Source organism: Sphingobium sp., assembly GCF_036170395.1.
Taxonomy (GTDB): Bacteria; Pseudomonadota; Alphaproteobacteria; order Sphingomonadales; family Sphingomonadaceae; genus Sphingobium.
In genome coordinates this window covers 1-53664 of record NZ_JAVHPD010000033.1, presented here as the reverse complement: position 1 = coordinate 53664, position 53664 = coordinate 1, and the positions used below count along the sequence as shown (strand labels likewise).

At 65.5% G+C, this 53664-nt stretch carries 66 protein-coding genes and 1 tRNA gene (1 of these 67 only partly in view); 16 read left to right on the top strand and 51 right to left on the bottom strand.

Translation table 11 applies throughout. The annotated features are described in order from the left end of the window. The 5 genes from ntrX to dusB form a co-directional block, all read right to left on the bottom strand. Positions 1-1316: the 5' portion of a nitrogen assimilation response regulator NtrX gene (gene ntrX, locus V2B31_RS09520; RefSeq protein WP_328277824.1), read on the bottom strand. Its footprint begins 55 nt before the window's first position; only the first 1316 of its 1371 coding nucleotides appear in the window; its start codon is at positions 1314-1316; the stop codon falls past the left edge of the window. Next, entirely contained in the window at positions 1306-3561 is a 2256-nt protein-coding gene (locus tag V2B31_RS09515) for a sensor histidine kinase (RefSeq protein WP_328277822.1), read from the bottom strand. The genes ntrX and V2B31_RS09515 overlap by 11 nt, the downstream gene beginning before the upstream one ends. Positions 3562-3664: 103 nt before the next feature. Further along, positions 3665-5116, bottom strand: coding sequence for a nitrogen regulation protein NR(I) (ntrC, locus tag V2B31_RS09510; RefSeq protein WP_328277820.1), 1452 nt, complete (start codon positions 5114-5116; stop codon positions 3665-3667). After that, positions 5116-6225: a two-component system sensor histidine kinase NtrB gene (locus V2B31_RS09505; RefSeq protein WP_328277818.1), complete on the bottom strand. Its 1110-nt coding sequence runs from the start codon at positions 6223-6225 to the stop codon at positions 5116-5118. Before V2B31_RS09505 ends, ntrC begins: the two co-directional genes overlap by 1 nt. Next, entirely contained in the window at positions 6222-7244 is a 1023-nt protein-coding gene (gene dusB, locus V2B31_RS09500) for a tRNA dihydrouridine synthase DusB (protein ID WP_328277816.1), read from the bottom strand. The genes V2B31_RS09505 and dusB overlap by 4 nt, the downstream gene beginning before the upstream one ends. 152 nt (positions 7245-7396) lie before the next feature. Between dusB and V2B31_RS09495 the strand changes: the two genes are divergently transcribed. Both V2B31_RS09495 and V2B31_RS09490 read left to right on the top strand, forming a co-directional pair. Then, the gene (locus V2B31_RS09495) at positions 7397-8563 is read left to right on the top strand and encodes a bifunctional 2-C-methyl-D-erythritol 4-phosphate cytidylyltransferase/2-C-methyl-D-erythritol 2,4-cyclodiphosphate synthase (protein WP_328277814.1); all 1167 of its coding nucleotides are present in this window, start codon (positions 7397-7399) and stop codon (positions 8561-8563) included. A gap of 5 nt (positions 8564-8568) precedes the next feature. Beyond that, positions 8569-9081, top strand: coding sequence for a CinA family protein (locus V2B31_RS09490; RefSeq protein WP_328277812.1), 513 nt, complete (start codon positions 8569-8571; stop codon positions 9079-9081). Here the strand turns inward: V2B31_RS09490 and V2B31_RS09485 are convergent. Together V2B31_RS09485 and lipA are read right to left on the bottom strand one after the other, a co-directional pair. Next, a complete protein-coding gene (locus V2B31_RS09485) occupies positions 9033-9503 on the bottom strand; it encodes a type II toxin-antitoxin system RatA family toxin (protein WP_328277808.1) in 471 nt (156 codons plus the stop codon). The two genes, V2B31_RS09490 and V2B31_RS09485, sit on opposite strands and share 49 nt — an antisense overlap. Positions 9504-9640: 137 nt before the next feature. Continuing rightward, on the bottom strand, positions 9641-10582 hold the full coding sequence (lipA, locus tag V2B31_RS09480) for a lipoyl synthase (RefSeq protein WP_328277806.1): 942 nt from the start codon (positions 10580-10582) through the stop codon (positions 9641-9643). A gap of 64 nt (positions 10583-10646) precedes the next feature. Between lipA and V2B31_RS09475 the strand changes: the two genes are divergently transcribed. The 3 genes from V2B31_RS09475 (at position 10647) to V2B31_RS09465 (ending at position 13515) form a co-directional block, all read left to right on the top strand. After that, a complete protein-coding gene (locus V2B31_RS09475; protein ID WP_328277804.1) occupies positions 10647-11285 on the top strand; it encodes a carbonic anhydrase in 639 nt (212 codons plus the stop codon). Between the two features lie 19 nt (positions 11286-11304). Continuing rightward, a complete protein-coding gene (locus V2B31_RS09470; RefSeq protein ID WP_328277802.1) occupies positions 11305-12090 on the top strand; it encodes an NYN domain-containing protein in 786 nt (261 codons plus the stop codon). A gap of 120 nt (positions 12091-12210) precedes the next feature. Further along, positions 12211-13515 carry an aminotransferase class V-fold PLP-dependent enzyme gene (locus V2B31_RS09465; protein WP_328277800.1) on the top strand — a complete coding sequence of 435 codons (1305 nt, stop codon included), beginning with the start codon at positions 12211-12213 and terminating at the stop codon, positions 13513-13515. A gap of 153 nt (positions 13516-13668) precedes the next feature. On the opposite strand, the gene V2B31_RS09460 is transcribed toward V2B31_RS09465, so the two are convergent. Beyond that, positions 13669-14793: a 5-methyltetrahydropteroyltriglutamate--homocysteine S-methyltransferase gene (locus V2B31_RS09460; RefSeq protein WP_328277798.1), complete on the bottom strand. Its 1125-nt coding sequence runs from the start codon at positions 14791-14793 to the stop codon at positions 13669-13671. Positions 14794-14816: 23 nt separating this feature from the next. Next, positions 14817-16502: an energy-dependent translational throttle protein EttA gene (ettA, locus tag V2B31_RS09455; protein WP_328277796.1), complete on the bottom strand. Its 1686-nt coding sequence runs from the start codon at positions 16500-16502 to the stop codon at positions 14817-14819. Between the two features lie 104 nt (positions 16503-16606). Here ettA and V2B31_RS09450 point away from each other — a divergent pair, with 104 nt between their 5' ends. From V2B31_RS09450 to V2B31_RS09430, 5 genes are all read left to right on the top strand, one after another. Beyond that, positions 16607-17980, top strand: a complete 1374-nt coding sequence (locus V2B31_RS09450; RefSeq protein ID WP_328277794.1) for a M20/M25/M40 family metallo-hydrolase — start codon at positions 16607-16609, stop codon at positions 17978-17980. Between the two features lie 157 nt (positions 17981-18137). Further along, positions 18138-18353, top strand: coding sequence for a hypothetical protein (locus V2B31_RS09445; RefSeq protein ID WP_328277792.1), 216 nt, complete (start codon positions 18138-18140; stop codon positions 18351-18353). Between the two features lie 125 nt (positions 18354-18478). Further along, a tRNA-Pro gene (locus tag V2B31_RS09440) sits at positions 18479-18555 on the top strand. A 158-nt stretch (positions 18556-18713) separates the two neighbouring features. Then, a complete protein-coding gene (locus V2B31_RS09435) occupies positions 18714-19967 on the top strand; it encodes a tyrosine-type recombinase/integrase (protein WP_328277790.1) in 1254 nt (417 codons plus the stop codon). 19 nt (positions 19968-19986) lie between these two features. Further along, the gene (locus V2B31_RS09430) at positions 19987-20721 is read left to right on the top strand and encodes a hypothetical protein (RefSeq protein ID WP_328277788.1); all 735 of its coding nucleotides are present in this window, start codon (positions 19987-19989) and stop codon (positions 20719-20721) included. Positions 20722-20904: 183 nt separating this feature from the next. Here the strand turns inward: V2B31_RS09430 and V2B31_RS09425 are convergent, their stop codons facing one another. The 4 genes from V2B31_RS09425 to V2B31_RS09415 form a co-directional block, all read right to left on the bottom strand. Further along, entirely contained in the window at positions 20905-21735 is an 831-nt protein-coding gene (locus V2B31_RS09425; protein ID WP_443021949.1) for a DNA adenine methylase, read from the bottom strand. A 77-nt stretch (positions 21736-21812) separates the two neighbouring features. Further along, a complete protein-coding gene (locus V2B31_RS09420) occupies positions 21813-22733 on the bottom strand; it encodes a DNA cytosine methyltransferase (protein WP_328277786.1) in 921 nt (306 codons plus the stop codon). Beyond that, positions 22711-22926, bottom strand: a complete 216-nt coding sequence (locus V2B31_RS20040) for a Com family DNA-binding transcriptional regulator (RefSeq protein WP_443021944.1) — start codon at positions 22924-22926, stop codon at positions 22711-22713. The genes V2B31_RS09420 and V2B31_RS20040 overlap by 23 nt, the downstream gene beginning before the upstream one ends. Before the next feature lie 163 nt (positions 22927-23089). Beyond that, entirely contained in the window at positions 23090-24280 is a 1191-nt protein-coding gene (locus tag V2B31_RS09415) for a tyrosine-type recombinase/integrase (protein ID WP_328277784.1), read from the bottom strand. 185 nt (positions 24281-24465) lie between these two features. Here V2B31_RS09415 and V2B31_RS09410 point away from each other — a divergent pair, with 185 nt between their 5' ends. Continuing rightward, positions 24466-24645, top strand: coding sequence for a hypothetical protein (locus tag V2B31_RS09410; protein ID WP_328277782.1), 180 nt, complete (start codon positions 24466-24468; stop codon positions 24643-24645). 107 nt (positions 24646-24752) lie between these two features. Here V2B31_RS09410 and V2B31_RS09405 read toward each other — a convergent pair whose 3' ends face one another. Genes V2B31_RS09405 through V2B31_RS09360 form a run of 10 tightly spaced genes read right to left on the bottom strand, consistent with a single transcriptional unit; the run spans position 24753 to position 35131 of the window. Further along, complete coding sequence (locus V2B31_RS09405; protein ID WP_328277780.1) at positions 24753-24920, bottom strand: hypothetical protein; 168 nt, start codon at positions 24918-24920, stop codon at positions 24753-24755. Then, a complete protein-coding gene (locus V2B31_RS09400) occupies positions 24917-25492 on the bottom strand; it encodes a glycoside hydrolase family 108 protein (protein ID WP_328277778.1) in 576 nt (191 codons plus the stop codon). Before V2B31_RS09400 ends, V2B31_RS09405 begins: the two co-directional genes overlap by 4 nt. Beyond that, the gene (locus V2B31_RS09395) at positions 25489-25692 is read right to left on the bottom strand and encodes a hypothetical protein (RefSeq protein WP_328277777.1); all 204 of its coding nucleotides are present in this window, start codon (positions 25690-25692) and stop codon (positions 25489-25491) included. The genes V2B31_RS09400 and V2B31_RS09395 overlap by 4 nt, the downstream gene beginning before the upstream one ends. 3 nt (positions 25693-25695) lie before the next feature. Next, a complete protein-coding gene (locus tag V2B31_RS09390; protein ID WP_328277775.1) occupies positions 25696-28530 on the bottom strand; it encodes an SGNH/GDSL hydrolase family protein in 2835 nt (944 codons plus the stop codon). Between the two features lie 25 nt (positions 28531-28555). After that, entirely contained in the window at positions 28556-29557 is a 1002-nt protein-coding gene (locus V2B31_RS09385) for a hypothetical protein (protein WP_328277773.1), read from the bottom strand. A gap of 4 nt (positions 29558-29561) precedes the next feature. Beyond that, the gene (locus V2B31_RS09380; protein ID WP_328277770.1) at positions 29562-31205 is read right to left on the bottom strand and encodes a hypothetical protein; all 1644 of its coding nucleotides are present in this window, start codon (positions 31203-31205) and stop codon (positions 29562-29564) included. Position 31206: 1 nt separating this feature from the next. Continuing rightward, positions 31207-31611 carry a DUF6950 family protein gene (locus V2B31_RS09375; RefSeq protein ID WP_328277768.1) on the bottom strand — a complete coding sequence of 135 codons (405 nt, stop codon included), beginning with the start codon at positions 31609-31611 and terminating at the stop codon, positions 31207-31209. Beyond that, positions 31608-32159 (bottom strand): hypothetical protein, encoded by a 552-nt coding sequence (locus V2B31_RS09370; protein ID WP_328277767.1) that lies wholly within the window; start codon positions 32157-32159, stop codon positions 31608-31610. Before V2B31_RS09370 ends, V2B31_RS09375 begins: the two co-directional genes overlap by 4 nt. Before the next feature lie 3 nt (positions 32160-32162). Beyond that, positions 32163-32756, bottom strand: a complete 594-nt coding sequence (locus V2B31_RS09365; RefSeq protein ID WP_328277766.1) for a hypothetical protein — start codon at positions 32754-32756, stop codon at positions 32163-32165. Beyond that, entirely contained in the window at positions 32753-35131 is a 2379-nt protein-coding gene (locus tag V2B31_RS09360) for a hypothetical protein (protein WP_328277764.1), read from the bottom strand. Before V2B31_RS09360 ends, V2B31_RS09365 begins: the two co-directional genes overlap by 4 nt. A gap of 40 nt (positions 35132-35171) precedes the next feature. On the opposite strand from V2B31_RS09360, the gene V2B31_RS09355 reads away from it, so the two are divergent. After that, positions 35172-35591 (top strand): zinc ribbon domain-containing protein, encoded by a 420-nt coding sequence (locus V2B31_RS09355; protein ID WP_328277762.1) that lies wholly within the window; start codon positions 35172-35174, stop codon positions 35589-35591. Between the two features lie 296 nt (positions 35592-35887). Here V2B31_RS09355 and V2B31_RS09350 read toward each other — a convergent pair whose 3' ends face one another. The 28 genes from V2B31_RS09350 to V2B31_RS09215 form a co-directional block, all read right to left on the bottom strand. Beyond that, positions 35888-36256 carry a hypothetical protein gene (locus V2B31_RS09350; RefSeq protein WP_328277760.1) on the bottom strand — a complete coding sequence of 123 codons (369 nt, stop codon included), beginning with the start codon at positions 36254-36256 and terminating at the stop codon, positions 35888-35890. Next, positions 36253-36681 carry a phage tail tube protein gene (locus tag V2B31_RS09345; protein ID WP_328277759.1) on the bottom strand — a complete coding sequence of 143 codons (429 nt, stop codon included), beginning with the start codon at positions 36679-36681 and terminating at the stop codon, positions 36253-36255. Before V2B31_RS09345 ends, V2B31_RS09350 begins: the two co-directional genes overlap by 4 nt. Before the next feature lie 5 nt (positions 36682-36686). Next, on the bottom strand, positions 36687-37097 hold the full coding sequence (locus V2B31_RS09340) for a hypothetical protein (protein WP_328277757.1): 411 nt from the start codon (positions 37095-37097) through the stop codon (positions 36687-36689). After that, entirely contained in the window at positions 37094-37576 is a 483-nt protein-coding gene (locus V2B31_RS09335; protein WP_328277755.1) for a hypothetical protein, read from the bottom strand. Before V2B31_RS09335 ends, V2B31_RS09340 begins: the two co-directional genes overlap by 4 nt. Beyond that, on the bottom strand, positions 37573-37944 hold the full coding sequence (locus V2B31_RS09330; RefSeq protein ID WP_328277753.1) for a phage head completion protein: 372 nt from the start codon (positions 37942-37944) through the stop codon (positions 37573-37575). Before V2B31_RS09330 ends, V2B31_RS09335 begins: the two co-directional genes overlap by 4 nt. After that, complete coding sequence (locus tag V2B31_RS09325; RefSeq protein ID WP_328277751.1) at positions 37944-38489, bottom strand: head-tail connector protein; 546 nt, start codon at positions 38487-38489, stop codon at positions 37944-37946. Before V2B31_RS09325 ends, V2B31_RS09330 begins: the two co-directional genes overlap by 1 nt. Positions 38490-38495: 6 nt before the next feature. After that, a complete protein-coding gene (locus V2B31_RS09320; protein WP_328277749.1) occupies positions 38496-38936 on the bottom strand; it encodes a hypothetical protein in 441 nt (146 codons plus the stop codon). A gap of 106 nt (positions 38937-39042) precedes the next feature. Beyond that, a complete protein-coding gene (locus tag V2B31_RS09315) occupies positions 39043-40320 on the bottom strand; it encodes a phage major capsid protein (RefSeq protein ID WP_328277747.1) in 1278 nt (425 codons plus the stop codon). A gap of 10 nt (positions 40321-40330) precedes the next feature. Next, positions 40331-41215 (bottom strand): head maturation protease, ClpP-related, encoded by an 885-nt coding sequence (locus V2B31_RS09310; RefSeq protein ID WP_328277745.1) that lies wholly within the window; start codon positions 41213-41215, stop codon positions 40331-40333. Further along, complete coding sequence (locus tag V2B31_RS09305; protein WP_328277743.1) at positions 41205-42542, bottom strand: phage portal protein; 1338 nt, start codon at positions 42540-42542, stop codon at positions 41205-41207. The genes V2B31_RS09310 and V2B31_RS09305 overlap by 11 nt, the downstream gene beginning before the upstream one ends. A 15-nt stretch (positions 42543-42557) precedes the next feature. Further along, positions 42558-44318 carry a terminase large subunit gene (locus V2B31_RS09300; protein ID WP_328277741.1) on the bottom strand — a complete coding sequence of 587 codons (1761 nt, stop codon included), beginning with the start codon at positions 44316-44318 and terminating at the stop codon, positions 42558-42560. Position 44319: 1 nt separating this feature from the next. After that, on the bottom strand, positions 44320-44766 hold the full coding sequence (locus V2B31_RS09295; protein ID WP_328277739.1) for a P27 family phage terminase small subunit: 447 nt from the start codon (positions 44764-44766) through the stop codon (positions 44320-44322). 240 nt (positions 44767-45006) lie between these two features. After that, entirely contained in the window at positions 45007-45231 is a 225-nt protein-coding gene (locus V2B31_RS09290; protein ID WP_328277737.1) for a hypothetical protein, read from the bottom strand. 113 nt (positions 45232-45344) lie between these two features. Then, the gene (locus V2B31_RS09285; protein WP_328277735.1) at positions 45345-45857 is read right to left on the bottom strand and encodes a hypothetical protein; all 513 of its coding nucleotides are present in this window, start codon (positions 45855-45857) and stop codon (positions 45345-45347) included. 26 nt (positions 45858-45883) lie between these two features. Then, complete coding sequence (locus tag V2B31_RS09280) at positions 45884-46330, bottom strand: hypothetical protein (protein WP_328277733.1); 447 nt, start codon at positions 46328-46330, stop codon at positions 45884-45886. 1 nt (position 46331) lies between these two features. Further along, on the bottom strand, positions 46332-46655 hold the full coding sequence (locus tag V2B31_RS09275; RefSeq protein WP_328277731.1) for a hypothetical protein: 324 nt from the start codon (positions 46653-46655) through the stop codon (positions 46332-46334). Beyond that, positions 46652-47263 carry a host-nuclease inhibitor Gam family protein gene (locus tag V2B31_RS09270; RefSeq protein WP_328277729.1) on the bottom strand — a complete coding sequence of 204 codons (612 nt, stop codon included), beginning with the start codon at positions 47261-47263 and terminating at the stop codon, positions 46652-46654. The genes V2B31_RS09275 and V2B31_RS09270 overlap by 4 nt, the downstream gene beginning before the upstream one ends. Then, positions 47263-47427 carry a hypothetical protein gene (locus V2B31_RS09265; protein WP_328277727.1) on the bottom strand — a complete coding sequence of 55 codons (165 nt, stop codon included), beginning with the start codon at positions 47425-47427 and terminating at the stop codon, positions 47263-47265. Before V2B31_RS09265 ends, V2B31_RS09270 begins: the two co-directional genes overlap by 1 nt. Further along, the gene (locus tag V2B31_RS09260; RefSeq protein WP_328277725.1) at positions 47424-47648 is read right to left on the bottom strand and encodes a hypothetical protein; all 225 of its coding nucleotides are present in this window, start codon (positions 47646-47648) and stop codon (positions 47424-47426) included. The genes V2B31_RS09265 and V2B31_RS09260 overlap by 4 nt, the downstream gene beginning before the upstream one ends. A gap of 11 nt (positions 47649-47659) precedes the next feature. Then, positions 47660-47911: a hypothetical protein gene (locus V2B31_RS09255; protein ID WP_328277723.1), complete on the bottom strand. Its 252-nt coding sequence runs from the start codon at positions 47909-47911 to the stop codon at positions 47660-47662. A 131-nt stretch (positions 47912-48042) separates the two neighbouring features. Continuing rightward, complete coding sequence (locus tag V2B31_RS09250; RefSeq protein ID WP_328277721.1) at positions 48043-48210, bottom strand: hypothetical protein; 168 nt, start codon at positions 48208-48210, stop codon at positions 48043-48045. Beyond that, positions 48207-48848, bottom strand: coding sequence for a hypothetical protein (locus V2B31_RS09245; protein ID WP_328277719.1), 642 nt, complete (start codon positions 48846-48848; stop codon positions 48207-48209). The genes V2B31_RS09250 and V2B31_RS09245 overlap by 4 nt, the downstream gene beginning before the upstream one ends. Continuing rightward, positions 48817-49287, bottom strand: a complete 471-nt coding sequence (locus V2B31_RS09240; protein ID WP_328277717.1) for a LexA family protein — start codon at positions 49285-49287, stop codon at positions 48817-48819. The genes V2B31_RS09245 and V2B31_RS09240 overlap by 32 nt, the downstream gene beginning before the upstream one ends. An 85-nt stretch (positions 49288-49372) precedes the next feature. Beyond that, positions 49373-49675 (bottom strand): hypothetical protein, encoded by a 303-nt coding sequence (locus tag V2B31_RS09235; protein WP_328277716.1) that lies wholly within the window; start codon positions 49673-49675, stop codon positions 49373-49375. A gap of 94 nt (positions 49676-49769) precedes the next feature. Continuing rightward, positions 49770-50459, bottom strand: coding sequence for a hypothetical protein (locus tag V2B31_RS09230; RefSeq protein WP_328277715.1), 690 nt, complete (start codon positions 50457-50459; stop codon positions 49770-49772). A gap of 59 nt (positions 50460-50518) precedes the next feature. Further along, positions 50519-50839 (bottom strand): HIRAN domain-containing protein, encoded by a 321-nt coding sequence (locus tag V2B31_RS09225; protein ID WP_328277714.1) that lies wholly within the window; start codon positions 50837-50839, stop codon positions 50519-50521. Further along, positions 50836-51075, bottom strand: a complete 240-nt coding sequence (locus V2B31_RS09220; RefSeq protein ID WP_328277712.1) for an excalibur calcium-binding domain-containing protein — start codon at positions 51073-51075, stop codon at positions 50836-50838. The genes V2B31_RS09225 and V2B31_RS09220 overlap by 4 nt, the downstream gene beginning before the upstream one ends. A gap of 11 nt (positions 51076-51086) precedes the next feature. Beyond that, positions 51087-51515 (bottom strand): helix-turn-helix domain-containing protein, encoded by a 429-nt coding sequence (locus tag V2B31_RS09215; protein ID WP_328277710.1) that lies wholly within the window; start codon positions 51513-51515, stop codon positions 51087-51089. Between the two features lie 84 nt (positions 51516-51599). Between V2B31_RS09215 and V2B31_RS09210 the strand changes: the two genes are divergently transcribed. From V2B31_RS09210 to V2B31_RS09195, 4 genes are all read left to right on the top strand, one after another. After that, positions 51600-51854: a transcriptional regulator gene (locus V2B31_RS09210; RefSeq protein ID WP_328277706.1), complete on the top strand. Its 255-nt coding sequence runs from the start codon at positions 51600-51602 to the stop codon at positions 51852-51854. Positions 51855-52155: 301 nt separating this feature from the next. Further along, a complete protein-coding gene (locus V2B31_RS09205; RefSeq protein ID WP_328277702.1) occupies positions 52156-52626 on the top strand; it encodes a hypothetical protein in 471 nt (156 codons plus the stop codon). 148 nt (positions 52627-52774) lie between these two features. Next, the gene (locus V2B31_RS09200; RefSeq protein WP_328277697.1) at positions 52775-53167 is read left to right on the top strand and encodes a helix-turn-helix transcriptional regulator; all 393 of its coding nucleotides are present in this window, start codon (positions 52775-52777) and stop codon (positions 53165-53167) included. Between the two features lie 4 nt (positions 53168-53171). Further along, the gene (locus V2B31_RS09195; protein WP_328277694.1) at positions 53172-53390 is read left to right on the top strand and encodes a hypothetical protein; all 219 of its coding nucleotides are present in this window, start codon (positions 53172-53174) and stop codon (positions 53388-53390) included. Positions 53391-53664 lie beyond the last annotated feature (274 nt).

Here is a 53664-nt window from a genome sequence, read left to right as displayed (position 1 = left end):
CGCTCCATGCCGATGAAAGTCGCGGTGCGGGATATGTTGCCGGAGAAACGCCGTATCTGGATACGCAGATATTCGCGCTCGAAACTCTCGCGCGCCTCGCGCAGGGGTGCGCCCATGATCGCGGACTGGCCGATCCCTTCCCCGCCGCCGCCGCTGGTGAGTTCGGCGGGCAGCATGTCCAGTTCGATCCGGCCGATGCGGTCGCCCGGCGCCAGGATCATCGTGCGTTCGATGACGTTGCGGAGCTGGCGGACATTGCCGGGCCATTCATTGGCCTGAAGCGCGGCCATGGCGTCGCTCGCGATTTCGGGCGGGGCGACGCGGCGGTCGGCGGCGAAGCGGGCGAGATAATGTTCGACCAGCGGCGGGATATCGTCGCGCCGCTCCGACAGCGGGGGAATGGCGAGCGGCACGACGTTGAGGCGGTAGAAGAGATCCTCGCGGAAGCGGCGCTCCTCGATCTCCTGCGCCAGGTTGAGCGCGGTCGAGGAGATGACGCGGACATCGACCTTCACCTGCCGCTGGCCGCCGACGCGGGTGAAGCTCTGGTCGGTGAGGACGCGCAAGATCTTGCCCTGCGTTGTCAGCGGCATGTCGGCGATCTCATCGAGATAGAGCGTGCCGCCATGCGCCTGTTCGAGGAAGCCGGGGCGGACGAGGCCGCTCGGGTCTTCGACGCCGAACAGCTCCTCCTCGACCCGGTCGGGGTCCATCCGCGCGGCGGCGACGATGATGAAGGGCGAATCGGCGCGGCCGCTCCAGCTGTGGAGCATCCGCGCGGCGACTTCCTTGCCGACTCCCGCCGGGCCGGAGATGAGGACTCGGCTGCCGGTGCCGGCGACCTTCTTGATCGTGGCGCGCACCCCGTTGATCGCGGCCGAGGTCCCGGTCAATTCGTCATCCTGGCCGAAACGGGCGCGCAGCACCTGGTTCTCGCGCCGTAGCCGCTCGGTCTCGGTCGCGCGGCTGACGAGGTGGAGCAGCCGGTCGGCCTCGAACGGCTTTTCGATGAAGTCGGCCGCGCCCTTGCGGATGGCGGCGACGGCGGTGTCGATATTGCCATGACCGGAGATCATGAGGACGGGGATGGAGGGATCGCGCCGCTTGATCTCGTCCAGCAGTTCAAGGCCATCGAGCCGCGAGCCCTGAAGCCACACGTCCAGCAGGACGAGCGACGGGCGGCGCGAATCGAGCGCGTCGATCGCGCTGTCGCTGTTCGCGGCGGTGCGGGTGGCGAAGCCTTCGTCCTCCAGCACGCCCGCGACCAGATCGCGGATGTCCTCTTCATCGTCGACTATCAGAATATCAAGCGCCATTGGCCGTCACTTTTCCCTTGGGCAGGGCAATCACCTGCCCCTCTTCCAGTTTGTCCAGCGCCCCCATGGGGAAGCGCAGGGTTACGCAAACGCCGCCGCCCGGCGCATCATCGAAGCGGATTTCGCCCAGATGCTCCTCGACAATCTTCTTGACGATGGCGAGGCCGAGACCCGTGCCCTTCGACCGGGTCGTCATATAGGGTTCGAGGATGCGGTCGCGCTCGGGCGGCAGGCCGACGCCGTCATCCTGCACGCGGATGACGATATCGTCCCCTTCCCGTGACAGCGTCATGACGACATGGCCGCGCGGACCGCCATCGTCTGAAACGGCCTTGGGTTCAATCGCTTCCACCGCATTCTTGACGATGTTGGTGAGCGCCTGACCCAGTTGCCGCCGATCGCACACCATCTCCAGGTCGGGCAGGTCGGTATGATATTCGAAGCGGATCGCGGGATGCGCGACCTCATGCAGGAACAGCGCATGGCGGGCGATGTCGCCGATCGCCTCGCGTCGGAATACTGGCTTGGGCATCCGCGCGAAGGAGGAAAATTCATCGACGATGCGGCGCAGGTCGCCCACCTGCCGCACGATCGTGCCGGTAAGGCGGGAGAAGGTCGCCTTGTCGCTCGTGATCTCCTCGGCATAGCGGCGCTGGAGCCGTTCGGCGGCGAGCTGGATCGGGGTGAGCGGGTTCTTGATCTCATGCGCGATGCGCCGGGCGACGTCGGACCAGGCGGCGCGGCGCTGATCGCTGAGCTGCTGGGTGATGTCGTCGAAGGTCAGGATATGGCCCGAGGCATCGCGCGACAGCTTGACCGCCAGGGTGCGCAGGTCGCCATGGGCGCGCACCTGGACGATGCCGGCATCCTCTTCGGACGCGACATAGTCGGCAAGTTCGGAGGATAGTTCGGCGAGCGGGCGGCCTACGGGATCGTCCCCCTCCTCCGCCAGGATCGCCGCGGCCGAGCTGTTGAGCAGCTGAATGACGCCCTTCCGGTCGACCGAGAGCACGCCGGCGGTGACGCCCGACAGGATCGCCTCGATAAAGGCGCGGCGCTCATCGAGCTGGCTGTTGGCGGCGACCAGCGCGCCAGTCTGCGCCTCCAGCCGCTGGGTCATGCGGTTGAAGGCCGATGCGAGCGTGCCGATCTCGTCGCGCGCCTGATGGCGGGTGACGCGGGCGGAAAGATCGCCTGCGGTGATGCGGCGCGCGGCGGTCACCAGTTCGTTGACCGGACGGACCATCCAGTCGGCGACCGCGAGCGCGATATAGACGGCGATGCCGACCAGCAGCAGCGATCCGACGAACAGCGCGATGTTGAAGCGCAGTTGCAGCGCGCGCGATTGGGCGGCGAACTGGTCATAATCGGCGATCACCTTTTGCGCCCGCTCGACGTTCGAGAAGGATGTGGTGACGGCGTTGCGGGTGGCGTAGAGATAGACCTTGCTGCTGGGATAGAGCAGGGTCACGGCCTCCACCTGATTGGGGCGGACGCGCACGACGATATTCTCGCCTTTGGAGAGGCGCTGGACCGCTTGCGGCCAGAGCATTTCGGCGGCGGGGCGGTTTTCGGGGTCCACGGTGGCGGCGGTGCGGGCGATGCCGTCCTTGCCCACTTCTATGATCGCCGACCGGTTCAGTTTCCGCGTCACCACCTGATAGATATAGCCCTCGGCGAAGCGGGGGCTGGAGACGGGCGATTCGCGCAGATAGTCGCGCAGGTCGTTCGCCATGGTGACGGTTTCGTCGCTGACCTCGCGCAGATTCTGCTCATAATAGCCGCGCGCGAGATCGCCCGCATTCTGGAGCATCCCGCGCGCGCTGTCCGAAAACCAGAATTGCACGCCATATTGGAACAGCAACGAGGCGAAGATCACCACCAGCAGCATCGGCACGCTGGCGACGATCGAGAAGATAGCGACGAGGCGGACATGGAGCTGCCCGTCGCTGCCGATCGCCGATTGCGCCGCGCGCCGCTTCGCCACGCGCCGGCCGAGCAGCACCAGCAGCGCGATGGCGGGGACGAGGTTGGCGACCAGCAGCAGCGCGACGATCGGCGGGGTCAGCAGCGTGTAGGATTCGCCGCTGCCCGACAGCAGGCGATAGGTGAGCGCCGCCATGCCGACGAAGATGGCGAACGTCACCGCCTCCACCAGCGCCGCAAGCCGGCCGCCGCGCAGGAACGGCGGCAGGCGCCTGCGCCATGCCGGTGCCCGCCGGGGGATAGGGGTCGCGCCGCTCATAGTGGCTTCGTTACAACAATGCCGTGCCCGCTCAAACACAGTTTAGTCTGAAATGTATGGCGTTGGTCGAGCGGGGCGATCGGTTCGTCGGGCATAGCCCGTGTCAACCATTGTCCTGCATCCGCAGCGCCAGCGGATCGAGACCATAGTCGGTCAGCTTCTTGCGCAGCGTATTGCGGTTGATGCCGAGCAGCCCGGCGGCGCGAATCTGATTGCCGTCGACGCTCGCCAGCACTTCCTGGAGCAGCGCCGGTTCGATCACGGCAAGGAGGTCGTCGTGCAGCGCGCGATTGGGCTGGGCGAGGCCGATGCCGAGTTGCCGCCGCGCCCAGTCGCGCACCGCATGGACCAGCTGGTCGGCGGGGGCGGCATGGTCGGCGGGCACGGCGTCGAACGGCAGCATGTTCCGCAGCATGTCGGCGGTGATGACATTTTCGCGGGTCAGCACCGAGAGGCGCTGCATCATGTTCTGAAGTTCGCGCACATTGCCGGGCCAGTGCCAGGCCATGAGGAGTTGCGCCGCCTCGTCCGACAGGCTCTTGCGCGGCAGCCCCTCCTGCGCGGCGCGTTCCAGGAAATGGCGGGCGAGCAGGATCACATCCTCGCGGCGCTCTCGCAAGGCGGGCAGAGCGATGGGCACGACATTGAGGCGATAATAGAGATCCTGGCGGAAGCGGCCTTCCTCGATCAGGATGGGCAGGTCCTTGTTGGTGGCGGCGATGATGCGCACATTGACGCGCACGGGCTTGGAGCCGCCGACGGTCGTCACCTCGCCCGACTGGAGCACGCGCAAAAGGCGGGTCTGCGCCTCCATCGGCATGTCGCCGATCTCGTCCAGAAAGAGCGTGCCGCCCTGCGCCTGCTCGAACTTGCCGGCGGTGCGGGCGTGAGCGCCGGTGAACGCGCCCTTTTCATAGCCGAACAGTTCCGCCTCGATCAGTTCGCGCGGGATGGCGGCCATGTTGATCGGCACGAAGGGCTTGGTGCGGCGCTGACCCAGGCTGTGGATCGCTTCGGCCACCAGTTCCTTGCCGGTGCCCGATTCGCCCAGCACCAGGATGGAGAGGTCGTTGGAGAGGACGCGGGCGATGGTGCGATAGACTTCTTGCATCGCCGGCGATCGGCCGACGAGCGGCAGGCCGTCATGCGGCAGGCCCGGCTCCCCCGCCTGCTCCGCCGCGCTCTGCCGGGTGCCGAGCGCGTCGGCGACGGCGCGGGTGAGTTCGTTGAGGTCGAAGGGCTTGGGAAGATATTCGAACGCGCCCTTCTCGGTCGCGCGGATCGCGGTGTTGAGCGTGTTCTGCGCCGAGAGGATGATGACGTTGAGGTCGGGCCGGTCGGCGATGATCTCCGCCACGCCGTCGAGACCGTCGCCATCGGGCAGCATGACGTCGGTGATAAGGATGTCGGGCGCGAAGCTCTGCATCAGCGCGGTGCGCTCGCGGATCGAGGCGGCGGTTTTGACCTTGTGCCCCTGCCGCCGCAGCGCTTCGCCCACCACCACGCAGATGGCGGGATCATCATCGACCACCAGGATCGCACCGGTCATGGGCATCAGCCGATCCCCATCGGCAGCAGGACGCGGAAGGTGGATTCGCCCGCTTCCGCGTCGCGCGAATATTGGACGAAGCCGTTCATGTCGCGCACCAGCTTGTCCACCAGGGCAAGGCCCAGCCCCTGCCCGTCGCGCTTGGCGGTGATGAAGGGGTTGAAGAGATGGTCGAGAATATGTTCGGGCACGCCGGGTCCATTATCGATGACGAGGATTTCGATCGGCAGCACGGCGCTGCCCTTGCCGCCGCCCACGACGACCGAAACGCCATGGCGGAAGGCGGTTTCGACGCGGATGCGGGGCTTGGCGACATGCTCCAGCGCTTCGGCGGCGTTCTTCAAGAGGTTTATCATCACCTGCACCAGCGCATCGTCATTGATGTTGGCGAATGGCAGGGACGGGTCATAATGTTTTATGATCTTTATGTTTTTGGCGAAACCGGCGGCGGCGATGCCGGCAGCGCGATCGATCAGCGGATAGATATTGCCCGGCGCGCATTCGAGCGTGCGGTCGGTGGTGAAATCCTGCATCCGGTCGATCAGCGCGGCGATCCGGTCGACCTCGTTGCAGATGAGCTGGGTGAGCGCGGCGTCGCGGCCGTCCTGGCTCGATTCGAGCAACTGCGCCGCGCCGCGTATGCCCGACAGCGGGTTCTTGATCTCATGCGCCAGGATCGCCGCCGCACCCATGGCCGAGCGCGCCCCGCCTGCCGTGCCGCGATGGCCGATCTTGCGCGCCTGGCTCTGGGCGTGGAGCGAAACGACGCGCCAGCCGTCATGATCGCCGATGGGGGCGATCATCAGGTCGACCTCCATCTCCGCCGTGCGGCCGGCATGGACTTTGATGTCATAGGCGGCAACCGCCTTGTTGCTGTGCCAGATGTCGAAGCGCGCGCCTGCTTCGGCAATGCGGATGGTGCGGGCGATGTCGCTGCCGACGATCGCCGATCGGGCCATGTTGAGCAGGGTCTCTGCGCGGACATTGGCGTCGGCGATGCTGTTGTCGGGGCGCACCAACAGGGTCGCGACGGGCAGCGCCGTCATCTGTTCGCCGAGCGACGGACCGTCCTGCGCCGCCCGCAGCGGTGGCGCCGACGTCAGCGCGCTCGTCATGCCGCCCTGCGCAGCTCCGCCGCGCTCGCGCCGCCGGCGATCAGCGGCTCGTAGAAGCGGGCGAGCATGTCGAGCACGACCTCCGCCTCCGGCTGCTGGTTGACGGCATGGCGAAATTCGGCGGAACCGGGCAGCCCCTTGGTGTACCAGCCGATATGCTTGCGCGCCATGTTAACGCCGGTATGCCTGTCATAATGATCGAGCATCGCGTGATAATGCTCTATAATGACGCGATATTGTTCTTGCAGGCTGGGGTCGGGAATGCGCGTGCCGTCGGTCAGCCAGGCCATGACCTGCCCGATCAGCCAGGGCCGACCGTAAGCGCCGCGCCCGATCATGACGCCATCCGCGCCGCTCTGCTCCAGCGCCGTTTCGGCGGCCTCGATCGAACAGATGTCGCCGTTGACGATGACGGGCAGCTTCACCGCATCCTTGACCTTGCGGACGAAGGCCCAGTCGGCCGATCCCTTGTACATCTGGCAGCGGGTGCGGCCGTGGACGGTGATGAGCTTCGCGCCGAGATCCTCGGCAATATGGGCGAGTTCAGGCGCGTTGAGGCTGGAGTGGTCCCAGCCCATGCGCATCTTGACGGTGACCGGCACGTCGACCGCCTCGACCGTCGCCTTGATGAGCGAGGCGGCGAGCGGCAGGTCACGCATCAGCGCGCTGCCGGCGTCGCCATTCACCACCTTCTTGACCGGGCAGCCCATGTTGATGTCGATGATGGCCGCGCCGCGATCGGCATTGAGCTTCGCGGCCTCGGCCATTTCCGCAGGCGAGCAGCCGGCGAGCTGCATCGAGACCGGCTCCTCCAGCGGATGCCAGGCGGCCTTTTGCAGCGACTGGCGCGTCTCGCGGATCATCGCCGCCGACGCGATCATCTCGGTCACGTTGAGGCCCGAGCCATAGCGGCGCACAAGCGTGCGGAAGGGCATGTCGGTGACGCCGGTCATCGGGGCGAGAACGACCGGCATGTCGATAGTGACGGGGCCGATGGCGATGGGGGAAAGTTTGCGCATGGTTGGAATGTGATTACTGCCTAAAAAACAGGCAGCGCTTAGCGGAAATCGGGAATGGGGGCAAGGCTGCGTACCCGTCCTTCGACAGGCTCAGGACGAACGGCGGTGGGATGGGTCTTTCGGCAAGCCGAGGGAGCGGCTATGCGCGCCGCATGGTATCGCATCCTAAGATCGTCGCGCTGATCGTCGCCGCTGGACAGGGGAGCCGCGCGGGTGGCGATCTCCCCAAGCAGTTCCGCAGGATCGGCGGCAGGGCGGTGCTGGCCCATGCTTATGACGGGCTCGCAGCGCATCCGGCGATCGAGGCGATCCACATCGTTCTGGGCGAAGGGCAAGAGGCGGAGGCGCGGGCGCTGCTGGGCGATCGGGCGGTGGCGGCTTTCGTCACCGGGGCTGACAGCCGGCGCGGGTCGGTGCGCGCGGGGCTGGAGGCGATCGCGGCGGCTGACGGCGCGGACATCGTGCTGATTCATGATGCGGCGCGGCCCTACCTGCCGACCGCTATGATCGATCGCTTGCTGGCGGCGCTGGAGACGGCGCAGGGTGCGATCCCCGCCCTGCCCGTCGCCGACACGCTGGTGCGCGGCGCGGACGGGGTGATGGGCGAGGGCGTGGATCGGGGCGCGCTGTATCGGGTGCAGACGCCGCAGGCGTTCCGCTTCGACACGATTCTGGCGGCGCATCGCGGCTGGGACGAGCGCCGGGAAGCGACCGACGACGCGCAGATACTTCGCGGCTGGGGCCATGACGTCCTATTGGTGCAGGGCGATGAAAGGCTTGAGAAATTGACCTATCCGCAGGACTTTGCGCGGGCTGAGGCGATGATCGCGCGAACGACGCGGGTCGGCATGGGCTATGACGTGCACCGGCTGGCCGAGGATGAGGAACTGTGGCTGGGCGGGCTGCTGATCCCGCACGATCGCGGGCTGGCCGGGCATAGCGACGCCGATGTGGCGCTGCACGCGATTGTGGACGCGATATTGGGCGCGCTGGCGGAAGGCGACATCGGCAGCCATTTCCCCCCGTCCGACCCGAAATGGCGCGGCGCCTCATCCGACAAGTTCCTGGCCTATGCGTGCGACCGGGTGGCGGCGCGCGACGGAAGGATCGAGCATGTCGACCTCACCATCATCTGCGAAGCGCCCAAGATCGGCCCGCACCGCGAGGCGATGCGCGCGCGGATCGCGGACATACTGGCGGTGCCGGTCGATCGGGTGAGCGTCAAGGCGACGACGACCGAGCGGCTGGGCTTTGCCGGGCGGCGCGAGGGAATCGCGGCGCAGGCGGTTGCCACCCTCTCCCTCCCCGCGCTATCCTGACCCCCATGCCCGACACCATCCTGCCCGACCCGCTGGTCGAACTCGCCCAGAAGGTCATCATCGCCAACCGGCGCGCCGGGCGGACCGTAGCGGTCGCAGAAAGCTGCACCGGCGGGCTCGTGTCGGCGGCGCTCACGGAGATCGCGGGGTCATCCGACGTGTTCGAGGCGGGTTTCGTCACCTATTCCAACGACATGAAGGCCGAGCTTCTCAAGGTCTCGCAGGATGTGCTGGAGACGTTCGGCGCGGTTTCGATCGCCACCGCCTGGGCGATGGCGCAGGGCGCGCTCAAGAAAAGCCATGCCCATGTCGCGGTCGCCATCACCGGCATTGCGGGACCGGGCGGCGGGAGCGAACAAAAGCCTGTGGGGACGGTCGTGTTCGCCCGCGCCGAGCGGGGGGCGGCGGCCGACAAGGTCGTCGCCGACATGCGCCATTTCGAGAATGACGGCCGGGGTGGCGTGCGGCTTCAGGCGGCGCTGTGCGCGCTCGAACTGCTGCTGCCCGACGCGCCGTAGAGCGCCGCCGCCCGCGCCTCAAACGCGCCGATCATCTTGCGGAGCGCCTTGTCGAAAAACTGGCCGGCGAGCATTTCGAAGATGCGGTTCTTGAACTGGAACTCGACCTCGAAATCGACCAGCACCCCGCCCTGCCCGTCGTCGCGAAACTCCCATTCATTGTGGAGATGCTTCAATGGCCCGTCGAGATAATCGACCCGCACATGGCGCGGCCGTTCCTTGTGAACGCGCGAGGTGAAGCTCTCGCTGATCCCCTTGAAGCCGACGATCATGTCCGCGACCATCTCGGTCTCGCTATTCGATCGCACGCGGATCGCGCTGACCCAGGGCAGGAATTCAGGGTAGGCGGCGACATCGGCCACCAGATCGAACATCTGCGTCGGCGTATAGGGAAGATGGCGGGTTTCGTTATGCTTGGGCACGATTATTGACCCCCGGTGGTGACTGAGATATTCCTGTTTTCAACGTCGCCCCGGACCTGATCCGGGGCCCCGCTTTTTCCCTCCCGACGCGAAGGAAGCGGGATCCCGGGTCGAGCCCGGGATGACGTCATCATGCGTCAGACTTTGGCCGCTGCCTTGGCGAGTTGCGCTTCGCGGGCGGCGCGCATTTCGGCGAAATCCTTGCCGGCATGATAGCTCGACCGGGTGAGCGGGCTGGACGCGACCTGAAGGAAACCCTTGGCGCGAGCGATCGCGGCATAGGCGTTGAACGCGGCCGGGGTCACGAACTCCATCACCTTGGCGTGCTTGGGCGTGGGCTGAAGATATTGGCCCATGGTCAGGAAATCGATGTCGGCCGATCGCATGTCGTCCATCACCTGATGCACTTCCAGCCGTTCCTCGCCCAGGCCAAGCATGATGCCGGACTTGGTGAAGATCGACGGATCGAGCTTCTTCACCGTTTCCAGCAGCCGCAGCGAGGCATAATAGCGCGCGCCGGGGCGGATGGTGGGATAGAGGCGCGGCACGGTTTCGAGATTGTGGTTATAGACGTCCGGCCGCGCCGCGACGATCATCTCGACCGCGCGCTCATGCTTGTTGCGGAAGTCGGGCGTCAGAATTTCGATCGTCGTCTGCGGCGTGGTGCGGCGCAGCGCCTCGATCACCTTGACGAACTGCGACGCGCCGCCATCGGGCAGATCGTCGCGGTCGACCGAGGTGATGACGATATGCTCAAGCCCCATTTCCGCCGAGGCGTCGGCCAGGTTCTGCGGCTCATTGGGATCGACCTTGCGCGGCATCCCGGTCTTGACGTTGCAGAAGGCGCAGGCACGGGTGCATACATCGCCCAGGATCATCACCGTGGCGTGTTTCTTCGTCCAGCATTCGCCGATATTGGGGCAGGCGGCTTCCTCGCAGACCGTCGCCAGCCCCTTTTCGCGCATGAGCTTGCGCGTCTCATGATAGCCGGGGCTGGTCGGCGCCTTGACGCGAATCCAGTCGGGCTTGCGGGCGCGTTCCGGCTTCGATGCGCCGGGGATCGGGGCGATGTCGGTCATGATGTGCAGATAGCGATGGTTGCGGACTCTTGCCAGCCCCCCTTTTGTGCGGCACAGGCCAAGCATGACTGACTTTGCCGACATGATCCAGGGCTATCGCCGTTTCCGCGACATCGGCTGGGCGCAGCAGCGCGAGCGATGGGACGAACTCGCCGAGGGGCAGAGCCCGCGGGTGATGGTGATCGCCTGCTCCGACAGCCGCGTCGATCCGGCCCAGATATTCGACACCAGCCCCGGCGAGATTTTCGTGGTGCGCAACGTCGCCGCGCTGGTGCCGCCGTTCGAGACGTCGCCGGGCCGGCATGGCGTGTCAGCCGCGCTGGAATTTGCGGTGCAGGTATTGAAGGTCGGCGAGATCGTCGTGATGGGTCATGGCAAATGCGGCGGCTGCAAGGCGGCGCTGAGCCAGGATCTGAAAGACGCGCCGCCAGGCGAAGGCGGCTTCATCCATGATTGGATCGAATTGCTGGACGATGCGCGCGAGACGGTCGTCTCCGAATATGGCGAACGGCGCGATCGCGACGCCGAGCGGGCAATGGAGCAGGAAGGGGTGAAGGTCTCCCTCGCCAACCTGCGCAGCTTCCCCTGCGTGCGGCACAAGGAAAAGAGCGGCGCATTGAAGCTGATCGGCAGCTTCTTCGCCATTTCGGACGGGCAGTTGCACCTGCTGGACGAAGCGAGCGGGACGTTCTCGCCCGCCTGAAGCATAAGGAGGCGGCATCATGGCGTCACGACAGGAAGGCCGCGGCAATATCGCGCTGCTGATCGACGCGGACAATGCGTCGGCGGCGCATTTCGACCCGGTGATGACGGTTCTGGCGGAGCTGGGCACCGTCAATATCCGCCGCGCCTACGGCAATTGGAGCAAGGCGACGCTCAAGACCTGGGCGGCGCTGTCGGTCGCGCAGGCGATCGAGCCGCAGCAGCAGTTCGACCTGACCAAGGGCAAGAACGCCACCGACATGAAGATGACGATCGACGCCATGGACCTGCTGACCAGCGGGCGGGTCGACGGCTTCGGCCTCATGTCGAGCGACAGCGATTTCACGCCGCTCGTCACGCGGCTGCGGCAGGATGGCATCCCGGTCTATGGCTTTGGCACGGCGAACACGCCCGAAGGCTTTCGCCGCGCCTGCACGCGCTTCATCGACGTGGCTGCGCTGAAGCCCGCCGAGGTGCCAACGGCGAAGAAGGCGAGCGGATCGCGGGCGAAAGCGCCTGCGGCCAAGGCCGAAGTGCCCCCTCCCCCGCCGCCGGCACCGCCCGCGACCGAAAAGACCGTCGATCCCGAAGTCGTGCGCCTGCTGATCGACGCCTATGACGAAGCCAAGCGCGATGAGCGGGGTTTCGTCGCGCTGGGGCCGGTGGGCCAGCGGGTCGGCAACCGGTCGAGCTTCGACGTGCGCAACTATGGCTATAAGCGCCTGTCGGACCTGGTCGCGGCGATCCCCAACTTCATCACCGAAGTGCGCGAAGGCGGCCAGACCTGGATTAAGCGGGTGCGCTGAGACGCTCCTGCCAGAGACGAGGTCGTGGCCGCTCTCTCAGTGATGATATGGTATAATATTATCTAGCGGATCATCCCCGCTCGTCCGTTTTCCTGTCTGTCCCCAATTTGGAGCGGAAGCATGTCCGATCGCCGCCATTTCCTGTCCGCCGCCGCCGCCCTGCCCTTGTCGGCGCTGGCGGCAAGCGGTGAGAGTCATGCCGCAGAGTTGCCCGCAACGTCCGACTTTGCCGGGCTCGACTTCGCCAGGCTGCAACGCGCCTTTGTGGCGCTGTACGACGTGGATCGGTCGATAGCCAACTTCGACGCCGCTTATTATGGCGTGCTGACCCGGCCGGTGCTCGCCGCCTATCGGGAGAAGGCGGACTGGCTCAATCGGCACAATTCGACCTTTCTGCGCAATGCCGTGCCCGGCATGGCGCGCGACGCCGAACTCGACAAGTCGCGCGACGCGGTGGCGCGGATGATCGGCGCGCAGGCGGACGAGGTCGCGCTGGCTTCGAGCGCGACCGATGCGCTCTACGCGCTCATCGTCAACTATGCGCTGCTCAAGCCCGGCGACGCCGTGCTCTACTGCGATGTCGATTATGACGAGATGCAGTTCGCGATGGAGTATCTGGCGCAGAGCCGTGGCGTCAAGGTCGTGCGCTTTGCCCTGCCCGAGCCGCATACGCGCGCCAACATCCTGGCGGCCTACGACAAGATGCTGCGGGAAACGCCGCGCGCGCGGCTGCTGCTGCTGACCCATGTGTCCAATCGCAACGGGCTGATCCCGCCGGTGCGCGAGATCGTGGCGATGGCGAAGGCGCGCGGCGTCGATACGATATTGGACAGTGCGCAGGCGGTCGGGATGATGCCGTTCGACGTGGCGGAGACGGGCGCGGACTTTATCGGCTTTTCGCTCCATAAATGGGTCGCCGCGCCGCTCGGCACCGGGGGTATCTATGTCCGCAAGGACCGGCAGGCGGACATATTGCCCTGGCTGGGCAACCTTCTCTACCCCGCCAGCGACATGCGATCGCGCCTGCCGACCGGCACCGTGGACTTCGCCGCCCGGCTGACGATCCCGGCGGCTATCGCGATGCAGGAGCGGATCGGCGTGGCGCGCAAATTCGCGCATCTGCGGGCGCTGCGCGATCATTGGTACGGGCCGGCGGGCGAGATAAGGGGCGTCGAACGGCTGTTGCCGGACGAGGCGGACAATTATGGCGCGATCAGTTCCTTCCGCCTGCCCGGCATGAGGACGATGGAGCAGGCGCGGCAGGCGCAGGCGCGCTTTGTCGAAAAGCATCGGCTGCTGGTGGTGGCAAAGGCGGGGCTGGCCTCCGGCCCGGTTTTGCGGGTGACGCCGGCGCTCTTCAACAGCAGCACGGAACTGGATCGGCTGGTCCGCGCGATCGCGGCGGAACGTGCCCTGTTCGCGTGACGGGCGCGAAAAAAAGGCCGATCCAAATGGACCGGCCCGAAAGTTTTTAGGAGAGGATGCCTGAAAGGCCTCTCCGATATGAAATGGTAGCGTCACCATCGCAAGTGCGGAATCGCTGTTCGCAGTTGCAAAGATTGCAATCGTATTTCTGGCTTAGGCCTCGCCCCAGATCGCCCTCGCGGTTTCGACCACCAGCTCCAGCTTCGCGCGCTGCTCGTCGGGCGTGATGGCGTTGCCTTCCTCGGTGGAGGCGAAGCCGCACTGGGGTGCGATGCCGAGCTGGTCGATATCGACATATTTCGCCGCTTCCTCGATCTGGCGCTTCAGCCCATCGATCGGCTCCAGTTGGGGCGTCTTGGTCGTGATGAAGCCCGGATAAACGCGCTGCTTGCCTTTGGCGAGCAGCCGCAGCGGTTCGAGCCCGCCGGCGCGCTCGCTGTCATATTCCATGAAGAAGAGGTCGACGCCGGTCTGGTTGAAGATCGCGTCGGCGGCTAGATCATAGGCGCCCTCGGCCGCCCAGGTGGAGCGGAAATTGCCCCGGCACATATGCATCCCGATCAGCATGTCGGCGGGCCGATCCTTGATCGCCTCATGCATCATGCGTGCATAGGCGGTGATGAGCCAGTCGGGGTCCACGCCTTCAGCCGCCTTCTGCGCGCGATGCTTGGGATCGCACAGATAGGCAAAGAAGATGTCATCCATCTGGAGATAGCGGCAGCCCGCATCATAGAAGGCCGCGACCGCTTTCGCGTAGGTGGCGGACAGGTCGGCGAACAGCACCTCCAGATCGGCATATTCGGGCACATGGATGTCCGCCTTCGCCGTGCGGAAATGGCAGCAGCTGGGGCCGGGGATCGAGATTCTCGGCGTGACATTGGTGTGCGCGGCGAGGAAGCGGAAATGGTCGAGCATCGGATGATCGGCGGGGAAGTCGAGCTTGCCGTTGATGACCGGGAAAATCGGCCGCAGCTTGACGCCATGGAATTGCGCGCCTTCCTCCGGGTCGCGCTCCTCCATGTCGAAGCCTGTGAGGCCGCCCATGAAGTCATAATGCCAGAAGGAGCGGCGGATCTCGCCGTCGGTCACGACCTTGAGGCCGACGCTCTCCTGCATCTGCACGACATCTATGATCGCCGCGTCCTCCACGGCGGTCAGTTCCTCGCGCGGGATCGCATGATCCTCGTAGAACGCCTTGCGCGCGGCCACGACGGCAGCCGGGCGCAACAGCGAGCCCACATGGTCCGCGCGCGCCGGCGCTCCGGTCGTTGCAGTCATGGCAATCCTCTCCTTGTTATGCGTCAGCGCGTCAGCTTCTTGTAGGCGAGCCTGGTCGGACGGTCGGCCGCGTCGCCCAGCCGGCGGCGCTTGTCTTCCTCATACATTTCGAAATTGCCCTCGAACCATTCGACATGGCTGTCGCCCTCGAAAGCCAGGATATGGGTGGCGAGACGGTCGAGGAAGAAGCGGTCGTGGCTGATGACCACGGCGCAGCCCGCGAAATTCTCGATCGCTTCCTCCAGCGCCGCCAGCGTTTCGACATCGAGGTCGTTGGTCGGCTCGTCGAGCAGCAGGACGTTGCCGCCCTTCTTCAGCATCTTGGCGATATGGACGCGGTTGCGCTCGCCGCCCGACAGCTTGCCGACATTCTTCTGCTGGTCCTGCCCCTTGAAGTTGAACGCGCCGACATAGGCGCGGGTGGACATGTCATGGCCGTTGACCTTGACATAGTCGAGCCCGTCGGAAACCTCCTCCCAGACATTCTTGCTCGGATCGAGATGGTCGCGGCTCTGGTCGACATAGCCCAGCCGCACGGTGGACCCGATGTCGATCTCGCCCGAATCCGGGGTTTCCTGTCCGGTGATGAGCTTGAACAAGGTGGACTTGCCCGCGCCGTTCGGCCCGATCACGCCGACGATGCCGCCCGGAGGCAGCATGAAGGAGAGATTCTCGAACAGCAGCTTGTCGCCATAGGCCTTGCTGATGTTCTTCGCCTCGATCACCTTGCCGCCAAGCCGCTCTGGCACCTGGATGACGATCTGCGCCTTGCCCGGCGTGCGGTTTTCCTGGGAAGCCACGAGCTGCTCGAACTTGGCGATACGCGCCTTGGACTTGGTCTGGCGGCCCTTCGGCCCCTGCCGGATCCATTCCAGCTCGTCCTTGATCGCCTTCTGCCGGCCCGATTCCTCGCGGGCTTCCTGCTCCAGCCGCTGCGCCTTCTTCTCCAGATAGGTGGAGTAGTTGCCTTCATAGGGGAAATATTTGCCGCGATCGAGTTCGAGGATCCAGCCCACGACATTGTCAAGGAAATAGCGGTCGTGGGTAATCATCAGCACCGCTCCGGCATATTCCTTGAGATGATTTTCCAGCCAGGTGACGCTTTCGGCGTCGAGATGGTTGGTCGGTTCGTCGAGCAGGAGAATGTCGGGCTTCTGGATCAGCAGGCGGGTGAGCGCGATACGGCGCTTTTCACCGCCCGACAGATTGTCGACCGCCCAGTCCGACGGCGGGCAACGCAGCGCCTCCATCGCGATTTCGAGCTGGTTGTCGAGGGTCCAGCCGTCGGCGGCGTCGATCGCCTCCTGCAGCGTGCCCATCTCTTCCATCAGCGCGTCGAAATCCACGTCCTCCGGCGGATCGGCCATGATGTTGCTGATCTCGTTGAAGCGATCCAGCTTGTCCGCCATCTCGCGCGCGCCGTCCTTGACGTTCTCCAGCACGGTCTTGGTCGGATCGAGCTGCGGCTCCTGCGGCAGATAGCCGACCGTGATATTCTCGCCCGGCCAGGCTTCGCCGGTATAATCCGTGTCGATGCCGCCCATGATCTTCATGAGCGTGGATTTGCCCGCGCCGTTGGGGCCGACGATGCCGATCTTGGCGCCGCGGTAGAATTGCAGATTGATGTTGGAGAGCACCGGCTTTTGCGCGCCGGGGAAGCTCTTCGTCATGTTCTTCATGACATAGGCATATTGCGAGGATGCGGACATGGTTCGCGCAGGGCTCCAGGAGGGGGAAATGACGTAGTTGGCGCGGGAGTTAGCGAAGGGCAAGCGCATTGGCAAATGGCGACGCGCCGGTTAAGCCGTCAGCCATGCACAAAAACCGCTCAGGCCCGCTTGCTGCCCTGCTTATTGGCAGCCTTTCCATCCCCCTCCCAGCCCTCGCCGCGCCTAGTGACATAACCGCGATTCGCGAGGTGGCGCTGAAGGACGATGTCGCCTACGAATTCACCGAAGGGCTGACGACCGAGGTCGGACCCCGGCCTGCCGGCACGCCGCAGGAGGCGCGGGCGCGCGACTGGGCCGTGGCGCGGCTCAAGGCGCTGGGTTTCGCCAATGTGCGCGCCGAACCCTATACCATGCCGGTTTGGGTGCGCGGGCGCGAGGAAGCGCGCATCCTCTCGCCCTTCCCGCAGAACCTCGTGCTGGCGGCGCTCGGCAACAGCGGATCGACCAGCGAGAAGGGGATCGAAGGCGAGATCGTCTATTTTCCGAGCATCGCCGATCTGGAGGCCGCGCCCGAAGCGGCGGTCAAGGGCAGGATCGCCTTCGTCGATCATGGGATGACGGCGACGCAGGACGGCTCCTCCTACGGCTATTTCGGCGCGGCGCGGCGGCAAGGGCCGAGCATCGCCTCGAAGAAGGGCGCGATCGCCATATTGATCCGGTCGATCGGCACCGACCATCATCGCGTCGCGCATACCGGGGTGCAGATGTGGGGCGAAGGCGCGAAGCCGATCCCGGCGGCGGCGCTTTCCGTGCCCGACGCCGAGCAGCTAGCCCGGGTAGTGAAGCGCGGGCAGCCGGTGCGGGTGGCGCTGACGCTGACCTCGAAGATGCTGAAGGATCAGCCTTCGGGCAATGTGATCGCGGAGATTCCGGGCAGCGATCCGGCCGCGGGCGTCGTGGTTGCCGCCTGCCATCTCGACAGCTGGGACCAGGGCACCGGCGCGATCGACGATGCGACCGGGTGCGGCATTGCTGCGGCGTCGGCGCTTGAGGTTGCGAAGGCCGGCCAGCCGCGCCGCACCATCCGCGTGCTGATGGCTGGCGCGGAGGAAGTGGGCGGCGACGGCGCGCGCGCCTATTTCGCCGCGCACGGGGCCGAACGCCATGCGCTGGCGTTGGAATCGGATTTCGGCGCGGACCGGGTGTGGCGCGTCGACTTCAAGCTGCCCGCCGGGCATGAAGCGCTGGCGACCCGAATCAAGCAGGCGCTTGCTCCGCTCGGGGTAGGCTCGGGCACGCAGCAAGCGGGCGGAGGCGCGGACATCGCGCCGCTGGTGAAGGCCGGCGTGCCGGTGATCGACCTGCAGCAGGACGGCACGCGCTATTTCGATTTGCACCATACGCCCGACGATACGCTGGACAAGGTGGACCCGGAGCAACTGCGGCAGAATGTCGCCGCCTGGGCGGTCACGCTGTCGCTGGTCGCGAACGCGCCAGAAACATTGAGCGCTAACTGAACTTTTATAGTAGACAACGATCCGTCGCGTGATTCTGCCGCTTCACCGACGCAGAAAAGCATTGATTTGTGCATCGCACACGTTAATGCGGGTCGCTCGCGTAGGGCCACATCTGTAACGTGCCAGACGCGGCATAATGCTATGGGAGCCGTACACAATGAAGAAGATCGCTGTTGTTTTCGCTTCGGCCAGCCTGATGGCCCTCGCCGCTTGCGGTGAGAAGCCGGCCAACGAGACCGCGAACGCTTCGAACGCCGTCGTCGAGAACGTCGTCGAGAACGCCACGAACGCTTCGGACAACGCGATGAACGCCGCCAACGCGGCCGACAACGCTGCCGCCGTCGCGAACAACGCTGCCGCGAACGCGATGTAATCTTCGCGAAAGCGGGATATTTGAAGGGCGGGTCGCGCATGTCGCGGCCCGCCCTTCGCATTTTGGGCCTTCGCGCGGATCGCGATTGACGGATCGCCCGTCGCCCCGCTAAGGCCCGCGAGCGCCGGGGAGTAGCGCAGTCTGGTAGCGCGCCTGCTTTGGGAGCAGGATGTCGCAGGTTCGAATCCTGTCTCCCCGACCACCCACCCTTTTCACCGTTTCTCATAGATGTTCAAAATCGGACACTATCCCGGCGATTTAGCCGAATTAGCTTGTCACGGCTTCTCACCGGCTGCCATCTAAGCGCATGGCAAGGGGAGTCATCAGCGGGGCATCGCTTGGCGATGCGGGAGTCATCGGATGCTGACCGACGCGGTCTGCCGGACGGCGAAGGCGGCCGAGTCCGATTACAAGCTAACGGACGCGCTCGGGCTGCACCTGTACGTCACGAAGGCGGGCTACAAAAGCTGGCGGCTGGCGTACAGCTATTTGGGCAAGAAGAAGCGTATCGTCTTCGGCCCCTACCCCGCCCTCTCCTTGAAAGAGGCCCGCGATATGCGGGACGAGGCGCGGCGGTTATTGGCGCGCGGCGTCGATCCTGCGATCGACAAACATCAGCGCAAGGCCGCATCGCTTGCCGCCATGGAAAACACCGTCGAAGTTGTGGCGAGAGCCTGGTTCCACGAGCGATCGGCGATGTGGAGCCGCTCGCATTCGGACAGGACGCTGAACCTGCTGGAGCGGGAAGTGTTCGCGCCGATCGGCGCGCTTCCGATCACCGCCGTGACGCGGCCGATGATCGTGCAGCAGGTGAAGAAGATCGAGGCCCGCGGAGCGCTCGAGATGGCGCGGCGGTACCGCACGACCCTGTCGTCTGTGTTCGACTATGCCAAGGGCATGGGGTACGCGATGGACAATCCGGCGGCCGACGTGATCCCCGTGAAGACAGCGCCCCTCAAGCGGCACCCTGCCCTGACGCAGATCGAGCAGTTGCGCGCGATGCTGTGGAAGATCGAAAATGCTTCGGGACACCCGATCCCCAAGCTCGCCTCACGGCTGACCGCGCTGACAGCGCTGCGGCCGGGCGTCGTCCAAGCGGCGCCGTGGTCCGAGCTGGTCGATCTGGATCCCGACGAGCCGACATGGGTCATCCCGGCTGCGCGCATGAAGCTGACGGTCGAGGAAAAGCTGCACAGCCTGATGGAGCACCCGGTGCCGCTGGCGAGGCAAGCGGTGGAGCTGCTCGCTTCGCTGCGGCTTCTGACCGCCCACTCACCCTACGCCTTTTGCAGCCCGAACAGTCCGCGCAAGCATATCACCGACGTCGCTGTTTCAAAGCTGTATCGGAACGCGGGCTTCGCCGGCCAGCATGTGCCGCATGGATGGCGGAGCGCCTTCTCCACGATCATGAACGAGATCGCGATGAAGGAGGAAAGGCCCGGCGATCGCGTCGTCATCGACCTCATGCTGGCGCACCGCCAGCCGGGCATCGAGCCGATCTACAACCGCGCAGCCTACATGCAGCGGCGCCGCGAGATCGCGCAGGAATGGGCCGACCTGCTGTTGCAAGGCTTTCCGCCCGTCTCATCAATCCTGCTGACGTCGCGCAAGTAGCCCGCCGGGAGGCGCGGGCATGAGCGCCGCATCCGAAGCGCGCGCCCTCGCGCGCGATGCCCGCAAGCTGATCAGGGATGCCGGCGGCAAGCTGGGCGGCAAGCGCCGCGGCGCCGACCCGGTGTGGCGGCACAGTTTTGACGTCGACAGCCGCCAGGCGGATGTCTTCCGCCCGATCGCCGATGGCACGATACCCGGCGGTTTGGCATGGGCCGACGACTATCTGCGCCTGGCCAAGGAATATGACGTCATCCACAAAAAGAAGGGCGAGCGCAGCCCGCTGATGGCGAACGGCATTCGGGTGCTGGAGGCGCTCCTCCGCAACTTCCTGGACTTCAAGACGGGCCAGCTCGACCCCGCGATCACCGCACTGATGAAGGTCACCGCCTTGTCGAAGAACGCGGTCGTCGATGCGCTGAAGCGCCTGCGCGAGCATGGCTTCCTGGACTGGGTCCGGCGCAGCGAAAAGACCACCAACGTAGGCGAAGCCGGCCCGCAGCGGCAGCAGGCGACCAACGCCTATCACTTCGATATCGGTCGGCTCGGCCGTGCCCTGGGCGACGCAGGGAAGGCCGTGAAGGCGCGCTTCCTCAACCTTCGAGAGGCGCGCCGCCGCCGCGCCGCCGCCCGCCCCGCCCCTGCCAAGCAGCAGCCCCCTGCCCCCTCGCTGGCCGAAAAGCCGCTCGACGCCGCGCTGGAGGCGGCGCTCAAGCGTATCGAGGCCGCGGGAGAGGCGCGAGTTTGGAAATCATGATGTTTACCCACACAGGGGTTTAAAGGGAGAAGGACTGCCTTCGGCAGGCGCTGTTAGCGGACTATCGACGCACCCACACACGCAGATTCAACAACCACGGCGCTTCACCGCGCCGTAGGGGGCGGGGAGGCTTTGGCCTCCCCGCTTGGCTTCCCAGGGGCGCCAAGAGGTTAGGATGGCGCTTCAGACGCCGGGGGCAGCGCCGGCGGCATCGTTGAGGGGGAAATTGGCGATCAGGAGCTCGCCCACCCGCTTTCCATTGCCGGTTGCGCACGAGGCAACGGTGTAGGTGACCTCGACGCTGCGCGTGTGGAACGGCGAAAAGACCGCGCGCGCGCCGGCCGTGTCGTTGATCGACAGAAGGAATTTGCCGCGGATGCCGGCGAGCTGATCGGCAAGCCTTTCGAAGTCGGCGCGATCGAACACGCCGGCGCCGTAATCGTCTTCGCAGTTCCAGTATGGCGGGTCGAGATAGAAGAGCATGCTGGCGCGATCGTATCGGCGGATGAAGTCGCCATATGGCAGCCGCTCAATCACGACCGGCTGAAGCCGGTCCCTGATCGCGGCGAGCGAGGCGCGAAGACGGGCGAGATTGAAACGCGCCGGCGTGGTCGTAGAAACACCGAAATTGCGGCCGACGACCTTGCCACCGAACGCCAGGCGCTGGAGATAGAGGAAGCGCGCAGCGCGCTCGATATCGGTGAGGCAGGCCGGGTCGATAGCGCGCAGCCGGTTGAACTCTTCCCGGCCGGCGAGCATCCACTCCATCTCATCGACGAGCGCCTGATAATGCCGGCGCACCACGCGGAAGAGCGTCGTGACGTCGCCGGATATATCGTTGATCGCTTCGAAGCGCGGACGCGCAGCGCGTCTGAAGAAGATTCCGCCCATGCCGACGAATGGTTCGGCATAGCCGTCATGGTCGACGGACTGGATGATGGCGCAGACGCGGCGGGCCAGGTTGCGCTTGCCGCCAAGATAGCCGGCAGCGGGAGACACAGGAGCAACAGAAATGTGGGACAACGGATAGCCTCGAGTGGCCGCTCGCCGGCGGTCTCGGTGCGGGCTCTTGGGCCTCTCAGGGAAATCGATCAGGTCATGGCGGCGGCGCCGCGGTGAGCAGCCGAGAGAGTCGACCACGCGATAGCCGCAGCCAGGCTGCAAACCCCGTTACCGGCCGCGCGGGATCGCTCCACCCGATCGGCCACCCCATCATCAGATCGGAAAAGCGCGGGTTGGAGATCAGGTCGGCGAGGAAGGAGCCTGTCCCACTCTTGAAACTGATCCGGACCGGGCGCGAAGAGCGGGCTGAAGCCGTCGGCGTCCAGCCCAGCCCCTTCATGGTCAGCCACAGGCACGTCCAGCTCCGCGCCGAGGTCGTCAGGCCGAACTGGCCAGCGCTCCCCATCGAGCAGTCGAAAGGCCCGGTCATTCGCAACGCCTGATCCGCGATGATCAGATCCGGAAAATAGCCGCCATCGCTCGCTGTCGGCGTGGGCCAGCAGGAAGATCCTGCGGCGAACATGGCTTGCGCCTGCTTCTCGCGCTGAGAACATGCCCGCCTTTGGCGTGTAGCCCATTGCCCGTAGTTCGCCTGCGACCTCGGCAAGTCCCAGGCTGATATGGCCTTCGACATTTTCGCAGAACACCCATCGGGGTCCGACCTCTCCGATGATCCGGGCGACTTCCGGCCACAGGTGCCGGGGATCGTCGCAACCGCGGCGCGCGCCGGCGAGGCTGAAGGGCTGGCAGGGATAGCCGGCAGTGACGATATGAACGCGGCCGCGCCATGCGCGGCCGTCGAAGGTTCGCAGATCGTCCCAAATAGGCGCCGGTGCCAGGGTCGCGTCATCCATCCGCGCCACGAGAGTGGCCGCCGCATGAGCTTCCCGCTCGACGAAAGCCACAGTGCGATATCCTGGCTCGGCAATATGCAGGCCGAGATCGAGGCCCGCATATCCTGCGCAGAGAGAGATGCCGCGAAGTTCGTCAGGTCTGGTACGTAGATCCACAATGTTCAGCTCCCAAGGGTCGCTCTGCCGGCGATCTTGGAGGGCTCATGGGCCTGAAACAGTTGAAGGCGCCGCAGCGGCGACACTTTATCTCAATGACGCCGGCGATCGCGTCGACGGCGGACTTGAAAAGCAGCGCGCGACACGACGCGCATTTGTTTGAAACACAGGCAGAATCATTTGACGCGTGCATGGAGGCTCTCCACAAAACCGGCACCCGTATGCGCGGGTGCGGGGCGGCCAGTCGGCCAGCTGTGTCGTGGCGAGCTAGGTTCTCGTCGGTTCATCGGGTGGCAGCCCGTTGACCCCCGCTCCCGGCGCCGATCGGCGGCAGGCGCGGCAGGAAACACATTAAATCATGTGATCAGCAGCTCTCCCCACCGGGCGAAGAGGCTGCGGCGCTGGTCGAGCATCTCCGCGCGATTATAGGCGCGCTCGACCTTGCTCATGTCCGCCGGCGCATGGGCCAGAGCTAGGTCGATCGCCGCGCGCTCGAGCGGAAATCGTTCGTTCATCACCGTTGAAAAAGCGGCCCGCCATCCGTGCGGGACATGGCGGCCGGCATAGCCGGCCCGTTTGTAGAGAGCGCCGATCGCCGACGGCGGCAACGGAAAGACGCGCTGGTTCCCTTCGGAGCACCGGAGCTGCACCCTTCGGACCTGGTGCAGCATCGCTACTGCCTCCGGGCATAGCGGCACAATATGATCGTTCGCCGGGTCGGCCTTCCGCGCCTTCTTCAGCTTCATCCGTTCGGCCGGGATGCGCCACAGGGGCGCGTCGCCGTCCAGCTGCTCGAACTCGTCCCACCGCGCGCCAAGCAAGGTGCCCATGCGGACCGCCGTCAACGCCAGGAATCGGGATGCAAGCCGCACGATCGGCGGCCCGCCGGCGCGATCGCAGGCGGCGAGCAGCGCGCGTGCCTCGTCGATATCGGTCAGCGCCGGCTGCCGGCGCGAGATCGGCGTCGGCCGCAACGCGCGCGTGACGACGGCGGCGGGATCCTGGTCAACCAGCCCCTCGGCGATCGCGAAGCAGAAGACGGCCGAAATACGCTGGCGGATGCGGCGCGCTGTCTCTATCGACCCCCGCGATTCGACGTCGCGCAGAACCTGCAGCACCGCCGGCGCGCCGATCGCGCCGATCGGCATCGCGCCCAGTGCGGGGAAAACGTCGCGCACCAGGCTGTCGAGCACGTCCTGGGCATGGCGCTCGGTCCAATGCTCCAGGCTCTGCGCATGCCATGCGCGGGCGGCCGATTCGAACGTGCAGATTTGCACGGCCGTCGACTTGCGCTTCTGCAGGCCGGGATCCACGCCCATGGCGACGAGGCCGCGCGCCGCTTCGGCGCTTGCCCGTGCTTCGACCAGCTGCAGGTCGGGCCACTGGCCCAGGCACAGCAGCTTCTCCCGCCCGTCATACCGATAGCGCAGCCGCCAGCTCCGCAGGCCATTGGGCTTGACGAAGAGGAAAAGGCCGCGCTCATCGAAGATTTTATAGGCTCGCGGCTTCGGCCGCGCGGCGCGCACCGCGGCGTTGGAGAGAGCCATACGGCCTCCGTTTAATTTTCAGGACTGGATTTGCGTGCGCTTAAGCGGCAGAACCTGGGCATAACCCACGGCAACGCGGGGTGGTGACAGGATGGATACGGCTCGCAAGGCCCTCGGTCTTGGTTGCTATCGGGCGACCTAATCCACCCATTTGCGAATGCCGTGTCGTCAGAGGATCTAGACACATGGCTAAGTTCGTCGTTCTACGTAACTTCTCCAATGCGGAGATATTGGTCAACGTGGAACTCATACGAGTCATCTCTGAAGGCGGACCTACCAGGACACTGCTGACATTTGATCATGAGCACGAGATTGCGGTTCAGGGCAGTATCGCTGAAGTTTACAGGCGCCTGAGCCATCAGTGACGGACAACCCCTCCGTCGCGCATCTGGTGAAAGGCCCGCTTTTGTGTCAGTTTCGGGCAATGCGCAGACATGGTGATACCCCACCCGATACCCCTGCTCCCTCGTTGCTATTCGCGATCGAGGCGGTCGGTATCGCGCTCCTGATGGCTGCCGCTGCTATCGTGACGATCGCCGGCGCGCTTGGGGCGTGACAGCCGATCGGCGGCCTCCGTCACCAGCGCGCTGAGCAGCGCGCGTCCGATCCAGGCCGCGATCTTTCCGACGGGCAACTTCATGAGCATTTCTCCAACGGGACATTGCCGATCCGGTGATTGACCCAGCCTTTGCGAAAGACCGCGAGCTTGGCGTTCGCGCGGATCAGCCGGTCATATTCGGCGAGCTGCTTGGCATCGAGGCGCGGCAGCATCGCGCGGCACAGCAGGGTGCGCTGGCACCGGGCGAAGCCGGCGATTGTCGCCGGCCCTACCCTGCCATCAATCTTCAGCTTCAGCGCCGGGCAGATTTCGTTCAACGATTCCTGGAAGAAGCGCGACGGCCGCGACGGGCCCATATTGACGCTGGTATCAAACAGCTCCTGCGTCACCGCCGGATCGAGCGGGATCAACGGCTCATAGCCCGGGGCCTTCAAATAGCTTTCGTAGTAGATGCTGTAGACCACCGCATCGGGAATCGTGCGCATCGGCCCGGTATAGCCATGCTCCACCGCCACCTTCTTCGTGATCCCTTTGTTGGTCTCGCCGCCGGGGTCGTTCGGATGGTTCACATAGCCGCCCTCGAGCCCGATCGTCGCGGCGATTATCGCGATCGCGACCGATCCGCCCGCCGCCACCGCGCTGCGCGTGCTCATCGGCCGTCCCTCCCCGCTCGCCAGGGGCGGATCAGCTTTTCCCAGACGAACCAGCCGGCCTGCATAACGGTGTAGATCAGGGTGCTGATCAGCACCCAGTCGCTGAGGCCAATGCCGGCCAGAGAGATGCCGGTGACGGCGACGGGCGGAACCGCCTTGGTCACTTCGACCAGGCTGTCGGGCAGGGGAATAGATCGCATGGGTCAGGTCTCCGCTACCGTCAAAATGTCATTGCGGTTGAGGCTGGTGGGGATGGAGGAGACGCCGGCGGTCAGCGCCACGCCCGTCACGCTCTGGCTCGACCCGTCGCCGAAGCCATAGGTCAGGGCAAGCGGGCCGACCGGGCGATGGCGCGGCAGCGACCAGTCGATCGCAACCACGTCGGCCGCGCGCGTGACGATCGCGGTCGTGGTCAGGAGGTAGGACGTCATGCGATCGAGCGGCTCGATCTGGACGCCCCCCAGATAATAGGTCGATCCGCTCACCGCCGTCGAACCGCTACCGTCGCTTGTGGCGGTGCTGATCCGCAGTGCCGCCGTCGCCGCGCCGGGAGTGAAGGTCAGGCCCACGCGATAGGCGCCGTTGCCCAGCGGCTCGATCGCACCATGGTCGACCGTCCAGCCGGTGCCGGTGGTGGAGAGAGTACCGATCTTGCCGGCCGCGAGGTTTACCCACAGCTGCGCCGCATTGGTGCCGTTGATGTTGTCGCCGATCCGCAGCCTGATCCAGCTGATGGAGCCTGCCTTCAGCATCACGCTGACCGTCGTCTTCTGACCGGCCGTGACCGCCAGCGTCGCGGCGTGGCGGATGAGGTCCGCTCCGGCGGTCGTGACCAGCGTCATGCCCGTCACGCCGTCCAGCGCCGGACCCGCATTGGGGGTCAGCGCCAGGCCGGCCGACTTGCTCCAGTAAGCGTTGCTGAAGTCCTCGCTATAGAGGCAGAGGTTGGACGTTGCCGGCTCGACCAGCAGACCGGCGGCGATCCACAGCCCCTCGAACAGACGATACTGGAAACGCGCGACATTGCTGGTCGCGGTCTGCCGCACGCCGGCGCTGTTGATGTAGGTGCCGCTGCTCGCGCGGGTCAGCGTGGCGTTAGCGGGCAGAGCCCCGTTGAAGCGGAACGGCACCGCCGGGTCCGCCGGCAGGCTGATAGGCCCGGTCAGCGCGCCGCCGCTGCGCGGCAGATAGGGGCTGCGGGCGACTGGCAGAGGCCCGCCCAGCCCGCCGCCCAGCCCCGGCATCGACGCAAGCATCAGGGCAGAATCGCCATATTGATCGGGGTGGCGGGTATCCGCCATGAAGCCGAGCAGGCTCAGAATTTCATAGCGGTCGCCGAACAGGCGGGAATCGAGCAGCGCGCAATTATATTCGATCGCCAGCTCTTCATAGACCGCATTGTAGGCGTCCTGCGTCTCCTGCGGCATCACGTCATATCCAACGGGACGCGGCGTGATCAGCAGCGTCGCCTTGCCGCGATTGCGCTGCGACATGATCAGCGCGACCGTATCCGCCCGAAAATCCTCCAGGCTCATCGCCGGGAGAGGTTCGGTCATCGGATCGTCGTCATGATCCCAGTTGCGGCCGCTGTTGATGTTTAGGCCGACGCCCAGCATGTCGGGGTCATAGACATCCAGCTGCACCATCGGCCCGTAGAAGGGGCTGTTGTGCGCATATTGCGACACCGGCCAGCCCGACCGCGACCCGTTGATGACGCGGACCTGCTTCCGGCTGCTGTCATAGCCATAGAAGCCGGCGATGAAGACATCCTGGCTCGGGATGCTGCCGTCGTTCTCGATCCGCCAGACGTGCTCGCCGAGTGCCGTCGGCGCGTTGAAGATCTGGTGCGCGAAGCCATCCTGCGTGCCTGTGACGGTCTGCACCGTGCCGACAAGGATGCCGTCGCAATAGACCCGGAAATTACCGCCCGCGCTGGCCGTGGTGATGTAGTAAACGACCAGTCGGTCGGTCTTCTTATAGCCGCCGGTACGGATGTCCCGCGGCTTGTAGGTGATGCCGTTGTAGGTGCCCGTCAGGTCGAAGGGCATCAGGCGGAAGGCGTAGCCGCCTACCCCCGCCGCGCCGAATTCGACCGGCGCGTTCGCGGTCGGCAGGTCGCCGGGCCCCAGATCGACCTTCGCGTGCGCCTGATAATCGTTCCAGGGCCGCAGATCCCAGATGATCCCGTCATTGCCCTCGCCCTCGCGGCCGGCGGTGAGGCCGGAAATATTGTGGCCGGTGATGAAGGCGTCGTCGGCGTACCAGTCGTCGGGCGCTAGCAGCGCGAACTGCGAAGGGATCGACGTGCTGCGGTCCGGCGCGATGCCGGTCCGGTAATAGCCGGTGAAGGTGCTGTCCCCCGCGAACAGGGCGACCGCGTCGCGCCGCTGGGTGCGCACGTCGAACACCGCGCGGAACCAGGGGGCGAGCGCCTGCGCGTTGAAGATGCCGAGCGCCGTCGTCAGCTGGCTCACCCGCCGATCGACCGCGGCGTTCAGGTTGGTGATATAGGCGTCGAATGCCTCGGCCGTGGGCGCGTCGATGCGGTGGAGATCGTAGAGATGCCGCGCCGCCGACGCGCCATCGAGGCCGCGACCGCCGCGTTCGGTGATGACGATCGACGCCGGGTTTAGCAGCGCCTCGCTGTAGGGCAGTTCGACCCAGATCGGTGTGATCTCGCCGCCGATCCCCGGCCCCGGCGAGACGCTGACCCGCTCCGTCCAGCGCGATACCGACGCGCCGCCCGACAGCTCCACCACATCATAGCTCAGCGCGACACTGGCGCCGCTATTGTAGATCTGCGTCGCCTGAGCCCCGGTGATCGCGACTTGCGCGTAGAGCGCATCCTCCGAAAGCTCGGCGTCGATCGTCAGAATATTGAACAGCCGATCGGTGCGGCGGATGACGACGGCAAAGGTGCGTCCGGTCAGGTTCTGCGGCGTGACGCCATCCGCCTGGGCAAGGCTGATATGCAGCAGCATGGCTTCGCCGGCGCGCACGTTGAGCACGCCGGCGGGCGAAAGGCCCGCAAGGGTCATCGATCTTACCTTTTCGGTGGGAAGGTCAGGCCCCGACCAGGGCCATCAGGGGGCAGTTGGTCGAGATGACGACGCTCGGCGTCGGAAGGGTGCTCGGCAGCGCGGCATACGCCAGCGATGCGGTGAAATAGCTTGTCGCAATACCGCTCGAGAAATCGGCGACGCCGTTAAGCGAATGCATCCCGCCGCCCGTCGTGGCCATCTGGAGTATCGTCGGCGCAGCGCTGAACAGCATCGCCAGCATGTAGGTGCGCCCGTCAAGCGTGCGGGTCGCGCCGAAGCTTCCCGCCTTGATCCCGGTCGATCCGGTGGACTGCGCCGCCACTTCCTCGACAAGGGTCGCGCCATCGCCGTTGCTGTTGAGTTCGTAGAGGCCGAGACGGACGTTGCCGGCGACGGCCGTCGTCACCTGCATGGCGATTCCTGTCGCCCGCATGACGTTGGAGGCTGCGACCATGTAGAGCGTGTCCGCCGCCACCGTTTGGGTGCCGGCGTTGACGCCGTAGCCCTGAGGCAGGAAATAGCGCCCGCTGGCGAATTGCCGAACGCGCGCGAGGCCGGATGCTCCCAGCGTCGCCCGCGCCGCCGGAGCATCCGCATCATCGAGCAGCGTTCGGATGAATGCGGTAAGGTCGGCTAGGGCCAGCGCCCCGGGCCCGGTGAAATAGGGCAGTTTGTTCGCGGCGCTGACGATCGCCGCGAAGGCTGAAAGGTCCGGGTCGATGGGTTGCGCGTAGCTGTCGACATAGTCCTTCGTCACCGCGTGCCCGGGCGACGTCGGCGCCAGCATGTCGTAGACGCGACCGACCCCGCCCATGCCGATGCTGCCGGACATTATGCCGCCGGCCTTGTCGAGCTTCGTGGCGAGCGCGGCCGCCACCGTCGCTGCAAAATTGGGATCATCGGCCAGCGCCGCGATGATGGCGGCGTTATTCGCGTTGATCTTCAGTGCGGCGGCGCGCGGATTGTCGCCGGTGCCGTCGTCGGCAACCGTGCCGACACCGATATTCTGCAAACCAAGGGGCATGGGATCAGGTCTCGTCGAAGGTGCCGGCGATCGTGCTGTCGAAGCGGAAGGCGGACGTTGAATCGAAGGTCGCGCCATCCCAGGCGTCGCCGTCGGCGGTGCCGGGCGGCAGCAGCGTGGGCGGCGGCGGCGCGGTGCCGGTTTGGCCCAAGGCGGCAGCGTGCTTGCTCGCCGTTTCGGTTTCGAACGTGAGGTCGATGACGCCGCGGGCGACGTCCTTCGTCAGCGCAGCGATCACCACGAGGTGATCGAGGCCGTCGTCCGGGTCTACCAGCTGATAGGTTTCGCCGATCCGAGCATGCCAAAGCCGCGCCTTGCACGGCCGGACGATGCCGGTCAGCTCGCGCCGGCTGAACAGCTCATAGGCGGTGACCTGCGCGGCCTGGTCCTTGTCGGTGACCAGCTCGCACAGATATTCCTCTTCCTTGCGATCCCCCCGGTCCTGCGCGATCAACTCTGGATAGCTGATCTCGGCCGACTGGACATATTCCCACTTGTTGGCTTCCGACCGGTACTTCGGGATCATCACATTGACCCGGTCTTTCCAGGTCCGCATTCCCGGAGTCAGATATTCGCCATCGGCGAAGTCGTCTGGCGTGATGGTGTCGAGCGCTACTTTCGGCGACTGGAATCGCACCGACAGCAGCCCGCCGCTCCACACCGGGATAGCGGCGCCGGCGGCGCAGATCCGCTTCAGATTGTCCCAGGTCGATATGCCGGGCCCGTCGCGGACCGTGCCGTTCGTCTCCCAGCCGTTCGCCTCGCACACATTGGCGAAGGCGGTCCAGGCGGGCCAGTCGAACACGTCCTGCGGCACGCCGCAGCCGACCAGGCGCACCGTCTGCTCGCCGCTCGTCGTGTCGATCGCGTAGCGGCCGCGGGCATAGGTGACCGCGTTCAACGCGACATTGGGATCGTAATCGAACGTGTCTTCGTCGGCGAAGCGGTGACTGCCAACGCCCCCGGGGAACGTGTCGTCCTGCCGCCAGTCATAGACTTTCGACCAGCGGCCAACCAGGCCATGGACCGGTATGCCGTTCGCCCATCGCTTGTTGTTGCGATCCCAGCGGTAGCTCCACAGTGCCGCCGGATAGTTGCTGAGCTTGTGCGCGGCGCTCCATTGCGGGATCGCGCCCCATGGTCCCGAAAGTGCCGCCGGTTCGGGACGCAATCCCAACTGCCGATCGACGTAAAGCCAGCTGCTGTAATATCCCGTGGCCGCGTTGCCGGCCATCGCGATCGCGTTCCAGTCGACGAGCACCTGATCGATCGCGAATGCGGTCGAGCAGCTGTAGATGAAGACCTTCGACAAATACGGGTTCTTGGTCTTCCCGACCTTTCCGCCATAGCCGACATCGTGCATCTGCGTGCCGGCGACGAAGCATCGGCCCATCGAATAGGGGATGGGTTCGTTGGCGCCGATCGTCACCGAATTGACGGCGCCCTGCATCCCCGGCTTTTTCTGCATCAGCTGCGCGCCGATCGAGGCGGCAGCGGAAACCACGGTGGCGACCTGGGCCACCGTCGCGATCGTCGCTGCGGTGCTCGCGCTGACGCTGATGACGCCCGCGGAGGCCAGTGCGCCGACGCCGGTCGCCGCCAGCGCGACCACGCCGGCGACGAGCGCGATGGTTCGCAGCGCTTTCACCTCAGGCCCTCCACGCGGCCGTCAGCACGCCCAGGTCGACCACCAGCGTCACGATGCGGTCCTCATCCTGATGGCAGCCAATGAACTTGTCGAATTCGTGAAAGATGAGCCCGCCGTCGCCCCCTTCCCCGGGGATTACGGCGACGTCGCCGGGCAGCATGCGCGCGGGCGCAATGCGCGGCAGCAACCCGTCCAGGACTCTGACCAGGCCGCCCGCCTTTTCAAGCGCACGTCGGGCGCCGAGCATCGACTGGTAACGCGGCAGCGGCGGCGGCCTGTGACCCATCTGCAGCAGATGATAGCGGAGCATGCGCACGCAGTCGGCCGATCGGAAGTCGACCCGGCGCTTGCGATATTTGGCTGCGACCTTCTCAAGAGCGGCCTGCCTGCGCTCGAGGTCGGTCATCCCGCGTTATCCGCGCCCCAGGCCGAAGAGCGGGGCATGCCGGTCGCGTTCGACATGCCTAGCTCCCCGGGATAGCATTGTTGATGAAATCGGTCGTTCAGCGCATTGCCGCGCATGACCAGGAACAGCAGCTTTGCCGCGCTCTCGAACTCGATATCGACGGAGCGCATTCCCTTCGACCGCTTCAGCGTCACCGTGTCGATCGCCAGGTCAGCGGTCAGGCTGGGCGTCCCGACGACCTGTCCGCTTGCGCGGTCATATTCGCCGAGCCAGAAGCGCATCCGCGCACCCTGAAAGGCCGGGTTCGATAGCAGCGTTGCGGCCGTCGCGCTCGGAGGCAGGAAGGTCACTTTGCCGCCCGGCGCTTCATCCCCCGTCTTTTCCTCGAAAGCCTCTGCTGAATGCACGGCGCCGAAATGCTCGTCGACGCTTTCGAACTTGTCGCTGCCCCACAGGATGAAGCCGCCGTCGCACAGGCGCACGATCCGGCTCGGCAGCGTGATCTCCATCAGCGCCACCGGGCAGATAACCCGCCCCTCGAATGCCATCGCCTATCTCGCTTCGTGAATCTCGAAAGCCAGGCCAACCGAGCGGTTGAGCGCCAGCTCCCAGCTGAGCCGGTCACCGACGACCCAGCCTTCGACCACCGGCTGGGTGATGAGCAGCGGGTCACCGTCTGCCGGCTGCTCGCGGAGCATCTGGCTGAGCGTGATCGTGGCGGCACCGCTGCCGTTGGCGTTGGTGTCGGCGGCGATGAAGTCGAGGAAGTAGGTGCCGTCGATCAGGATGTTGAACGGCTGCCCCTCCTTGAACTGGTAGAAGGGCGCGCCACCGCGGACATTGAGCATCGTCCCTGCCTGGCCAGCGCCATTCACCACGAATGCGCCGGGTGTGCCGGGATCGAAGTCCAACAGCGGATATTCCATCCGCGCACCGGCGCTGAGCCCGCGCACGAGACGATTGACCCAGATCCGGCCTTCGTCGGCATTTTCGAGGCGGGGCATCTCGAATGCAACGCCGTAGCGGTTGCCGAGCCGATTGAACCTTTGCGTCGCTGCACCCGATGTCGGCTGCAATATGCCGCCGAAGTCGAGCACGCTGGGAACGGCTTTGGTCGCTCCCGGCCAGGTCGGCAGGATGATCATGCGCCTGGGAACCTCCGCCCGCCGGCGCGCGCCAGCGCGACCTGCGCGCCGGACGAACCCGCCACCGCCGCCTGCTGCGCCATCGGCGTGGCCACCGCCGCCGCGCGCTGATCGACGACGGTGTCGAAATAGGGCGACGGAATGACATGGACGATGGACGCCATGCGCTCGGGATTGTCGTTGGCGATCGACAGCCGCTCGCCATAGCTGACATTCGCGATCGGCAGCCCGTTGAGCGACAGCACATTTCGATCGATGCCGCGCCGGCCGAGGATCGTCATATCGCCGCCGGCCGCGAAGCTCAGCGAGCGCGGAACCGCCAGTGCGTCGGCCTGCGCATTGATCGCGTCCATCGAGGCCGCGCTGACGCCGCCCAGGCTGTTGCCGCCCAGCCCCAACAGACTGCCGCCCAGCCGGAACAGCCCACCGAGAAGGCCGCCGCTGCCGCCGGCCGCCTGCTGCATCTGGAAGCGCAGCAGGTCGGCGATCAGCTGGTTGAACAGCTGGCCAGCGAAACCCTTCAGCCTGACGGTGCGCGCCGCGGCTTCGGCGAGGCCGTCATTGATGTTCCGAATGCCGTTGGCGGCGATATTCTCATAGGCCTCGTTGATCTCTGCGGCCGTCTTCGGGATACTGTCGAAATAGGATTCCAGAGGCCCCATCGTGTCGCGGTTGATCCGCAGCGTCTCGCCGGTGCGGATCTTCTCGAGCTGGTCGAGCTTCGCCTGCGCCAGCGCCTTTTCCGCCTCGGTGCTGTCGTGGCGCGCCAGTACTTCCTCGGCCGACAGTCGCACCGACCGCAGTTCGTTGTCGAGCAGCTCCAGTTGTACCGCGCGCCGATCCTTCGCGGTGGTAGCGAGCGACGCGCGAATCTGCAGCATCTCCCGCTCGCGATCGAGGCTAGCCTGGACAGTGCGCGTCTCTTCCTCGAGCAGCGCGTCGTCCAGCGGCCAGTTGATCGCCTGCTTCTCCAGCTCATGATTGCGCTCGCGCTGCAGCTTCAGCTGGCGAGCCTGTTCCGCCGTCAGCTCGCCCTGCTTAACGCGGCTGTCTACATCGGCATTGTAGGCGTCGAAAGCGGCCGCGTTGCGCTCATGCTCGATGCGCGCGCGCTCCCGCAGATCCGTGGTCCGATCCTGCTCCAGCCCAAGCTGGTCATCATAGAGGCCAGCGAGCTCGTCCCGGAAACGCTGCGCCAGTTCCTCGGTGCGATCCTTCGGGCCTTTTTTTGGTCGCTCGTTAGGGACGGGCAACGCGCCATCATTGGCCGATAGGGTGACGCTGTTGCGCGACCTCTCGGCCAGCCATCGCCGCTGAAAGTCCGGGTCATTCTGCGCGGCGCGCATCAGGCGCAGGGCTTCCTGCTCGTCCTTCTTCGCCACCGCCAGCGCCAGCCTGCCCGCCCGCGTGCCGTCACCTTCCTCTTCGAGCTGGCGACGGCGGGCGGTGGCCCGCGTCAGCTCGCCGGTGCGCATCTGAAGATATTTGACCGGGTCGCCCGCCAGCTCCTGCCGCGCGGGGCTGGCGAAGAAGCCGGCAGACCATCCCTGGTCGCGCATCAGCCGCTCCGACCCCTTCCAGGTCTGGAAGAACCAGGAGGCCGACGACGCCGCCTTATCGAGCGCGGCCGCGAGCAGGTTCACGGCATTCGCATTGTCGGCCACGATGCCCGCCAGCCGCGTTTGCAGGACCATCTTGACCTGGTCGAGCTTGGCTGCCGCCTTGTCTGCATTCTGGATCTGATCGTCGGACAGGACAACCCCGGTATCATAGGCCGCCTGACGGAGCTGTTGTAGCCCCTTGCTGCCCTTCACCAGCAGCGCGTCCATCGCCTGAACGCTTTCGCCCAGAAACTTTGCGCCTTTCGCCGCGCGCTCGGCGGGGCTTTCGATCTTCGACAGCTTGTCAGCAAGCACGGGCAGGACCGATCCTGCGGAAAGAACATGCCCGTTGGCATCCTGAACCGAGATGCCCATGTCGCGAAACGCGGTCGCCTGCTCCTTAGTGCCGGCCTTCGCCTCGCCGATATTCTTGGTCAGCGTCTTTAGCGCCGCATCCATGTCCTTCTGCGCGACGCCTGCCTCGCCAGCAGCGAAGCGATATTCCTGCAGCTCCCTGGTGGTTACGCCGAGTTCGCTGGCTGTCTTTTTGAGCGAGGCCGCATAGTCTAGCGCGCGCCGGGCCGCCTGCAACGCCTCGCTGCCGAGAAACGCCGCGCCTAGTCCAACGACGGCGGCGCGCACACCGCTCAACTGGCTACGGATCGCGGTGGCGTCCCGCGTGATGGTTTCCTTCGCACGCTTCGACCCGTGTTCGAACTGCGAAGTGTCGAAGCCGAGCGTGACCCGCAAGGCACCGATAATGTCTTTTGACACGCGTGCCTCACCAGATATCGTCCCGTGTGGGGGACTCGAAATGAAGAAATGTCCGAAATGTGCCGAGCAGGTTCAGTCAGATGCTCGGGTATGCAGATACTGCCGCCACGAATTTGGTTGGCAGTTTAAAGGCCTCGGCTGCGGTGGGACCATAGGGCTATTTTTTCTGATCTGCTTAATTCTCGGCCAGTGCGACCCGGAGACCAAGCGCAAAAACGAGGATGCATGGAGAGTGGCGGAGGCGCGAGTAGCGATCGAGCGGGCGGTGAAAGCTCGACTGCGAGATCCTGACTCAGCGGCATTCCGCCATCTGGGCAGGGGATGCGGCTACGTAAACGCCCGGAATGGTTTCGGCGGAATGGTCGGCGATCAGCCGTTCATCGTGCAAAGCGACGGGCAAGTTCTTTTCCCCTCTGACGGCGAGAAGACCTTTAAGCGGATGTGGAAGTCGCGGTGCTGATGAACCAACCTACGTTATCGCCTGCCCATAAGCCCTAGCCCACATCTCCATTCGGTGCCACGCGACTTCGGGGTCTTCCTCCCGGCCGTCGGCGCGGCGCAGGACGTCGGCAAGCGATTCAAGCGTCTGCGTGAATGAGGACCAGCGCGCGTTGTGCCACGCCATTTCCAGCAGCGTCCGCTCTTCCCGGCTCACCCGCTCGCTGTGCCCGGCCAGCGCGGATCGGACGAGGCGCGGAGTCTGATCCCAAAAGGCATCGGGATCGAACCCCGCCTCGCACCAGCGCTGATGAAGCTTCAGCCAGTCCCAGTCTTCTTCCGCCGTTTCGGAGGGTTTGCGCCCTGCTTACCCTCCGTCGTTCCGAATGCGCTGGCAAGGCCATCGAGAATGGCGTTGGTGAAAATCGCCGGCCCATGCTCCTCGATCAGCTCGCCGATCTCATTCGGAGAATAGGCAGGATGATGCTTGCGCAGCCCGGCCCATATCAACATGCGGATCGTGTCCAGCGCCGGCCCCGCATCCTTGTCTTCCATGTCGTCAAGAATGGCCGCCGCCTTCTTTCCGAGCACCGATTCCGCTGCGCAGAGGGTGTTGACACCCATCTTCAGCGTCAACCTGAGATCGCCCAGCACCAGGGCGACTTCACCGCGCAGCGGATTCGTCATGCGGCGGCTCCGTGGGTCGCGACGCCGCTGGCCTGGAAGGTCAGAACCGCTTCCTGCTTGCCGGTGATCGGCATGTCCTGAGGTGCATAGCCGGTCAGGATTGCGTTGCCGGCAACCTGGCGCTTGGCGCCGGCGGCGGCATTATGCACCGAGCGATAGGCAACCGGATCGGTCGCATTGAGCATCGCGAGAAGCTTTACGTCAGCATCCGAGCCGGACAGATAATTGATGCGCACGGTGAGCGTGCCGGGCTCGAGCAGCTTCTCGCCCTTATAGGTATGCGCACCTTCGGTCTTGTGGTGCGAATCCTGATAGGTCGGGCGGGTCGGATTGCTCGGCGTCACCGATATGACCTCGGGGATCTCGAATTCGTTGCCGTCCGCGTCGGTGAAGTAGAATTCCGCGCCCTTATTGGGGTTGGACATAGCCCTTACTCCTTGTGGTAGATGGAAAAGCGCTGGGTGCGCCCGTAGACCGATCGCGCGCCGGCAACGCCGACGACGGGAATGTCTCGCTCCAGATCGATGAAGCCGTGGGTGAAGGTGCGGCCGTTCACCTCCGCCGCGCCTTCGAGCAGAAGTCCGAGCGCGTCGGCCACCGCCCGCGCATCGCTATAGGTCGGGGCCAGTGTATCGGCCTGCACCTGGGCGATCCGGAGCGCGTCGCGCCCGCCATGGGTGTAGTCGAGACCTGGATCGATCATGGTGAAGACGATCGCCGTCAGCCCGGCCCCTTCCGGCCGATCGCCCCAATGTATCGTGGGCACGCCATTCCATCGGCCCAGTCTCGCCGCGATCGGCGACTGCGCGACACGCTGGAGAAGATCCTCCTCAAAGGTCATACCCGCTGCACCGCCCGGGTCAAAGCGCGATCCAGTTCATCGGCAAGCGCGATCACCACTTCGCCCAGCACGTCGCCGGCGGTGACGTTCCACGCTACCGATACATGCGGCTGCGGCGGCACCCAGCTGAGGCTGTCGCCGCGCCGATGCATGAAACCGAATTCGAGCCAGGTGCCGACCGGATCGTTGGTGCCGGCATAGACCTCGGTGTAATGCTTGCCCGCGCGCCGCTTCAGCTTGGACTGGCGCCCGTTCAGTTTTGTGCTGATGATGAAGCTGTTGCGGTAAGCGTTGGCTGGGCGGTCTGGCGTTTCGCTCGGATCGTCCGCCGGCGCGATGTCCTTTACGACAGCCAGGAAGGGTTCCAGCGCCCGCTCCCCTGCCCGCTGCATCGCATTCTTGCCCATCTGCTCGGGAAGGGCATTGAGCGTGTCGAGCAGCGCGTCGAGCCCCTCTATCTCGTAGGCGCCGCCGCTCACGCCGCCACCCGCGTCGCCGTGAAGGCGAAGCCTTCGTTGAAGCCCAGCTCCGCCACCGCGTTGATCTCCCACACCGGCCATTTCGCCGGATCGGGATCGCTCAGCGGATAGCGGATGCGATCGCGCACGCTCACCGACTTGGTCTCGGGCGTCCACAGCACAGCGAAGCTTGCCACCTGCGATCCGCCCTGCTGCGCGGCCTCCCGCTGTTCCGATCCGCTGCCGAAGGCAATGTTTGCCCAGGGCCGCGCAATCTCACGTGGCTCCGGCTCGACCGTCGGGTGTCCGAAGCCGTCGGTGGCGGCGACGATCGCCTGGATGAGAATCGGCTTGTCGCGAGCGGTAGCGCTCAGCCGGCGGTGCGCCATCACAGCCTCAGGTAGCGATAATGGCCGACCAGGGCGTCGACCCCTTCGGGCAGATCGCCGGGCATGCGCCGGTACAGATGCTCCACGACCAGGCGCGCAGCCTGCTGCAGATCCTCCGGCGACTGCCGCAGCTGCTCCTGCAACTCCGCTTCCGGGTCGACGAAGCCCACGCTGGCCGTCACCGTGATCGCGCCGGGCACGCATGCCGGCGTTGGCCAGCAAGCACCGACCGCCGGGCTGATCCACGTCCAGTCGTGCCGGGTGACAGCGCGAAAATCCGCGAACGGCTGATATTCTCCGTGGGGGTCAAGATAGGACAGGGTGATACTGTCCGGCTGCACCGGGATCAGCGGCAGACGGACCTCCGGCGTGAAGCGGTCGAAGACGAACGTCACCTCCCGCCGCACCGAAACCACGCTGTAGACGGTCTCGATCTGCCGCGCCGCCACCCGTATGAGGCGGCCGATATTCTCGTCCTCGCTGCGCGTATCGACGCGCATGTGCAGGCGAGCATCGTCGATGCTGATCGGACCGTCCAGCGCCATGGCTGCTTACGCCTGGTTTGCCTGAGGATTGTCCTGGCCTTCGCCCTTCAGCACGAGGCCCGCGATCGGCGTACCGGTGCCGTGGGTGCCGCTGAAGTCGGCGAGCAGCTTCAGGTAGCGCTTACCGCCCTTGTAGCCGTAGCGGTACGCCGCCGCGGTCGCATGCGCGCTGGTAAGCGACTTGATGATGCCGCCGTCGCCGACCGAGGTCACGCCCAGCACGTCCTTCAGCTCGACCGCGGTGTAGGTCGAATCGTCGTCCGAATGGGTGAGCTTGAACTCGATCTTGTTGGTGCCGCTGAACGTGATGCCGCCGACGCCGATCGCCAGGATTATCTCGGCCGCGTCATAGCCCAGCAGGTCGATCGCCGCCGGCGTGTTGTCGGCGGACAGCGTGGCATTCTCGATCGCCACCGCGACCGAAATGTCCGAATGGATGTCCTTCATGGAAGTCTCCGAATGTCAGAATGGATGGCCGCCAGCGTCACCGCCGGCGGCCAGAAAGGCGGAAGGCCAGAAAGCCAGAAAGCCAGAAAGCCCGATCGTCAGGAGATCAGGTCGAGCACTTCAGGAACTTGATCGCCTCATAGTTGGTGATCCCGCCGCCCACGCGCTTCGTGGTGTAGAACTTCACGAAGGGCTTGTTGGTGAACGGATCGCGCAGAACGCGGGTGCCGAAGCGGTCGGCGATCGTGTAGGCCTTCTGCCAGTCGGCCACCGCCACCGGGAACTTGCCGGCGCCCAGGCCATCCATATAGTCGTCGGTGTGGACCGGCTTGCCCAGGATGGTGCCGACCTGCTCGGCCGCGCTCGGCGGCGACCAGAGATAATTGCCCTGCCCGTCCTTCCACTTGCGAATTTCGGCCATCACCGAATCAGACGTGAGGAAGGCGGCGCCGTTGCGATAGCCCTGCCGCAGCGCAAAGAGCAGATTGATCAGCGCGTCCGCCGGATTCGTGCTCGCGAAGGCCGCCGCCGCGCCGGTGACGACAAAGCCGATCTTGCCCCAGCTGTAGGAGGCGTTCGCGACCTTGTCATAGGACAGGATGCCGCGCGGCTTGTTCTTGCCGTTGCCGGTGATGAAGGCCTGGCCTTCCTCCTCGCTGAACTCGATCGCGATTTCGCTGGCGAGCCAGGCTTCCACGTCGAAGCGCGCATCGTCCAGCATCGTCTGGGTGACCGCCGGCTCGGCATAGAGTTCGCCGAAGGGCAGCGAAAGTTCACGCAGGGTCGGCGTCGCGGTGGAGCTGCGCGCGTCCTCTTCGCCGGTCCAGCCGGAGGTGGCGCCGCCCACATTGACCAGCTTGCGGTAGCCGCCGCCGCCGACCTGGATCACGCGGCAGATCTGGCGCATCGCCGTCATGGCGCCGAGCACGCGATCGATACCCTGTTCCCAGTCCACCGGAACCAGGTAGCCGCCATCCGGGTCGGACTGGGTCGTCAGCGCCGCCTGAACGGACAGCTGCCCGAGATCCGCGTCCACTTCGCCGCGGCGGAACCAGGTGGCGAAAGCGGTGCTGTGCTGACGCTCGGCCGCATTCAGCGAGTCACCGGCGCCGCCGCCCAGCTGGGCCGCGCTGAGAGCGGCCGACAGGCGGTCGATCTCGGCGTTGATCGGCTCAATCAGCGCATTGGCCTCGGCCTGCGTGATACGGCCGGCCAGCGCCTCTTCATTCTTCTCGCGCAGCGCGTTGACGGCCGCGTTGATGGCGGCAATCTGTGCGAGCGCATCGGCGGGTTCCGCGCGCGGCGCGGCGTGGACGGCACGGGGAGTGGACGCGACAATGCTCGCGCCGGCCGCCAGAAGGGCGGCGCGCTTCAGGTTCTTCATGGAAAAGCTCCTATCGGGTGAGGTTCGCCAGCAGGCCGCTCAAAGCCTGGTTCAGGCGTTGGTCGTCAGCGCCGGGCGTGACGTCCTGGTCCGGGGCAGCGCCGGGCGTACCCTTCAGATTCTTGATCCGGGCGCGCGCCTGGGTGCGCGTCATGCCCGATGCGACGAGCGCAAGCTCCATCGCGCGCAGCTCGTTGATGGTGCGATCGCCGGCCTGCGCTTCCTCGTCGACGGTGATCGCGTCCGCCGGCAGTAGCGAATTGGCGAACCCGCGTTCCACGGCTGTGCTGCCCGACATGTAGGTCTCGGCGTCCATCCACTGGACGATCTGGTCGCGCTCGGCCCCGGAACGGGCTGCGTAGACATCCGCCATCGCGCCGTCGAACGGTTCCAGCCAGGCGGCGGTCTCGGCCATGTCGTGGCGGTTGCCCATCGCGATGACCCAGCAATTATGGATCATCAGAAAGCTCGCGGCCCCGATCTCGATCTGGTCGCCGGCCATTGCGATGATGGAGGCGGCCGACGCGGCCATCCCCATTACCTTTACGGTGATGTTGTGCGGATGCTCGCGCAGCACATTGTAGACGGCGATGCCCTCGAACATATCGCCGCCGTAGCTGTTGATATGAACTTCGACATCGCGTTCGCCGATCGCGCGCAGCTGGCTCTGAACCTTTTTTGCGGTCACGCCGCCGCCGGACCAGTAATCCTCGCCGATGGAATCGAACATGGTGATGATGTTGTCGCCCTTGGCGACGGCGCGCACGCCGGCAGCCGCGTCGCCATAGCGTTCGATCACCGACGCCGGCGTGAAGGCCTGCAGGCGACGATCGGCGGGGAGCGGCAGCGCGCCGGGGCGCGCGCTCGCGAATAGGCGCGGCGCGTTACGCATCATCGTTTTTCTGGTCCTTTGGTTTGCCGCCGCTCTCGGACTCGTCGTTGTCGGCTGCGTCGTCACCTGCGGTGTTCGGAGGCGGATAGTAGATGTCGCCGTCGTCGCGCGGGTTCATATCCTCCAGCGCGCGAACCTCGTTGGGGGACATCCAGCCCCACTGAAGCCCTGTCGCATGGGCAGCATACCGCGTCTTGATGTCCGTTCGGACCATAGCAGAGCGGTTGAAGCGGACGTAAATGCGCGGGTCAGACACCATCGCGCTGGCTTCTTCCTCCCACATGACCAGATGGTCATCCATGGTGTAGGCGCTGAAGCCGTTGGACTTCTGCTCCAGGCCGGTGCCCCAGTTGGAATCGGACCCGCTATTGTCGCCGATCATGCTCGGCGGCACGCCGAAGAACATGCAGATCTCGGATCGGGAGAGCTTCTGCCCATCGATCCAGGCCATGTCGGTCGGACTGAGCGAGATCTTCTCCCATTTCAGCCCTTCCTCGAGCAGCAGCACGCCGCCATCCTTGTCGCCGCCGGCGCGGAAGTCGTCGAGCGACCGCTGCAGCCGGTCGAAAGCGGGATCGGTAAGCTTCTTGCCCTCCGGCATCGACACCGCGCCGGACGGCCGCGCGCCGTGCTTGAAGGTCGCGGCAACCTGCCGATCGCGCGCCCGCGCCTGACCGATTGTCTCCCGCGCATAGGTGAGCGGGGTTACGCCCGAAAAACCGTTGAGCGTCAGGCCATAGAGGTGGAACATGTCGGCCTGGCTGACCTTGAACTGCGTTCCGTCCCTGCGGGTGACGGTATATTCCAGCTCCAGGCTGTCCAGTTGGCGGACGGAAACCCGGTCGGGATGGATCGGTATCAGCTCGCGGACCTCGCCACGCGATATCGACTTCAGCGCAAAGCCGTTGCCGCGCAGCAGGACATGCGCCTGCATCATGCGCTTGAACTGGGCCGGCCGTTGCCACCGGTTTGGCTTCCGCTGCAGCAGCTGCGCGACGGCATGGTCGGACGCATCGACGCGCGTGCGATCGTCTACCCTACGCTTCACGTCGATCGGCAGCGTCGCCACCTTGCCGGCGATCAGGCGGATGCACCCGAACACCGCCCCGACGCGCATGGCCGTCTCTGGCGTTACCACCTCGCCGGTCATGCCGGATTCGCCGCGAAGCGCCGCCTCCAGTTCCGCCGACGTGGCGATGATGATGCCGCCGTCGCCAGCCATGGCCATCGCCGGCGGACGCCCGCGCGGCCCGAACGACAGCGGCGCGCCGCCGGCGATTGAATGCGCGGGTGCATCCCCGGCCGAACGGCCGAGGAGGCGGTCAAACATGCCCATGCATTCTCCTCAGAGCACCCGAACGCCGCGGGTCTCGTAGACGGACGGACCCTCGGCCTCGTTGGCGAGTGCCAGGGCGAAAGCCATGATCATGGCTACGCAATTGTCGATTTTCAGGTGCGGCTGCCCATCCGGCTTGTTCGGATAGACATTGTCCTTCTTGTCGGCGGCCGCGACGACGTTGCTCACCTGCCATTCCATCACCGGGCAACCGCCATGGGCGATCGTTCCGGCGCGCATCGCGGCATCGGTTTCCTTCATCGGGTCGCTCAGGTTGCCAACCGTGGCCCGGACCTCGATCATCGGAACGCCGCGCTTTGTCTGCGAAGTGGCCAGCCAGGTCGCCTGGAACGGGTCGTATGCGACATGCTCGACCTGGAAGCGGCTGCTCGCATCGTCGATCGCGTCGACGATCTCGTCAAAGTCGATGACGTTGCCGGGCGTCACGTCCAGCAGCGACTGCGCATCCCAACCCTGATAGGCCTCGACCTCAGCGACCGTGTCTTCCGGAAGGAAGTAACGGGTGATGATGATCCAGGGATCATCCTTTGTCGCCTTCGCACCGATCGGCGGGAACAGGTAGACCAGCGCGGCAATATCGATCTTCGACGCGAGATCGAGCCCGATGATGCAACGGCGGCCCTGAAGCTTCGGCAGCTCGATCGCGTCGGCCGCGCGGACGGGGATCTCGGGATCTGCGCAGGCGCGCCAATGTTCAACGCTGTAATAGGCCGCCTTCGTCGAGACCCACAGGTTAAGGTGCTTCGTCTTGAAGACACCCGCCTTGCGCGGCGTCGATATCGCGTCCCGCTGCCGGGCGCGCAGGAAGTCCATCGATACCGACACGTCGGCGTTCGGATTGGCCTTCCGGAGCGCCAGCTCCGACTTCCAGTCATCCTCCTTGTCGATCGTATATTCGACGAACAGGGTTTCGTGGTCGAGCGGCGGCCCGCCATTGTGGCCGATGCCGCCGAGCTTCTTCCGCTCCTCCTGAATCAGCGCGTAGCAGGGACCGGCGAGGTTATCGCCGGCGGTCGTGATCAGCAGCTGCAGCGGCTGGTCGCGGGCGCCCATGCCGGTGACCATCGTGTCGACCTGGCCGTCGTCGGGATGCTCGTGATATTCGTCGTGGATCGAGCAGCTGGGCGACTGCCCGTCGCCAGGATCTCCGATGATCGTCTCGAACTTCGATCCATCCCCCGGGCGGGAGATGGTCTTCGCCAGCATCTCGATGCCGAACTTGCGCTTGAGCGCCGGCGTGCGGTCCGCCATCAGGCGCGCCGGCTTGAAAACCTCCCAGGCCTGCTTCTCGTTGGTCGCGCCAGAATAGACCTCGGCGCCGAACTCGCCGTCGGCGCACAGCATGTAGAGGCCGAGCCCCGCGGCGATCGCCGACTTGCCGTTCTTGCGCGGCACGACCAGGAACAGCCGGCGGAATCGCCGTAGCCCCTTCTGCGCGCCGGATCGATGCAGCCACCCGAAGGTGACGCAGATGATCCAGATCTGCCACGGCTGCAGGAGAAGGCGCTCTTTCGAGCGGGCCCATTTGCCCTTGCTGTGCGGCAGCGTCTCGATGAATCGGCACGGCTTGCCCGCGCGGTCCGTGTCGAAGACGAAGGGAAACTTCGTCCCCCTCGCCCGGCTGAGCTTCAGCTCATCCAGGAATCGCCGGCACTGGAGCCGGATCTGCAACCCGGCCGGGATCTTTCCGGAACAGACGTCGGTCGCATATTTGCGGGCTATGCCCGCATAATCACGCCCCTCGGCCACATCAGAATTCAGCGTATGGGTCGTCTTCGACCTGCTTATGCCCGGTCGCCAGCTTCAGCGCGGCCGAGGGGTTGAGCATTAGCTCGCCAAGAAGCGACTGAGCATGGCGCATGGCTGCATCAAGCATGGCGACAGCGGGATGCGCACGCTTCATGATCTTGAGCGCCGAAACCGACCCGTCCTTGGTCGTGATCACGCTCTGCGTGGTGAAGGTGCATCCCTCGGTTTCGATCACCGCTTGATACATCGCGATCTGCTCGAGCCTGAGCGCCAGCAGCCCCACATGCTCAGCATAGTGCGGACTCGACCGCTTCTGCTGCTCCAATATGTCGGCGATCGTCGCGAAGTACCCGCGAGCGATCTCGGACAGGTGAAGCGGTGCGACCATCGGGCCCAGCGGCACGTCCTCGTTGACAAGAGCGTCGCGATCGGCGCGATATGTACCCATCGCCTCCTTCAGCGCCGGATCTTTCCGCTTCCGTCCAGCGCCGGACCGGGATCCGCCTCTAGCCATCCCAGGCCCTCACTTTTTACCCTTTGATTTTGACCGCGTGAGAAAATGGCCACAGGCGCGGTCCCGGGGCCCTGCAACGGGAAGTTTTGACCCTCCCCCGGGGGTGCGGACGGCTCGAAACGGGCCGAAATGCGTCCGATTTCACTTGATCGCGACCCATTTGCAGGTGGCTGATCAGTCCGAATCGACCCGGTTGCGGTGCCGGGCGCGGGCCGATTCGCGCGCCGTCTTCGCCTTTGAGTGCCGGTCGCAAAGGCCCTGATAGTTCTCGCGCTCGTTGCTGCCGCCCTCCGCACGGTTGCGGATGTGGTCGGCGATCACCGTGCGCCCGGGCGGAGCCACGCCGGAGCGCAGGCACTCGGCGCACCATGGCTCCTCGATGAGCACGCGCTTGCGCATCTCATCATGGACAGCGTCGTAGCCGCGCTGCTGCCGGCTCTTGCCCTTGCTGGTCGCCCAAGGTTCCGGCGGTCGCCAGCCCGGGGGCCTGAACCGTGGCGCTTGGCGCGGCATCAGGCCGCGACGGTGCGACCGATCAGGATGATCGTGTAGGTGACCGGCGTGCCGCTGCCGCTGTTGCCCACCAGCAAGATGTCGCCGGTGCCGCCGGTGACCGCCCAGCCCTTCTTGTTGGTGATCATCGCCACGTCATCCGGGCCCACGCTGAGCTTGGGCGTGGTGCCCGAAAGCGGGCCGTTGAAGGCGTTGCTCGCCGCGCCGAACAGCTGCACGTCGTTGGTGTTGCCGGCATCGGCCGTCACGATGATGGCCGTGATCTCGGCCGCGGTGATCGTGCCGCCGAGCAGCCCGGCCAGCACGCCGGCCAGGTCGAGATTCTCGCTCGAGGAAGCGGCGATCGTGCGCGTGTCGGCGAACAGGATGTCAGCCTTACCCAGAGCATCGGTGCCGCCAACCATGCGGATGGTCTTCTCGAGCGTCACCGGCGCGACCGGCACACCGAGATCGGCGCTGCCGGTCAGCTTCGCAGCGACCGATAGGGTGAGGTTGGCGGTAACACCGGGCATGCTTGTTCTCCGGAAGGTGTGAGCCGTCAGCGACGGCGAGAAGCGCTGAAGCCGCTCGATCGATAGGAACTGAACCCAGTCGATCCGAATGACGTTCGCATTGGCTGATAGCGCGTGACGGTCGTCGTCGACCGCGTGCCGCCAAATGGGCTCTGCTTGGTGGTTGTGGTGGTCACGATCTGTGACCGGACATAGTCCCTGCTTGCCTGATAGCTTGGGATCGGCCGACGATATCCGCGATAGCTGGGATCGGGCACAATGACCGTCTGCCGCTGTCCGCCATTCAATGAGCTCGACAGCATATAGCCTGCCATGCCGTACAGCAGATAGTCGTCGATATCGCCGCCGGCCTCGGCGACCTTCACGCACTCGGTCGGTTTGGCTGCCTTGGCGCAGCGATCCACGGCAGTCTCGCAGGCCGTGAGTGGAACTGCCAGCAGGCAGGCGAACAACATCAAGAGAAAACGCGCCACATCAGGCCTCCTTCACCATCTGCGCCTCGATCTCGGCGAGCAGCTGCCCGCCCGTGTCATCGATGGCGCCGACGGCCAGCTGCGCCAGGACGAAGCCGGGCACATGGATCGAATATTCGTCGAGCGTCTCCAGCCAGGCGCGGCCGGGCGATCCGCTGATGGAAACCTTCAGCCAATGCAGTGCGCTGTCGAACACGCCGCAGGACAGGCTTTGGCTATCGCCGGTCACCACGTCCAGCGTGCAGCCCGCCATCTCGGCCGATTGCTCCAGCTTGCGCACCAGCCGTTCGCCGGCCCTGCCCGCATCGACCCTCGCGTCGATCACGGCTCGATCGCGCCGTCCTGCGCGACTGGTTCCAGGAAGAAGCTTTCGCCCTGCTTGATGGAAAAGCCGAGATAATGGAGCGGCGAGAGCGCGTGCCGCGCCGCCTCCTCGATCGGCGGTCCGCCATTGTCTCCCAATGAAGCGGCTTCCGCTTCGCGGATCGCCAATGCGTCCCGCTCCGCCTCCAGCGCCTTCATGATCGCCGCCTTGTCGGGCGAATGCTTGGTACGGACATAGTCGGTGAGCTCGGCCGCGCGCAGCGTCACGGCCATGTCGTCATCCTTGCCATGGGCGAAAGCGACGCTGGCCTTGTCCAGCCGATAGCCGAGATAGCATCCGCCGAGCTCGATCGACTTGCGCTTGCCGCCCGTCAGCGCATCGAAATGCGCCGCGAACCAGGGCTTGAGCTGCTTCTCGATATCCTTGAGCTCGGCGACGATCGGCACCAGCTCGGCGTCGGCTGACTGGTTCGCCGCAGCGATCACCTCGTCGCGCGCCTGGATGACCAGCGCGGCAGCGGCGCTCCGCTCGGCATAGCGGGTGCACAGCGCCGTCGCCTGCTCGGTGGTCTGGGGCGCTCGCTGTGCGGCGGATCGAACGCGGCCCATCAGGCAGGGGTCCGAAGGTTGCGCCCGACCATGTCCTGGGCGCGACGGGTCGCTTCATCGAGCTTCAGCCGCGCGAGCAGCGCCCGCATCAGCCGCTTGGACAGGCGCATCTCGCCGTCGCCCTGGGCCATGATCTGCAGCGTCGACAGATCCTCCTCGCTCACGCCGGCAGCACCCGGTTTAAGGCCTTGCGCATGTCGACGACGCGCGGCCAGCGATAGCCGATGCGCGCGAGCGCCGGCTCGGGGCCGAGGATCAGCCCGCCGCGCGCCACGCGGACCGGGCGCTCGCGGCCGTCGACGTCCTTTGCGATGCGGTAAGGCGTGCGGCCATAGCCACGCGCCTTCAGGCCGCGGATCTCGATGCGGCGAAGCAGGCTGCTCATAAGCTCTCCGGTCAGAACAGGGCGCGGGTCCGGCGTCCGTCCGTCTCCAGCATGATCGGCGGCGCCGATGCGGCCGCGGATCCACGGAAAGAAGCGACGATGGAGGCCGCGATGGCTTGGGCCCGCTCTTCCAGGTCGCCATGACGATGGTCGTGGCGGCCTCGGGGGATGGGAAGGCGGGCATCGCGGATCAGCTCGTCCAGCGCGTGGCTGGCATTTTCGAGCATGTCGGGGATCGAAGGCCGGGTAGGCTTAGCTGCCATGGCGAACCTCCATCGACGCAAAAAGCCCGCCGGGTGGGTTCCGGCGGGCTCTGGACGCAATTAGCGCGGGGTCGTTTCTGGCAGTTCCGTGGCCATTTTGGCAGTGGCGCATTTGTCCACCCCTGCATTTTTCATTCGGCCGAGCGGTCTGCCAGTCGGGCCATCAGGTGAAACACGCCCGGCCAATAGGGACGGAAGCGCAGGTCGAAGCGGATCTCGCGCCCCTGTTGCGTCAACAGCGCCTCGGTGCGGCCGACGCGGATGCCGTCCACGACCACCGGCCGACCGTCGGGCGTCACAGCAACCCCGCATGCGCCGCAACGAGATCGGCCGCAGTCACCTCTTTCCGCACCGCTCCATGAATCCTCGCCCACAAGTGCAGCGCATCGGTCAACGTCCGCCGAGCGCGCCGCACGTGCATGCGGTGCGTTCCAGCTGCCCGGGCCAGGCCTACGTCGTGCACCACGATATCGAGCACCAGCGCCGCGCTTGGCCCCACCGCGGTGCGCCAGCGCGAATAGGCCATCTCCCGCCACACTGCGCCGAGCGCTTCGAAGAAGGCGTCGCCATGCCGGCTCGCGTCCACCCGCGTTTCCAGGCTGCATGTGCGGGTGGCGACGCCTTTCATGATCTGCTCGGCCGCCGCCTGGATATGCTCGGCCCACGCTTTCTCGTCGTCGGTCAGGTAACCCGACGCATGCAGCCGCGCGATCGCGCCCGGGCGGCGCTGCCGGTTGGCTTCATGGGTTTCGGGCGTGCCGGCATTCTTGTGATGCCACCGGTCGAGCAGCTCGGCGCGCGCCTTGCGCAACGCGCGCTGTTCGCGGTCGGTGGCCTTGGCGGTTACCCGCGCCGCAACGTCGCGTTGGTCGGCCGCGCGGGCCCGGTCGGACCGCCCCCACTTGCTATGTGTTTCTGTTGACCCCGTCGCCTGCATCCCGCTCGCCTCCCGATGGAGCGGCACGTTGCGCGCGCGCGCGATCGGGCGGCAGTGGCGCATTTGTCCACCCGCCGCGCACCACCAGCGCGCCGGCATCGTCGATATCGATGAGCGGCATGGCGCCCGCAGGGGGGGCGATCACGTCGTCGTTGACGACATAGCCCGCCTCACGCAGCTGGCGCAGCGCCTCTTCCAGGACGCTGGCGGGCCGAACCCCGCGCGTCATGCCGTCGATGCGATGAAGATGGCCCTCGCGCACCAGCTTCGTTACCAGCTTCTGCGCCCGCGACCGTGCGCAACCGACCGCCCGCGCGATCTCGCTGATCGACGGACCGACGCTATGGGCGTTCCAGTAGAGGCGGACGAAGGCCAGCACCTGGTTTTTCCTGCTCGCCATCGTCGGCGACAGGCGGGGAATGTCGATCTCGATGCCCAAAGCGGGCCGCCTCCCTGTTCGGGAGAACATAGGGGGAAAGTCGTTGAAAATCCAGCATCCCACTACACGGCGCAAACAGGTCGGCTCAATCAACAACCAAGTCTGGCGACGGCATAGACGCGATAAGATCGTTCGCGCTGATGGACCATGCTCGCGCCAATGCATCGACCTCGGCACGCGACACCCGGTCCCCCTGACTTATCGCAATGAAACGGTTGGCCGGGATGCCGGTAAGGTGCGACAGGCGCGAATAATAGGTGGTTCGTTGCGACACCCAGGCATCAAACCAGTAGCTGCCCGAAGCGATTGACTTGGCGACGGGGTGGCGCTCCGACCATGTGTCGAGCGTGATCGGGATGCGGGGGAAACCCTTACGATAGCTCATCATATGCCCTCATTGAGAACATATGAGGAACAATGGCCAAGTCCGTCAATCCCCCTTGGGCAGATTACAATGTTTAAGCCCCTTCCGTCCGCTCTCTCTAATCAGGTTTCCGAAAGCGTCGCACGATGGGCGCTAGCCGCCCGTCTTTGGGCATGAATGTGCGCGCAGCCCCGTTCAAGATAGCGGCTTTATCGATATAGACCCGAAGATAATCCTCGTCTTTCTCCTCACCCATGAAAACATATTTGATCTTGAACTTGATGCTTAGGACCGACTTTCCGCTCCGAATACGATTCCATTCCTCCCGTGAAACCTGACTGAGGTAAAATGGGTATTCGCGGCTCTCGCCAGGCGAAAGACGAGGCACCTTGTTATAAAAATCGGGAACAACGCCGTTGTGCCGCCTTGTCAGCGGCAAGTCTTCGACCTCGTGACTGTAGAAGAAGCGAACGTCTAGCGCCGGGGTTTGGCCATAGTTTTTGACCAGAATCCGTACGGAGCCGCGCCACGATAATTGTGCATTTTCTTCGATAACCGTCAGCCCGACGTAGGGCCGCAATTGCAGATCAACGGCATCCTGCGCGATCTTATTGGCACGCCGCGTCAGATGCAGGGCGTAGATCACGCCCGCAAGACTGCATAGCGCTAGCAGATCGGCCATCAGCGCATAATGCGCGCTGAACTCCGCCGCCTCGACTGCCTTCCACTGTGCGCGGATCTCGCAGTGGTCGGCGCTTTCTCCCCTTCTGCACGGCGGCACGGGAACAGCATTGAGCGGCTGTTCCACGCTGCACGAAGTTGCAGGCAAGAGCGCTAGCCCCATGAATAGCGACGCCGCCGCCCGCCTCAAGGACACCCACCTCCAGCAGCATGAAACACATCCAGCACCACCGCACGCATGGGCGCATCGCCATGCATCGAGGCGATCACCGCGAACAGCGTGTCGCCTTCATCCAGCAGCGCGTCGGCGACCCAGCTGTCGCGGGGCACATAGCCGATCTGCTCGCCGGCCTCGCTCCACACCATGATCGCGCGCGGATCATGAGCGTTGCCGGGCTCGGGAATGAGCGCGACTCCCTGCCCCGGTTCGCAGGCGGAGATAGCCTCTTGGTAGAAACTCTCCCCGGCCAGATTGACGGGCCAGCCAATGAGCGCGCCGCCACTCATTCACACGCTACCCCGTCGCCGTCGCGATCCAGTCGGCGGCTGTACCCATCGTCTCCCCGTCGCAGGGGCGCAGCGCCGGCGGCACGCGCAGCCGCGCAATTGGGGTACACACCGCCCGATGAAGCCCGGCTCCCCGAGCGCGCATAACCAGCGGTGGAGCGTCGTTTTTTGCGGGTGCGCCTTGCACCCTTTAATGGCGTGGCAGCCCATACGGTGATCAACCCTGCGATGATCATCCTTCGGCTGATCATTCCGGCTCGCCGCGATACCCGGCCGATTTGTCGTGCACCGTTGCGGCACTCCCCTCTCCGCCGCGGGCGTGGACCGTCTCGGACGGCTGTGCACCTCCCGTCGCCATCGAGCGGGCGATCTGAAGCAGCGCGCGGCGATCGGCCGGAGCGAGGTGACTAAAGTGGTCGACGAGTTCGCGCTCTTCGCTGTCCAGCACCGGCGGCGGCGGGCCGTCTCCGTGCGGATCGTCAGTTTCGCCGGTCAGGTAGGCGGGCGTCGAATCGACCTCCCGCGCGATGAGATGAAGCTTGCCGGTGGTCCGCTGTTCACCCTTGATGAGACCGTTGATCGTGCTTTGGCTTAAGCCGACCCGGCGACCAAGGGCTGACTGCGAAATTCCCTTCGCAGCGATCCGCTCTTCCAGACGTTCGCCAATGATCATCATGCCAATGATCTACCGGAATTGCGGTAGCTTTTGCATAAGCAGATACCGGTTGACCAATTATCGGAATACCGATAGCTACCGGTCATGGCTCTTGAACACCTCTCCGAATCACCGTTGGCCCGCGCTGTTCGCGTGGCAGGGTCGCAGTCGGCGTTCGGACGCCTGATCGGGCGAAACCAATCCACGGTCCATGACTGGCTTTCCGAGGATAAGCCTCTGCCCGCAGAGCACGTCCTCGCCGTCGAGGAAGCCACCGGGATCTCCCGCCACGATCTGCGCCCTGACATCTACCCGCGCGAAGGCGACGCCGCCGGAAAGCTGGAAGGTGTGCGGCCATGATCTCGTCATGTGGTCCCGCTATGTGGCCCGCCGCCACCCGTCTCCCCCAATCATCGCGCGCCTTTGGGGTGCGCGCCCGTCCCATAGCCCCCGGAAACACGACCCGCGTGCGACCCCCCGGGGACTATCCTGCCGCCGCCGGAGCATCTCTGAACAGCCGTCCGGCGGCGGCCTTTTGCTTTATCCGGGGGCGCGCCGGCCGTCCCGTCGCCCGCATGACGCTCTTGGCCGGGCGCGCGGGCGCGAAGCGTCGTCTTCGGGTCGCACCTGCGCGACGCGCCGGCCGTTCAGGGCGCGTCCAGTGACCAAGCGCCGCGCGCCCCTCTCGATCGACGCCGCTCTCGCCCGCATTGCGGGACAGGAGGGCGTCGGCGGCTGGGCGGGCATGGCAACCGCCGTCAACTACAACGAGCGCACTGTCCGCGCCTGGGGCGATCCGGATCGCGACGAGCAGCCGCCGCTGCCGGCGATGATCACGCTGGGCATCCTCTATCGGCGCTGCGGCGGCGTCGGCGATCCGCTACTTCAGGCGCATGCCGACATGATCGGCGCGGCCGACGCCGCCGCCTTCTCGGACAAGCATGAGTTGCGCCGCGAATCCCTCGGCTTCATGCGCGAAACCAGCCAGGCGAACCTCGCCCTGTTGGAGGCGGCTGAACCCGATTCCGGCGACGCCGAAACCGCGCTCGCGACCAAGGAAGTACTCGACGTCCGCAACTGGGCCGATCGCATCCTCGCCCGCCTTGGCGCCCGCCCCCGCGCGCCGCCCTGATGCCGGCGCGGGGACGCCCGCTCAATCACGACCCGATCAAGAAAACTCGGCCGGCCCGGCGCACCTGACGCGCTTTTGGGCAGGCTTTTCTGCTGCCCGCCCCGGACGGACTTGAACGTCCGGGCAGCTACGAACCGGATCCACGCCCATGATGACCCCCGGCACCTATCTGCAAAAGCGCCGCGTCGCAGCCGGCCTGTCGATCATGGACGTGGCCGCGCTCGTCCATACCGATCCGCGCTTGGGCGGCATCGACAAGACCGCCTGGATCGACCGCATTGAAAAGGACATCGCGGCGCTCAGCCCCGACGTCATCGCCACCCTCGGCCGCGCCTTCCGGTTCGACCGCACCGTGCTCCAGCAGCTGATCGCGATCCGCAGCTTCGGCGCGGACGCGGTCAACCCCGCCCCGCGCGTCTGCCTGACCTGCGGCTGCAGCCAGAACGACGCCTGCTCCGACGGCCACGCCACCTGCGCCTGGTCGAGCGAGGATCTCTGCACCGCCTGCGCCCCCACCTCTTTCGCCCTCAAGGAGGCCTGATCCCATGCCCTCACCCTCCCGACCTGCGCCCTTCCGCCCCCGCGACTATGTCCAGGACGATCCCGACGTCCGCTTCTGGGATGAACCCCGGCAGCGCATGCCCTTTATCGAGGAAGCCGACGCGCAGATCGACGCGGACCTGCGCGGCGTCACGCGCTCGATGCTGCTCGGCTTCGTCTGCGGCATCGTCGGCGCGGCGCTGATCTGGTGGGTGCAGTCATGAGCGGGATAGTCGAACGCACCCCCCAAGAACGCGACGCCTACATGGCGAAGATTCGCGCCGAAAATCGCGCGGCGTCGGTCTGGGACTGGGAGGTCACCCGATCCGGGCCATCGATGACGGTCACGGGTAGGGACGCAGATGGCCAGCCGGTGAAACTCACCGGTGTCACCTTGCTCATGCCGGGAGATGCGGACGGAGGCTACATCTTCGCCATCAGTCCCATATGTGGACGGCTCCCTCTTGCAAGGGCTGAACGGAAAATTTGATCGGATCG

Bases quoted from the DNA above. Each gene is read 5' to 3' on its own strand.
- V2B31_RS09450 (WP_328277794.1), top strand. From the start codon at position 16,607: ATGCACAAAAACCGCTCAGGCCCGCTTGCTGCCCTGCTTATTGGCAGC.
- V2B31_RS09235 (WP_328277716.1), bottom strand. From the start codon at position 49,675: ATGATGAGCTATCGTAAGGGTTTCCCCCGCATCCCGATCACGCTCGAC.
- V2B31_RS20040 (WP_443021944.1), bottom strand. From the start codon at position 22,926: ATGCACGCGTCAAATGATTCTGCCTGTGTTTCAAACAAATGCGCGTCG.
- V2B31_RS09355 (WP_328277762.1), top strand. From the start codon at position 35,172: ATGAAGAAATGTCCGAAATGTGCCGAGCAGGTTCAGTCAGATGCTCGG.
- V2B31_RS09405 (WP_328277780.1), bottom strand. From the start codon at position 24,920: ATGAAGTTGCCCGTCGGAAAGATCGCGGCCTGGATCGGACGCGCGCTG.
- V2B31_RS09215 (WP_328277710.1), bottom strand. From the start codon at position 51,515: ATGATGATCATTGGCGAACGTCTGGAAGAGCGGATCGCTGCGAAGGGA.
- V2B31_RS09385 (WP_328277773.1), bottom strand. From the start codon at position 29,557: ATGCCCCTTGGTTTGCAGAATATCGGTGTCGGCACGGTTGCCGACGAC.
- V2B31_RS09505 (WP_328277818.1), bottom strand. From the start codon at position 6,225: ATGACGAGCGCGCTGACGTCGGCGCCACCGCTGCGGGCGGCGCAGGAC.
- V2B31_RS09325 (WP_328277751.1), bottom strand. From the start codon at position 38,489: ATGGCGCTGGACGGTCCGATCAGCATCGACGATGCTCGCCTGCACATG.
- V2B31_RS09340 (WP_328277757.1), bottom strand. From the start codon at position 37,097: ATGACCTTTGAGGAGGATCTTCTCCAGCGTGTCGCGCAGTCGCCGATC.
- V2B31_RS09295 (WP_328277739.1), bottom strand. From the start codon at position 44,766: ATGGGTACATATCGCGCCGATCGCGACGCTCTTGTCAACGAGGACGTG.
- V2B31_RS09370 (WP_328277767.1), bottom strand. From the start codon at position 32,159: ATGGCATTCGAGGGGCGGGTTATCTGCCCGGTGGCGCTGATGGAGATC.
- V2B31_RS09195 (WP_328277694.1), top strand. From the start codon at position 53,172: ATGCCCTCACCCTCCCGACCTGCGCCCTTCCGCCCCCGCGACTATGTC.
- V2B31_RS09415 (WP_328277784.1), bottom strand. From the start codon at position 24,280: ATGGCTCTCTCCAACGCCGCGGTGCGCGCCGCGCGGCCGAAGCCGCGA.
- V2B31_RS09200 (WP_328277697.1), top strand. From the start codon at position 52,775: ATGATGACCCCCGGCACCTATCTGCAAAAGCGCCGCGTCGCAGCCGGC.
- V2B31_RS09310 (WP_328277745.1), bottom strand. From the start codon at position 41,215: ATGATGCGTAACGCGCCGCGCCTATTCGCGAGCGCGCGCCCCGGCGCG.
- V2B31_RS09285 (WP_328277735.1), bottom strand. From the start codon at position 45,857: ATGCCCGGTGTTACCGCCAACCTCACCCTATCGGTCGCTGCGAAGCTG.
- V2B31_RS09460 (WP_328277798.1), bottom strand. From the start codon at position 14,793: ATGACTGCAACGACCGGAGCGCCGGCGCGCGCGGACCATGTGGGCTCG.
- V2B31_RS09320 (WP_328277749.1), bottom strand. From the start codon at position 38,936: ATGAAGGACATCCATTCGGACATTTCGGTCGCGGTGGCGATCGAGAAT.
- V2B31_RS09315 (WP_328277747.1), bottom strand. From the start codon at position 40,320: ATGAAGAACCTGAAGCGCGCCGCCCTTCTGGCGGCCGGCGCGAGCATT.
- V2B31_RS09475 (WP_328277804.1), top strand. From the start codon at position 10,647: ATGACTGACTTTGCCGACATGATCCAGGGCTATCGCCGTTTCCGCGAC.
- V2B31_RS09430 (WP_328277788.1), top strand. From the start codon at position 19,987: ATGAGCGCCGCATCCGAAGCGCGCGCCCTCGCGCGCGATGCCCGCAAG.
- V2B31_RS09470 (WP_328277802.1), top strand. From the start codon at position 11,305: ATGGCGTCACGACAGGAAGGCCGCGGCAATATCGCGCTGCTGATCGAC.
- V2B31_RS09260 (WP_328277725.1), bottom strand. From the start codon at position 47,648: ATGAGCAGCCTGCTTCGCCGCATCGAGATCCGCGGCCTGAAGGCGCGT.
- V2B31_RS09390 (WP_328277775.1), bottom strand. From the start codon at position 28,530: ATGACCCTTGCGGGCCTTTCGCCCGCCGGCGTGCTCAACGTGCGCGCC.
- lipA (WP_328277806.1), bottom strand. From the start codon at position 10,582: ATGACCGACATCGCCCCGATCCCCGGCGCATCGAAGCCGGAACGCGCC.
- V2B31_RS09515 (WP_328277822.1), bottom strand. From the start codon at position 3,561: ATGAGCGGCGCGACCCCTATCCCCCGGCGGGCACCGGCATGGCGCAGG.
- V2B31_RS09465 (WP_328277800.1), top strand. From the start codon at position 12,211: ATGTCCGATCGCCGCCATTTCCTGTCCGCCGCCGCCGCCCTGCCCTTG.
- V2B31_RS09210 (WP_328277706.1), top strand. From the start codon at position 51,600: ATGGCTCTTGAACACCTCTCCGAATCACCGTTGGCCCGCGCTGTTCGC.
- V2B31_RS09225 (WP_328277714.1), bottom strand. From the start codon at position 50,839: ATGAGTGGCGGCGCGCTCATTGGCTGGCCCGTCAATCTGGCCGGGGAG.
- V2B31_RS09375 (WP_328277768.1), bottom strand. From the start codon at position 31,611: ATGACCGACCTCGAGCGCAGGCAGGCCGCTCTTGAGAAGGTCGCAGCC.
- V2B31_RS09490 (WP_328277812.1), top strand. From the start codon at position 8,569: ATGCCCGACACCATCCTGCCCGACCCGCTGGTCGAACTCGCCCAGAAG.
- ettA (WP_328277796.1), bottom strand. From the start codon at position 16,502: ATGTCCGCATCCTCGCAATATGCCTATGTCATGAAGAACATGACGAAG.
- V2B31_RS09255 (WP_328277723.1), bottom strand. From the start codon at position 47,911: ATGGCAGCTAAGCCTACCCGGCCTTCGATCCCCGACATGCTCGAAAAT.
- V2B31_RS09395 (WP_328277777.1), bottom strand. From the start codon at position 25,692: ATGCGATCTATTCCCCTGCCCGACAGCCTGGTCGAAGTGACCAAGGCG.
- V2B31_RS09245 (WP_328277719.1), bottom strand. From the start codon at position 48,848: ATGCAGGCGACGGGGTCAACAGAAACACATAGCAAGTGGGGGCGGTCC.
- V2B31_RS09445 (WP_328277792.1), top strand. From the start codon at position 18,138: ATGAAGAAGATCGCTGTTGTTTTCGCTTCGGCCAGCCTGATGGCCCTC.
- dusB (WP_328277816.1), bottom strand. From the start codon at position 7,244: ATGCGCAAACTTTCCCCCATCGCCATCGGCCCCGTCACTATCGACATG.
- V2B31_RS09350 (WP_328277760.1), bottom strand. From the start codon at position 36,256: ATGACGAATCCGCTGCGCGGTGAAGTCGCCCTGGTGCTGGGCGATCTC.
- V2B31_RS09270 (WP_328277729.1), bottom strand. From the start codon at position 47,263: ATGGGCCGCGTTCGATCCGCCGCACAGCGAGCGCCCCAGACCACCGAG.
- V2B31_RS09305 (WP_328277743.1), bottom strand. From the start codon at position 42,542: ATGTTTGACCGCCTCCTCGGCCGTTCGGCCGGGGATGCACCCGCGCAT.
- V2B31_RS09495 (WP_328277814.1), top strand. From the start codon at position 7,397: ATGGTATCGCATCCTAAGATCGTCGCGCTGATCGTCGCCGCTGGACAG.
- V2B31_RS09220 (WP_328277712.1), bottom strand. From the start codon at position 51,075: ATGATCATCGCAGGGTTGATCACCGTATGGGCTGCCACGCCATTAAAG.
- V2B31_RS09290 (WP_328277737.1), bottom strand. From the start codon at position 45,231: ATGCGCAAGCGCGTGCTCATCGAGGAGCCATGGTGCGCCGAGTGCCTG.
- V2B31_RS09435 (WP_328277790.1), top strand. From the start codon at position 18,714: ATGCTGACCGACGCGGTCTGCCGGACGGCGAAGGCGGCCGAGTCCGAT.
- V2B31_RS09365 (WP_328277766.1), bottom strand. From the start codon at position 32,756: ATGATCATCCTGCCGACCTGGCCGGGAGCGACCAAAGCCGTTCCCAGC.
- V2B31_RS09410 (WP_328277782.1), top strand. From the start codon at position 24,466: ATGGCTAAGTTCGTCGTTCTACGTAACTTCTCCAATGCGGAGATATTG.
- ntrC (WP_328277820.1), bottom strand. From the start codon at position 5,116: ATGCCCATGACCGGTGCGATCCTGGTGGTCGATGATGATCCCGCCATC.
- V2B31_RS09345 (WP_328277759.1), bottom strand. From the start codon at position 36,681: ATGTCCAACCCCAATAAGGGCGCGGAATTCTACTTCACCGACGCGGAC.
- V2B31_RS09400 (WP_328277778.1), bottom strand. From the start codon at position 25,492: ATGAGCACGCGCAGCGCGGTGGCGGCGGGCGGATCGGTCGCGATCGCG.
- V2B31_RS09330 (WP_328277753.1), bottom strand. From the start codon at position 37,944: ATGGCGCACCGCCGGCTGAGCGCTACCGCTCGCGACAAGCCGATTCTC.